Origin of the sequence: Olivibacter jilunii (genome assembly GCF_900607235.1) — a bacterium.
Classification (GTDB): Bacteria; Bacteroidota; Bacteroidia; order Sphingobacteriales; family Sphingobacteriaceae; genus Olivibacter; species Olivibacter oleidegradans.
The window spans coordinates 1-57,671 of the sequence record NZ_LR027862.1 but is presented as its reverse complement, the minus strand read 5'-3'; the positions used below and the strand labels follow the sequence as shown (position 1 = coordinate 57,671).

General features: G+C 41.9%; 40 protein-coding genes, 1 tRNA gene and 1 riboswitch (1 of these 42 running past the window's edge). Of the genes, 13 read left to right on the top strand and 28 right to left on the bottom strand.

All coding sequences use genetic code 11. The features are described from left to right. On the bottom strand, nt 1–189 hold the start of the coding sequence (locus E0E36_RS27135; RefSeq protein WP_130858542.1) for a hypothetical protein. It extends 720 nt beyond the left edge of the window; the window shows 189 of its 909 coding nt (coding positions 1–189); it begins with the start codon at nt 187–189; its stop codon lies beyond the left edge, outside the window. A 548-nt stretch (nt 190–737) separates the two neighbouring features. Beyond that, nucleotides 738–1,556 (bottom strand): enoyl-ACP reductase FabI, encoded by an 819-nt coding sequence (locus E0E36_RS27130; RefSeq protein WP_013663709.1) that lies wholly within the window; start codon nt 1,554–1,556, stop codon nt 738–740. A gap of 259 nt (nt 1,557–1,815) precedes the next feature. Between E0E36_RS27130 and porD the strand changes: the two genes are divergently transcribed. Both porD and recN read left to right on the top strand, forming a co-directional pair. Next, entirely contained in the window at nt 1,816–2,718 is a 903-nt protein-coding gene (gene porD / locus E0E36_RS27125; protein ID WP_130858541.1) for a type IX secretion system protein PorD, read from the top strand. Between the two features lie 21 nt (nt 2,719–2,739). Further along, nucleotides 2,740–4,395, top strand: a complete 1,656-nt coding sequence (gene recN, locus E0E36_RS27120; protein WP_130858540.1) for a DNA repair protein RecN — start codon at nt 2,740–2,742, stop codon at nt 4,393–4,395. 67 nt (nt 4,396–4,462) lie between these two features. On the opposite strand, the gene E0E36_RS27115 is transcribed toward recN, so the two are convergent. The 8 genes from E0E36_RS27115 to E0E36_RS27080 all read right to left on the bottom strand — a co-directional run bounded on the left by E0E36_RS27115 (nt 4,463) and on the right by E0E36_RS27080 (nt 17,449). Further along, on the bottom strand, nt 4,463–5,557 hold the full coding sequence (locus tag E0E36_RS27115; protein ID WP_130858539.1) for a formylglycine-generating enzyme family protein: 1,095 nt from the start codon (nt 5,555–5,557) through the stop codon (nt 4,463–4,465). A gap of 65 nt (nt 5,558–5,622) precedes the next feature. Next, on the bottom strand, nt 5,623–6,939 hold the full coding sequence (locus tag E0E36_RS27110; RefSeq protein WP_013663705.1) for a YeiH family protein: 1,317 nt from the start codon (nt 6,937–6,939) through the stop codon (nt 5,623–5,625). 98 nt (nt 6,940–7,037) lie between these two features. Beyond that, entirely contained in the window at nt 7,038–7,994 is a 957-nt protein-coding gene (locus E0E36_RS27105; protein WP_130858538.1) for a sterol desaturase family protein, read from the bottom strand. 312 nt (nt 7,995–8,306) lie between these two features. Further along, nucleotides 8,307–9,011, bottom strand: a complete 705-nt coding sequence (locus E0E36_RS27100; RefSeq protein WP_130858537.1) for a thioredoxin domain-containing protein — start codon at nt 9,009–9,011, stop codon at nt 8,307–8,309. A 33-nt stretch (nt 9,012–9,044) separates the two neighbouring features. Continuing rightward, nucleotides 9,045–10,877, bottom strand: a complete 1,833-nt coding sequence (locus E0E36_RS27095; RefSeq protein WP_130858536.1) for an arylsulfatase — start codon at nt 10,875–10,877, stop codon at nt 9,045–9,047. Between the two features lie 49 nt (nt 10,878–10,926). After that, nucleotides 10,927–12,492, bottom strand: a complete 1,566-nt coding sequence (locus E0E36_RS27090; RefSeq protein ID WP_130858535.1) for a RagB/SusD family nutrient uptake outer membrane protein — start codon at nt 12,490–12,492, stop codon at nt 10,927–10,929. Between the two features lie 14 nt (nt 12,493–12,506). Continuing rightward, complete coding sequence (locus E0E36_RS27085; RefSeq protein WP_130858534.1) at nt 12,507–15,623, bottom strand: SusC/RagA family TonB-linked outer membrane protein; 3,117 nt, start codon at nt 15,621–15,623, stop codon at nt 12,507–12,509. A gap of 386 nt (nt 15,624–16,009) precedes the next feature. After that, nucleotides 16,010–17,449 carry a phytoene desaturase family protein gene (locus tag E0E36_RS27080; protein WP_130858533.1) on the bottom strand — a complete coding sequence of 480 codons (1,440 nt, stop codon included), beginning with the start codon at nt 17,447–17,449 and terminating at the stop codon, nt 16,010–16,012. A gap of 156 nt (nt 17,450–17,605) precedes the next feature. On the opposite strand from E0E36_RS27080, the gene E0E36_RS27075 reads away from it, so the two are divergent. After that, complete coding sequence (locus E0E36_RS27075; protein WP_130858532.1) at nt 17,606–18,481, top strand: thioredoxin domain-containing protein; 876 nt, start codon at nt 17,606–17,608, stop codon at nt 18,479–18,481. Between the two features lie 60 nt (nt 18,482–18,541). On the opposite strand, the gene E0E36_RS27070 is transcribed toward E0E36_RS27075, so the two are convergent. The 3 genes from E0E36_RS27070 to E0E36_RS27060 form a co-directional block, all read right to left on the bottom strand. Continuing rightward, nucleotides 18,542–20,203, bottom strand: coding sequence for a RagB/SusD family nutrient uptake outer membrane protein (locus E0E36_RS27070; RefSeq protein ID WP_013663696.1), 1,662 nt, complete (start codon nt 20,201–20,203; stop codon nt 18,542–18,544). Then, nucleotides 20,203–23,271, bottom strand: a complete 3,069-nt coding sequence (locus E0E36_RS27065) for a SusC/RagA family TonB-linked outer membrane protein (RefSeq protein ID WP_242627408.1) — start codon at nt 23,269–23,271, stop codon at nt 20,203–20,205. The genes E0E36_RS27070 and E0E36_RS27065 overlap by 1 nt, the downstream gene beginning before the upstream one ends. Before the next feature lie 758 nt (nt 23,272–24,029). Further along, entirely contained in the window at nt 24,030–24,443 is a 414-nt protein-coding gene (locus E0E36_RS27060) for an OsmC family peroxiredoxin (RefSeq protein WP_013663694.1), read from the bottom strand. 177 nt (nt 24,444–24,620) lie between these two features. Here E0E36_RS27060 and E0E36_RS27055 point away from each other — a divergent pair, with 177 nt between their 5' ends. Then, nucleotides 24,621–25,148 carry a hypothetical protein gene (locus E0E36_RS27055; RefSeq protein ID WP_130858530.1) on the top strand — a complete coding sequence of 176 codons (528 nt, stop codon included), beginning with the start codon at nt 24,621–24,623 and terminating at the stop codon, nt 25,146–25,148. A gap of 4 nt (nt 25,149–25,152) precedes the next feature. Here the strand turns inward: E0E36_RS27055 and metF are convergent, their stop codons facing one another. From metF to E0E36_RS27030, 5 genes are all read right to left on the bottom strand, one after another. Then, nucleotides 25,153–26,109, bottom strand: coding sequence for a methylenetetrahydrofolate reductase [NAD(P)H] (gene metF, locus E0E36_RS27050; protein WP_130858529.1), 957 nt, complete (start codon nt 26,107–26,109; stop codon nt 25,153–25,155). Nucleotides 26,110–26,116: 7 nt separating this feature from the next. Further along, nucleotides 26,117–26,533: a four helix bundle protein gene (locus E0E36_RS27045; protein ID WP_130858528.1), complete on the bottom strand. Its 417-nt coding sequence runs from the start codon at nt 26,531–26,533 to the stop codon at nt 26,117–26,119. 156 nt (nt 26,534–26,689) lie between these two features. Beyond that, nucleotides 26,690–30,382 carry a methionine synthase gene (gene metH, locus E0E36_RS27040; RefSeq protein ID WP_130858527.1) on the bottom strand — a complete coding sequence of 1,231 codons (3,693 nt, stop codon included), beginning with the start codon at nt 30,380–30,382 and terminating at the stop codon, nt 26,690–26,692. A gap of 100 nt (nt 30,383–30,482) precedes the next feature. Then, a riboswitch (SAM riboswitch) is annotated at nt 30,483–30,585 on the bottom strand. 98 nt (nt 30,586–30,683) lie between these two features. Continuing rightward, nucleotides 30,684–31,250: a DUF4833 domain-containing protein gene (locus E0E36_RS27035; RefSeq protein WP_130858526.1), complete on the bottom strand. Its 567-nt coding sequence runs from the start codon at nt 31,248–31,250 to the stop codon at nt 30,684–30,686. Nucleotides 31,251–31,447: 197 nt separating this feature from the next. Beyond that, nucleotides 31,448–32,014, bottom strand: coding sequence for a hypothetical protein (locus E0E36_RS27030; RefSeq protein ID WP_013663688.1), 567 nt, complete (start codon nt 32,012–32,014; stop codon nt 31,448–31,450). A 437-nt stretch (nt 32,015–32,451) separates the two neighbouring features. Between E0E36_RS27030 and E0E36_RS27025 the strand changes: the two genes are divergently transcribed. The 6 genes from E0E36_RS27025 to E0E36_RS27000 all read left to right on the top strand — a co-directional run bounded on the left by E0E36_RS27025 (nt 32,452) and on the right by E0E36_RS27000 (nt 43,237). After that, entirely contained in the window at nt 32,452–34,071 is a 1,620-nt protein-coding gene (locus E0E36_RS27025; protein ID WP_013663687.1) for a S41 family peptidase, read from the top strand. A 125-nt stretch (nt 34,072–34,196) separates the two neighbouring features. Continuing rightward, complete coding sequence (locus E0E36_RS27020; protein ID WP_130858525.1) at nt 34,197–37,310, top strand: SusC/RagA family TonB-linked outer membrane protein; 3,114 nt, start codon at nt 34,197–34,199, stop codon at nt 37,308–37,310. 103 nt (nt 37,311–37,413) lie between these two features. Continuing rightward, complete coding sequence (locus tag E0E36_RS27015) at nt 37,414–38,973, top strand: SusD/RagB family nutrient-binding outer membrane lipoprotein (RefSeq protein WP_130858524.1); 1,560 nt, start codon at nt 37,414–37,416, stop codon at nt 38,971–38,973. A gap of 18 nt (nt 38,974–38,991) precedes the next feature. After that, nucleotides 38,992–40,992 carry an alpha/beta hydrolase family protein gene (locus tag E0E36_RS27010; RefSeq protein WP_130858523.1) on the top strand — a complete coding sequence of 667 codons (2,001 nt, stop codon included), beginning with the start codon at nt 38,992–38,994 and terminating at the stop codon, nt 40,990–40,992. 19 nt (nt 40,993–41,011) lie between these two features. After that, nucleotides 41,012–42,460: a Gfo/Idh/MocA family protein gene (locus E0E36_RS27005; protein ID WP_130858522.1), complete on the top strand. Its 1,449-nt coding sequence runs from the start codon at nt 41,012–41,014 to the stop codon at nt 42,458–42,460. Nucleotides 42,461–42,505: 45 nt separating this feature from the next. Further along, nucleotides 42,506–43,237, top strand: coding sequence for a glucosamine-6-phosphate deaminase (locus E0E36_RS27000; protein ID WP_130858521.1), 732 nt, complete (start codon nt 42,506–42,508; stop codon nt 43,235–43,237). Nucleotides 43,238–43,251: 14 nt separating this feature from the next. Here the strand turns inward: E0E36_RS27000 and E0E36_RS26995 are convergent, their stop codons facing one another. The 6 genes from E0E36_RS26995 to E0E36_RS26970 form a co-directional block, all read right to left on the bottom strand. Beyond that, entirely contained in the window at nt 43,252–44,265 is a 1,014-nt protein-coding gene (locus E0E36_RS26995) for a LacI family DNA-binding transcriptional regulator (protein WP_013663681.1), read from the bottom strand. A gap of 138 nt (nt 44,266–44,403) precedes the next feature. Then, complete coding sequence (der, locus tag E0E36_RS26990; protein ID WP_130858520.1) at nt 44,404–45,705, bottom strand: ribosome biogenesis GTPase Der; 1,302 nt, start codon at nt 45,703–45,705, stop codon at nt 44,404–44,406. Nucleotides 45,706–45,981: 276 nt separating this feature from the next. Next, nucleotides 45,982–46,242: a hypothetical protein gene (locus tag E0E36_RS26985; protein WP_013663679.1), complete on the bottom strand. Its 261-nt coding sequence runs from the start codon at nt 46,240–46,242 to the stop codon at nt 45,982–45,984. Nucleotides 46,243–46,374: 132 nt separating this feature from the next. Next, a complete protein-coding gene (locus E0E36_RS26980) occupies nt 46,375–47,217 on the bottom strand; it encodes a universal stress protein (RefSeq protein WP_165447095.1) in 843 nt (280 codons plus the stop codon). Between the two features lie 139 nt (nt 47,218–47,356). Further along, complete coding sequence (locus tag E0E36_RS26975) at nt 47,357–49,591, bottom strand: NADP-dependent isocitrate dehydrogenase (protein ID WP_130858518.1); 2,235 nt, start codon at nt 49,589–49,591, stop codon at nt 47,357–47,359. 189 nt (nt 49,592–49,780) lie between these two features. Then, nucleotides 49,781–49,853: transfer RNA gene (locus E0E36_RS26970), tRNA-Met, on the bottom strand. Between the two features lie 115 nt (nt 49,854–49,968). On the opposite strand from E0E36_RS26970, the gene era reads away from it, so the two are divergent. Beyond that, nucleotides 49,969–50,847 carry a GTPase Era gene (gene era, locus E0E36_RS26965; RefSeq protein WP_130858517.1) on the top strand — a complete coding sequence of 293 codons (879 nt, stop codon included), beginning with the start codon at nt 49,969–49,971 and terminating at the stop codon, nt 50,845–50,847. Between the two features lie 67 nt (nt 50,848–50,914). Here the strand turns inward: era and E0E36_RS26960 are convergent, their stop codons facing one another. The 3 genes from E0E36_RS26960 to E0E36_RS26950 all read right to left on the bottom strand — a co-directional run bounded on the left by E0E36_RS26960 (nt 50,915) and on the right by E0E36_RS26950 (nt 54,639). After that, nucleotides 50,915–52,123, bottom strand: coding sequence for a TCR/Tet family MFS transporter (locus tag E0E36_RS26960; protein WP_130858516.1), 1,209 nt, complete (start codon nt 52,121–52,123; stop codon nt 50,915–50,917). Between the two features lie 300 nt (nt 52,124–52,423). After that, nucleotides 52,424–52,921 (bottom strand): DinB family protein, encoded by a 498-nt coding sequence (locus E0E36_RS26955; protein WP_130858515.1) that lies wholly within the window; start codon nt 52,919–52,921, stop codon nt 52,424–52,426. A gap of 71 nt (nt 52,922–52,992) precedes the next feature. Next, nucleotides 52,993–54,639, bottom strand: a complete 1,647-nt coding sequence (locus tag E0E36_RS26950; protein ID WP_130858514.1) for a L,D-transpeptidase family protein — start codon at nt 54,637–54,639, stop codon at nt 52,993–52,995. Nucleotides 54,640–54,801: 162 nt separating this feature from the next. On the opposite strand from E0E36_RS26950, the gene E0E36_RS26945 reads away from it, so the two are divergent. Both E0E36_RS26945 and E0E36_RS26940 read left to right on the top strand, forming a co-directional pair. Further along, nucleotides 54,802–55,290, top strand: coding sequence for an SRPBCC family protein (locus tag E0E36_RS26945; RefSeq protein ID WP_013663671.1), 489 nt, complete (start codon nt 54,802–54,804; stop codon nt 55,288–55,290). Nucleotides 55,291–55,459: 169 nt separating this feature from the next. Beyond that, complete coding sequence (locus E0E36_RS26940; RefSeq protein ID WP_013663670.1) at nt 55,460–56,020, top strand: type 1 glutamine amidotransferase domain-containing protein; 561 nt, start codon at nt 55,460–55,462, stop codon at nt 56,018–56,020. 20 nt (nt 56,021–56,040) lie between these two features. On the opposite strand, the gene E0E36_RS26935 is transcribed toward E0E36_RS26940, so the two are convergent. Then, the gene (locus E0E36_RS26935) at nt 56,041–57,072 is read right to left on the bottom strand and encodes a mechanosensitive ion channel family protein (RefSeq protein WP_041387840.1); all 1,032 of its coding nucleotides are present in this window, start codon (nt 57,070–57,072) and stop codon (nt 56,041–56,043) included. Nucleotides 57,073–57,671 lie beyond the last annotated feature (599 nt).

Sequence of the window (57,671 nt, the reverse complement as noted above, 5' to 3'; positions counted from 1 at the left end):
ACTCCCTATCTGTCGGATAATTTTGGTTGCATTGCTGCTGATACCAAATTCGTGCGCAGCAATGCGGGTATTGGTGGTTTGCTTTACCACTCTCGGCATACTTTGTACGATGGATTCGCCATTTACATCCCGATAAACTTCATGTCCTTTTTTTCCGCTCAGTCGTCCGTTTTTGTTAATCTTCGCCATAATTTATATATTCGCTTTTAGCCAATACTTGGCCGTTTCAATTATTAATTCCGGTTCTTCTTTTCCTCATACCAAGTCTATACTTTCTTCATATCTTCTTCGCCTTTATTGAACATGCAATCTATATCATTTCCAGGGTGAGTCCAGGTTTTTAACTTAAAACGTGGACTCACCCTGGACTCAATGTGGACTCACCCTGGACTCACCCCGAAGAAGGTCCCTAGCAAATGGCTACTTGGCCATTTTATAGTTCAAAGAAATTTGCTGTTTTTAATAGGTATTTGAAAGGAGCGTTATTGTATTAAACGCGAAGACAAGATAATAATTTACAGGCGAAACTGAAAATTTAAAGTATAAACCTATATACATTTACCAAAATATTTTATTCATCTTGAATGTCTTCCTCCTAGTTATCGGGGGATGGCAAAAACCTCCTGACTGAGTACGTCGTAGCGGAGTCCTTGCTGTTAACGCTAAGGCAATATCTAAACAAAAAAGCAACGGAAATTCCCCGTTGCTTTTTGCTGAAAAATATAATTATTGAACACTTACCCTTCAATACCGAATTTCTCCAAAATGGTGCTGGTAACACCGGTAGAAGAATATCCACCATCGTGGTATAAGTTCTGCATGGTCACCATGCGGGTCAAGTCTGAGAATAAGGTAATACAGTAATCAGCACATTGTTCTGCGCTGGCATTGCCTAGTGGTGACATGGCATCGGCAAAATCAAAGAAATCGCCAAAGCCTTTGATACCCTGTCCGGCAGTGGTTTTGGTAGGCGACTGTGAAACGGTATTAACACGTACCTTTTTGGCGACACCATAATGATAACCGAAGCTTCTCGCAATGGATTCTAAGGCAGCTTTGATATCAGCCATATCGTTGTAGAAGGAGTAGGTGCGTTGAGCGGCTGCATAGGTTAAGGCTACTACACTTCCCCATTCATTAATGGCATCTAATTTCATCGCTACTTGAAGCATTTTATGCAATGACAAAGCTGATACGTCCATGCCCTTTTGAAAGAAGTCGTAATTAGCTTCGGTATAAGGAATGCTTTTACGCACGTTTACACTCATACCAATGGAGTGTAACACAAAATCGATTTTACCGCCTAAAATCTCTTGGGATTTGGTGAATAGATTGGTTAAATCGTCTACACTGGTTGCGTCCGCAGGAATAATTTCCGCACCTGTTTTTGAAGCTAGTTCATTGAGTTCGCCCATACGCATAGCGATAGGAGCGTTAGTTAACACAAATGTAGCACCTTCTTCATGTGCTTTCTCGGCAACCTTCCATGCAATAGAACTGGAATTTAACGCGCCGGATATAATACCTCTTTTACCTTTCAGTAGGTTGTATGCCATATCGGTTTGATTTATTGTAAACTGTATTTATATAAGGGGGTAAAATTACACTTTTTTTCATTAGAATAATCTATTTTTTAATGGCAATGAAGCTTGCATGAGCTTAGATTTATTCTTATCTTTTTTGAGTTGCAACTCATGCAGGTTTCATCTATTGAGAAGCGCTCTTTAGGGAAGATGAAGTTTTGCTGTCAGCTTTTTTAATTTTTAATTTTTAATTTTACCTTATTACGTACCTTTGATGCTAATCATGTATAATATGACAAGAACCTTCGTTTCTTTTCTTCTATTCAGCATTGCGACGCTGGCACCGGCATGGGCGCAAGACTTAAATGCGCGGGTGCAGATTTTGTCGCCGCAGGTTCAAGCAACCAATAAGCGTGCTTTCGATGTATTGCAGCAAGCAATGACGGACTTCCTTAATAATAAGAAATGGAGTAATCAGCAAATCCTGCCTGAAGAACGTATCGACTGCAGCTTCGTTATTACAGTGAAAGAGTGGGACGGTAGCAGCAACTACAAAGCCGAGGCGCAGATTATTTCAACGCGACCGGTCTACAATACCACCTATAACAGCCCTATTCTTACTTTATCCGATAAGAACTTCGATTTCACCTATACAGAAGGAGAGCCCTTGGATTTTTCCGCGCAGCAATATCTAAGCAATATCACTTCGTTGTTAGCCTATTACGCCTACCTTATTGTGGGGCTCGACGCTGATTCGTTTAGTGAGAAAGGTGGAACACCCTATTATACACTGGCGCAGAACGTACTGAACAATGCGCAGACAGCCAATTTTGCAGGCTGGAAATCGATCGAGAGCATGAACAACCGTTTCTGGTTGGTAAATAACATGCTCGACAATAATTATGAACCGCTACGTAGCTTTTCTTATCGTTATCATTTAGATGTATTGGATAAAATGGCAGATAATCAGAATGCTTCGAAACGAAAGTTGATCGACTTGCTACCGCTCCTAGTGAAGGTAGATCGGATGGCGCAGGGGGCCATGTACAACCAAGCTTTTTTCACTGCCAAATCCGATGAGTTGGCAAACTTAATCGGCGGATTAACAGGACCGGAGAAAATAAAGGCAATCAATATATTATCAGAGGCCGACCCGGGAAATAGCAATAAGTACGAAACAATAAAGAGTCTTTAAAAAAAACACGATCCGATACAGATGCTTAAGCGCTTATTAATAAAAAACTACGCTTTAATAGATGAACTTGATATCAGTCCCGCCAAAGGGCTCAATATATTGACGGGTGAAACCGGTGCAGGGAAATCCATTATATTAGGAGCCTTATCCCTCATTCTCGGGCAAAGAGCCGAAAGCAAATACTTCTATAATCAGGCGCAGAAATGTGTAATCGAAGGTTTTTTTCAAATTGAAGAATATAATCTAGGTGATTTTTTTCAGGAAGAGGATCTCGATTATGAGCCTGAAACCATCCTCCGTAGGGAAATAAGTGCCGATGGGAAATCCAGGGCTTTTGTAAATGACACCCCGGTTACGCTTAGCACCCTTAAAGCATTGGGCGAACGGCTGATTGATATCCACTCACAGCACGCTACCTTGGAAATCAATACAGAGGATTTTCAGCTTATGACCCTTGATAGTGTTGGTGAAAATGGATCGCTCTTAAAAACCTATCAAGAAACCTTTAGGAAATATAGACAGGTAACACAGGCTCTTCATGACTTGATAGAGGAAAGTAAGCAGGCGCAAAGCGAGGCCGACTATCATCAGTTTTTATATGACGAATTGGCCGCTGCCAAATTGAATGGCGATGAACAGGAGGCCTTGGAACAGGAGCAGAATCAACTGAGCCATGCGGAAGAAATTAAGCGCGCCTTATTGGCTGCCAACTTTTTGTTAAGTGAGCAGGAGCAACCTGTTATTAATTCATTGAAGGAGGCAGGACTGCAGATACAGCAAGCGGAGCGTTATGTCAGTAATCTCCATGAGTTAAGTGAACGCTTGCAAAGTGCTTTGATAGAAATTAAGGACATTGCGGAAGAAGTAGAACGGACCGAGCAGCACATTCTTTTTGATGAGGGACGTCTAACCGAGGTAAACGAGCGCCTGAGTTTACTCTATCAATTACAACAGAAACATCATGTAAGCAGTGTTGCAGAGCTTTTAGCCATACAGAAAGATTTGGAAAACAAGCTTATTAAACTCTCGTCCAATGATGAGGAGATTGCAAAACTTAAGGCAGAGAGCGATGCGCTCCGTGAGGCTAGTGAAAAGCTAGCCGAAGAACTAAGGGCCAATCGACAAAAGGCCATCCCATTGGTACAAAAAGCAGTGATTGAGGTGTTATCAGAAGTAGGTATGCCAAATAGTGTTTTGTCTATTGAGCTGGATTCAAGTACATTGCGTTTATCCGGAGCAGATACGGTACGTTTCCTTTTCACAGCAAATAAGGGACAGGTGCCACAGCCATTAAATAAAGTTGCCTCAGGTGGGGAATTGTCGCGATTGATGCTGGCCATTAAATCGCTCATTGCTAAAAGTTCGGCACTTCCAACCATCATTTTTGATGAAATTGATACCGGTATTTCGGGCGAAGTTGCCCTTAAAGTCGGAAATGTTATGGAAGAAATGGCTAAACACATGCAGGTTATTGCCATCACCCATTTACCGCAAATTGCATCGAAGGGAAATGCCCATTACAAAGTCTATAAAGCAGAAGCAGGAGAAGTAACACGCAGTAATATGCGGAAGCTAAGCGACGAAGAACGGGTGGTTGAGGTTGCGCAAATGTTAAGTGGCAGCAATCCGGGCGAAGCGGCTTTGAAACATGCCAGTGAGTTGCTGAAACATCGATGAAATGTTTTTATTTATAAAATATTTCATCGATGTTCTATTCATTGTACATTCCTGTACAATAGGGCTGTTAAGGTGCCTGATCCTGTACACACCTGAAGCCTAGGTTATTGCTTGCACTACTCACTTCTCCTTTTCCTCTGCTACCTGCTTTGTAACGTTCACAATATTGCTCGTTACATAAAAATGAGCCGCCTCGTTGGACACGCTTGACCAGCCCCGGTTCGGCCGGATCATAACTATCACTTGGGCCCTTGGGATTATCCTTCTCCGCATGCTCATAAGCATCGGGACGATAGAAATCAGCACACCATTCCCAAACATTTCCTTCCATGTCATATAAACCATATGCGTTTGCTGGAAAGGATTTTACGGGAGCAAGCTCCGCAAAGCCATCTTCTGCGGCATTACTCACCGGAAAATTTCCCTGATAGGTATTGGCAACCCATTTACCTTGCGGTTTTAATTCATCCCCCCAATAATACTTTTTTCCCACTTGTCCGGCACGCGCAGCATATTCCCATTCCGCTTCGGTGGGCAGGCGCTTTCCGGCCCATTTGGCGAATGCCTCTGCATCTTCATAGCTTACTTGAACAACGGGTTCGTTTTCCTTTCCATTAATGTTACTCCCAGGCCCTTTAGGCTGTCGCCAAGAAGCTCCGGGCACATACTTCCACCATTGTAGATGGTTATTTAGATTTACCGGCTCTTTGGGGGGCGTGAATACCGCCGATCCCGGAACGAGTAAATCCCTCGAAACTCCGGGGAAGTCGGCCGGGTCCAGAGCCCTTTCCGCTACGGTGATGTAACCGGTAGCCTCTACAAACTTAGCGAATTGCGCATTGGTTACCTCGTGCTCATCCATCCAAAAATCATGGACCTTCACCTCATGAATCGGCTGGGTATCAGCAAACTCGCTTGAACCCATTTGAAAAAAGCCTCCTTTAATAAAAACCATCTTCGCATCATCAGCTCCTTGTAACAGGTTTTCTTGTGTCTTTTTTACGGCTGCAGCTCGTGAAGGAATTCCTTCTGAAACACACATTGCTACGGAGTCTTTTTGATTGGCTGATTTATCCGCAGTTGAATTACAGGCTGATAATATCATTGCTCCGCCTACCAAAGCCTGAATCCATCGATTGCTATAGTTGTTCATAGATTGCATAATATCGCTTGCACTGTTTGCTCCTTCTTTAACCTGTCGTAAATTTCATTCCTTCTCCTATTCATCTATCCGAAAAGAAGCATTGCCAGTACTAAGGTAAGGATGATATTAAATAACTGAGCGATTAGAAAAACCCAAAATGGGCGCTTGCTATTCTCTCTGATTAAATCCTTAAAGTTTGTTTCTAAACCGATACTTGTAAACGCAAGGGCAAACCATAAGCCTTGTATACTTTTTATATCCCCTTTTACCGACGCCACCGTATCGGGTTGCAAGAAAAATGAAAATAATAAAGACGCGGCGATAAAGCCTAAAACAAATTTGGGGAAACGTTCCCAAATGACACCTAAACTCGGTTTGTTGGCGGCTTCCTTTCCTGCAGGATGATTGGTATAGGTCCAATAAACAGAAATAGCAAGTGCAGCTACTCCCAATAAGACGTTTTGAGAAAATTTAACGATCGTGCTTATTTTTAGCGCCGTTTCGCCTACCAGGGAACCGGAGGCTACCACCGCTCCCGAGGTATCGATACTTCCGCCTAACCAAGCTCCTGTTACTTCTTCCGAGAAACCAAAATAATTCGCGATGTAAGGCATGATAATCATCATGGGAATAGCCGTAATTAACACCATAGAGACAACATATGATAATTTCTTGGAGTCGCCTTGTATAGCGCCTGATGTAGCGATGGCGGCAGAAACCCCGCAAATGGATACGGCACTGGATAACATTAAACCCAATTCTTCATCTATCTTAAACTTCTTACATAGCCAAAAAGAAAAATACCACACTGACAATACAACAACTAAGGATTGGATGAGGCCTAGTGAACCCGCTTTGAGGATATCGGAAAAGATCACATTTGTTCCGAGCAATACCAAGCCTATTTTCACCAAAAGTTCGGCCGATAAGGCTTCTTTAAGCCAAACAGGCAGTTTAACCGTATTGCCTACCAATAGGCCTACAAGCAGACTGAAAATAACGGCTTCCAATCCCAGATCTTCCATCGTTTTATTGCCTGCTAATAGCAAGGCGAGTGCCGTTAAGAAAAATACAACGGGAAAACCGAGCAAATATGGCTTTATTCTTCTACCTGTTAACAGCCCCCCCAGAATCAGCAGCGCAAAAGTAAAAATAAGCTGCTTGAATAGCTTGAGGAGGTTCGCAGCTTCAAACACGGAAGACAAGCTCTCAATAGCTGACCATTTGTACTTGGGTGCTTCCACGTGAAAACCTAAAATAGCAAGGCCGATAATGATGAAACCCAATATCACGACGGTCCAATCCTCTGTAAGAAAATTCCGCTTCGGTAGATTTTGTAATTCCGGCGATAAATCTTGTTCCTGAAGAACGGTTTCGGCCGATGTTATTCCTTCACTCATATTTTTTAGTATCTGATTTGATTAGTATGGAATCAAATCTATCATAATATGTTAACATGAGAAAGGATTTTTTTAAAAAATCCTTTCTCATTACCAGCTTAAGCGGTGAACCTCGGTTGAATTCCGTCGGTTTCCAAGGGTGCGGTTACTTCTTCCTTTGTGTTATTTACTTCCACCTCATTTGGTTGGATGTCTTCGCGTACCATCGGGCCATGTGCAGCCAATTCGCTTCCGGGCACGCTGGATTTTAATAGGGGCCAAAGGAGCTGTGCGTACCACTCATCACCTTCATAATGAGAAATACCATAAGATTTCGGGTATTGCCGGGTTATTAACGCCGTCCCAAAAATAACATCCCAAAGGAAAAACATATTACCGAAATTTCCTTTGTAATATCCTATCCCATCATCGGTTGTATCTGCATGGTGAGCATGATGGGTTGCCGGTGTGGAAATCGTTCTTTCAAGTATCCATGCAAGTGGATGAAGCCATTTTTTTTCATAAAAAGGTTTATCCCATTTAATACTCGAATGTGCCATTTTAGTAATCAATGACTTTATTCCCTTTGCAAACAAAGCAGGGTAACCTAAACCTAAATACACTAAAATAACTGTTAAGTAAGTTTGCGAGAAAAAGATCGTATAAATAATATTTTGTCTGGATGCCATGGCCATTCCCATATACGAAGCCGAATGGTGTGTTCGATGAAATCGCCAAAGCCAGGGGATTTCATGATGAAGCCGATGATACCAATATTGCGTCAAATCGTCATAAATACAGATAATCACAAAGCCCCAGAAAAAGGGAACCCACTCAAATGCATCCTTTGCGTGCGGTAAAACGAAGGGAACAAGTTTCAACCCAAAATAAGCCACTAACGGCCTTGTCACCAATCTAGGCAAAGCATAGCAGGCAAGGTCAAGTATTTTTTCATTTCGATTCCATTCCTTTCCGTAAAGGCCTAACGAAAACTCAGCAATACCGACAATCAGCGTCAGCACCGCAAGCCCCCATGTGTTTAAATTTTCAAATATGGCTTCAATAAATTGTATCATAATAATGTGTCATTAAGGGATAATGGATAATAGTTCTACACGCATCTACTTAACCCAAGGTTTTTCACCGGTCAAATAGAAATAAAGAAACATGAGCAAAATGGGTAGTGCGCAAATAAATATACTAAGCAGGACATTTCTTACAATCCGATCTTTAACTTCTTTTTCCAATTTCATTTCAATACCTCCTATGCAATAAGTTTTTGTAAAAAGCTAATCGTAAAAAAGATAATCAACACGGGAATGGCTGTTACTACAAGGCCTACCAGTATTTTTTTTGCCAACAAAACAATATCTTGAAAAGTCATGTCATTAAATTTTATGTTTATTCAACTCGGTAAGAATTTCTTCTTCCGAACTCAGTCCATGTTTTTTCCAAACCACCTCTTTTCCCTTGTATAAGATGAGTGTCGGTAATGCGTCCACAGCTAGCGCTTTCGTTAGCTGCTTATTATCGTAGGCTTCGATATTAACCAATTTAAGTTTATCCTTATTTTCTTCCGCTAACTTCTCCACGATCGGTTTCAGTTTTTTACATCCGCCACAATAACGAGATCCGACATCAACTAATACCAACTTTTCTGATGTAATTTGCTCGTTAAATCCTGCCAATGACAAACCATCTCCCACTGTCGATTCAACGGGTTTCCCCTGTGCTATCCATTTACTAAGTCCTCCCGGAAATTCATACACCTCCTTAAAATGCAGTGCGCGCAAAACCGCAGCCAACTTAGCACTTCGCCCGTTGCCAATAGAGTAAATAAATACGGGCGCCTCCTTTCTTAATTTCGATACTATTGATTTAAACTGCTTTTCATCGGATACATTCAGCGCTCCCTTTACGTGATTTTGTATAAACTCTTCTTCAGAACGAGCGTCCAAAATTTGGGGATCAGGTCCGGCAGCCAATAGCTTTTTTTCAAATGTCTCGAAAGGCAATAGGTTAGTTGTTTTTTCTTGTGCCATTACTGCCTCTAGCGTGAACAGTAATAGCACGCCTAAGATTAATTGTTTCATCTTTCTATATCTGATTTATTTGACACCGAGTTATTATTGTTTTGACAATGTATTTCGCCTATCAGTAACATCATCCCAGGTTATATAGGGGTATATATTGTTTTTCTTTGCTTCCTCCTCGAATAACGCTTTCAGCTCCTCGAGTTTAGCGGGATTTTTCTTAGCCAAATCATGTTGTTCATTGAAGTCTTCATGAAGGTTAAATAGCTGCCAGTCGATATGGTTGGGGTCTTCAAAGCTCACATTGCGACTTTTCCCCCCTTTACCATCGGCAATCTTAAAGGCCAAGCTTGCCTTCCAACCGTCTTTATAGATAGCCCGTGAACCGAAAATGTAATAGTATTGGACGGAGTGACGTGATGGAGCGTTCTTTTCAGCAAAAGAATACAACAAAGACGTTCCTTGAATGGTATCCTGTTTAATACCACGGATATACGCAGGCGCTTTAATATTGAGAAATTCCAGCGTGGTGGGTAATAAATCGTTCACATGGCCGTATTGATTCCGAATCCCTCCTTTATCCTGAATCGATTTCGGATAAAAAACAATTAACGGATTTCGTGTTCCGCCCTCTGCGTGCGCATCTTGCTTCCAATATTTAAATGGTGTATTGGCAGCTTGAGCCCACCCTAAAGGATAGTTTCCATTGGTGGCTTGAGGAGTGCCGATCAGATCGAAATTTGCCAGATTGACCTTGAGCGCCTCCTCTTCGCTCAGATCCTGTTGCAGGGCAGCTGTCGGCGAGCGCTTGATGGTACCGTATAAAGTTCCTTCTTTACTGGCTCCGTTATCTCCGAGAATGACAAAAATTAACGTATTATCCAACTGATTGATCTCTTTTAGGTGATTCACTAAACGACTTACTTCATAATCGGTATAAGTTAAATAGCCTGCATAGACTTCAAAAAAGCGAGCATATACCTTTTTCTCGTCAGCCGATAATTTGTCCCAGGCTTTGATATTGGGATTTCGTGCAGGCAAGCTGGCATTAGCCGGTATGATACCCAATTCCTTTTGCCTTTTAAATACTTGTTCTCGGTAATGATCCCAGCCCTTATCAAATTTTCCTTTATATAAATCCCGCCATTTAGGTTCCACTTGATGCGGTGAATGCGTAGCTCCCGGGGCATAATACAAAAAGAAGGGTTTGTCAGGCGCTGCACTTTTTTGTCGGTCAATAAAGCTGATCGCTTTATCGGTTATTTGCTCGCTCAAATGCTTGCCATTGGGCGTGACGTGTGCATTGTCTTCTACTAAATCCGGTTCATATTGGTCTGTTGCCGACCCAAGAAAACCAAAAAAATGTTCGAAACCCTTACCGGAAGGCCATCGGTCAAAAGGGCCTGCATCCGTTGCGTCCTGATCAGGTGTCAATCCGTACTTCCCCACGGCGAAAGTGCTGTAACCCTGTTCTCTTAATATTTCGGCGATGGTACCTTTGTCAGCAGGTATTCGGCCATCCCAGCCCGGAAAGCCAAATGCTGACCAACGGTGGGAGAAACCACCCTCATGTACACGATGGTGATTACGGCCTGTTAGAAGAGCCGCTCGCGTGGGCGCACAGATGGCTGCGGTATGGAAATTGGTATAGCGCAAACCATTGTTCGCTAAACTGTCAAAAGTTGGGGTATTAATTAAACCACCGAACGTACTGCTTGCTCCAAATCCAACATCATCCAATAAAATCCAGATGACATTTGGCGCGTTCGAGGGGGCTTTTATGGGGTCTACCCAAGATTCCTTTGAATTCGCATAATTGGTACCAACAACACCTTTAAAAGGTTCTTGCTGTTGCGTGATATTTTGCCCCTGTACTGCCGAGAGCGTACCTAGCAAAAAGAGAGAAGTATTGATTATTTTCTTCATAATAATAATTGATTATTGGGAGTCATTTTATCTTGCATATACAATGTTTTTAAAAACCGGGGTTTTGTGTTAGCAAATGATTGTTGTCGATTTCTGATTGCGGAATAGGGTATAATTGATGTTTCTCTGCAGCGTTAGTCTTACCCACCTTATGTAGACTTTTTACAAAAACACTGTTGCCCGAAGCATCTTTCTCTCTGATCAGATCAAACCAACGTTGATATTCATATACTAACTCCAGCCTTCGATCAAGGTAAACCGAATCGCGAAATTGATCCTTGGTGAGGCCAGGTGTCAAATCGGGTAGTCCCGCTCTCCTTCGCACGCGATTGATCGACTGATACGCTTTAAGGGTAGGGCCATTCTGCTCATTTTCTGCTTCGGCATGAATCAATAAAAGTTCCGCATACCGAATAATAGGTACATTGGCGGCTGATTCACTTGGGACAGCCGTGGAATTGGGATCCCACCATTTATGAAAAAACGGCGTCGAATCTCCCGGTACGGCGGGGTTGTTAAGCGGAAGCGCATATTGACGTCCGTTCGTCGGACTGATGAAACTGGTAACAAAAGTGACAGATCGGCGTTTATCGGATGGTTTATACAATTTATAGATACTGAAAAAATTATCGCTACCTTCTTTATAATAACGTACCATATGCGCATAGTTCCCTCGCAATCCCGGAACACCGCTCAATATGGCACGTGGATTTTCATTATTACCCTGATTAAGGGAATTTGACTTAAACTGGGCTGAAAAGATGTGTTCCTTCCCATTTTTAAAATCGGGAAGAAATACCTCGGCATAGTTTTCGAAAAGATCGTATCCGTAATTTCCGGTACCACCATCTTGGGCAGAGAGCACTTCTTCAGCTGTTAGCACGGCATTGGCATAATTGTCCTCCAGCTTCAATGGTAAAGATGCTTCCGTTAAATAAACTTTTGCCAATAAAGCTTTCGCAGCGCCAGCCGTTGCCCGGCCGATATCGGGCGCTGCATAGCGATCCGGCAATACTTCCGCAGCTTCCTTTAGGTCCTTTTCAATCTGTGCGTAGACCGCTGTGCTAGGTGTCCGCGCAATTGCATAATCGTTGGCATCAATATAGGTTTCATAACTAAGTACTAATGGAACGTCGCCATACAAGCGAACGAGATTAAAGTAGTATAAGGCACGTAAGAATTTTGTCTCGGCCAGTAACCTGTTTTTTAAACTGCTGTCGAAATCTATGTTGGGGATTTTTGCTAAAGCCACATTGGCACGCTTAATAGCCGCATAATGCTGCTGCCAGATTTCATAAATTCGGAGATTGGTAGATGAGTGGGCCAGAACGGAAAGTGACCGTACATCCGGGTTCGTCGCTCCAGGGCCTGGATCCTCATCATCACCGGCCATGTTCATCCCGGTATTAAATAAGGTGTTGTAAGGTGTTTGAACAGAAGATCCGCCCGAGTTAAGAAAAAAATATACCGCGTTTACCGCATTGAGTGCATCATCCTGTGTCTTATAAAACTGATCTTCCGATATAACGGAGGCGGGCTCCTCTTCCAGAAATTTCTTGCAAGAAGAAAAACTAAGTCCGATAATGAGTATTAAGATATAGCTAAGAATTTTCATATTTCACGCGTTATTTATAATGTCAATGAGAGTCCAAGTTGAAAAGATCGACTATTAGGGTAAACACCTTGGTCAATTCCCTTATTAATTAAAGATTGTTCGTTTAAGCTCACCTCCGGATCAAAGCCCGTATAGTCGGTCCACGTCCATAAATTTTGTGCTGATACATAGATGCGAAGTGAATCGAAGCCCGAATTCCCAAAAACTCGTTTGGGTATGGTATATCCAAATGATAGATTTTTCAAACGGAGGTAAGTTGCGCTTTCAATAAAGCGGTCGGAAATGGTAATTGCCGGGTCTTGAAAAGCAGCCTTTACATCCGTATCGGTGTGGTTAGGCGTCCAGCGGTTTAGCAGCACTTTGGACGCATTTACATAACCGGTACCTAGTTCCAAATTAGCCCGATTGGCATTGTAAATTTTCCCGCCTACAGAACTCTGAAAGAAAACGGATAAATCGAAACCTTTATAAGAAAAGTTATTGGTAAATCCGGCCGTAAATCCAGGTTGATTGGAGATCACAACTCGATCCCCTGCCTGTGTAATTTGACCATCACCGTCGATATCCTTATATTTTTGTCCACCTGGATTTTTGTTTTGTTGCGGTGTTAGGGGCGTGTCGCCTTCTTGAATGATGCCATCGGTTTGGTAAACGATAAAAGAGCCCAATGGATAGCCTACCTTAGCAATGGAGGGTTGTGAGATTACCGGAATAATTTGATCGACGCCCTCTCCCAAGTCAAGAATCTTGTTTGTATTTTTAGCGAAAACCAAGATAGATTTCCAGGTAAAATCTCCGATCAAATTATTCGAGTTGACATATACCTCTATTCCTTGATTAGACACCGCTCCGATGTTCTGATAGATGGTGGACGCTTGTCCGCCTCCGAACTCGGCTAAGCCTGACGTCCCGGGCACGGTACGGCTTAGGAGCAGATCGGTCGTTTTTTTATAATAGTAATCTGCAACTAAACTGATCCGATTGTTAAAAAAACCTACGTCAATTCCACCGTCAAATTGAAAGGTCTTCTCCCAGCCCAAATCCGGGTTTGGGACCGTTATAGGTGCGAAACCGTGTACGGTTGTATTGGAGAAATTATATCTAAAGTAGCTCAATCGCGATAGCGACTGATAGGACGGGATATTTTGGTTGCCTGTTGTACCCGCGCTTAAGCGAATTTTAAGCTGGCTTATCTGTTTTACATTCTTAAAGAATGCTTCATTACTCACATTCCAACCAAACGCCGCTGAAGGGAAATATCCCCATTTATTCCCAGCCCCAAACTTAGAGGATCCATCAGCCCTAAACGTTAGGGTGAATAGATATCGACTGTCATAAGCATAGTTCACTCTTGCCAGATAGGAGGCAAGCGACCATTCATTGGCAATCGAGCTCGGTGTTCTATTGGTTACGCCCGTCCCTAAATTGTTAAAGCTAAAGGCATCGGTCGCAAATCCAGCTGCTTCCGCAACGGTGCCTTCACTGTTCGATTGCTGTGCGGTAAACCCTACCACGGCATTGATCCTGTTCTTTTCACCGATCACCTTGTCGTAACTTAACGTGTTTTCGTTTAACCAGTTGGAGGTAAAAACAGAGCCGACTTGTGCCAAGCCCCCTAAATCCAAACCTTCGGCGGTGGTTTTTGGTAAATAACGATTCTGTTTATTATCGACAATGTCGACACCTATCAGCACTTTCGCTTTTAATCCTGTAATGATTTCATATTCACCCGCGATATTCCCCAGCAAGCGATTGGTTTTTGTTTCATTTAACTGATTGTATAGGGAGTTGATAGGGTTCTGTAAACTTGATTCGAAAGGACTATAAATTACATACGAACCGTCGTCCTGATAGATGGGAAGAGACGGCGGGGTCAATAATAAATTAGCGACAACTGCTGTTGGGGCAACATCGGCTTTCGACTGGCTTGCTGAAATATTGCTTGTAAACTTTAATTTTTCATTGTAGTCGTGGGCAACATTTATTCGTCCGGATATTCTTCTAAATCCGGTGTTTTGTAGAATCCCATCTTGATCAAAATAGTTGCCTGAGATAGCTAACCGGGTTTTTTCGCTCCCTGCTAAAATAGACAAATTGTGGTTTTGAATAGGTGCTTCCCGAAAAGCGGCCGCCTGCCAGTCGGTCCCCACGCCACTCGTATCTAATGAATAGCCCGACACCGCTGGAAGCGAAGCTGATTTACCTGAGTTAACGGCCGCATCCTTTCGCAACTGCCACCATTCCCCGGCGTTCAATAAAGGGATGGTTTTTATCACCTCCTGGAAGCCATAGTACCCATCATAATTTATAGAAGATTTATTCCGACTTCCACTTTTAGTAGTGATAATCACCACGCCGTTAGCGCCCCTCGATCCGTAAATCGCAGTTGCCGAAGCATCTTTCAATACATCAATAGACTCAATGTCAGAGGTGTTAATGGTAGATAAAGGGTTTATTTTGGAACCCGTAGTGACGCCGGCGTCGTTTAGTGAATAGTCGTTATTAAGCGGAAAGCCGTCTATAACATATAAGGGATCACTGCCGGCCGTAATGGAGTTATTCCCCCTTATCTGCACACTCACTCCGCCGCCTGGCTGACCAGAGGTTTGCGTAACAACCACGCCCGGTACAGATCCCTGTAATAGGCGCTCCGGAGAAGCGACAGGTTGGCTCTTTAGCTCTGCCGGAACAGAAGCAACCGATCCCGTCAGGTCACCACGTTTTTGTGTACCATAACCTACCACTACCACGTCTTCCAATTGGTTGAAATCGGGCTCTAGTCCAATGGCTATTGGACTTCCCGTTGCAATAACTTTCTTAACTTTATAACCAATATAGTTAATGATAAGTGTATAGGGGAACTTTTGTCCGGTGATAAAATTGAATTTCCCATCGCCATCCGTACTAGCTTTATGGGTGGTTCCTTCAATCGAGACAGTGGCGCCCGGGAGTGGCTCTTTCGAGTTACTATCAAACACTTTTCCATCGAGTGTGGAATTGATCAAAGGCTTTGTAACCTGTGCACATAGATTTCCGCTTAAAAATAAAAGAAGAGTTGACAAAAATAGTTGCCATAAATTTTTGTGGAACGGAAAAACAAGCCTATATAGTTTAGCAAAATGATTAATCATTGTATATTATTGTTAGTTGCATACAGCTTCGTAATCGACACGAAGTGATTAGGAAAAGCAAAAGATGAAATCGTTAGAAAATGGAATAATTTGCGGAGATGGGTTGTTAGCAACAACAGGAATAGCACATGGCTGATTGCATAGAATGGATCGTAAAGGCGGGACTATTTAGGCGTTTTTTAATGACCTCTTCCTTCTTTAAGGGCGTTCTTTGTTCAATTGTATTCATTTGTATGTTTTTGCTGATTTTAATAAATAGACTACTTATTTAGTAGACATTAAACTCAACACAAATATACAGGCATGGAACATGCATCGTTAGGAATAAAAACTTCCTATTTAGGCTATAAATTTTACCTATTTGGCCTAAGATCGCTTATGTAATGCTAAAAATCTACTTCAATTCCGAAACGCTTTTTTAATGCTTGTTTTGCGGCATGGTATCCACACATCCCATGCACACCTCCACCGGGAGGCGTTGAAGAAGAACAAATATAAATGTCTTTCGCAGGCGTGCCGTAGGGCGACCACCTCAAAGCGGGTCTGGTATATAATTGTTTAAGATCCATTACGCCTCCATTGATGTCGCCACCTATATAGTTTGGATTGTAGATTTCATAGGCATGTGTATTCATGCATTGCTTGGCAATTATTTGATCTTTAAATCCCGGAGCATATCGTTCTACTTGTTGTTCAATAGCCATGGTCATATCAACAGTTGAACCGTTTGGGACATGGCAATAGGCCCAGGCAATTTGATGATTCCCCATTACGCGGGTGGTATCGAACAAACTCTGTTGGGCAAGCAGTACAAAAGGTCTCTCCGGATGTTTCCCTTCCCAGACTTGTCGTTCTGCATGGGCAATTTCCTGTAGACTATTACCGAGATGTACAGTGCCGGCTTTTCTGCATTGCTCTGACTGAAAGGGTATAGGACCGTCAAGCAACCAATCAATTTTAAAAACACCCATCCCATAGCGATATCTGCCAAGTTGTCTCCGATAGGAGGCATGGAATCGATCCCCTGCAATTTGTATCAATTGCTTTGGCCCTAGATCAAAAAGAAATGCTCGGGCCGTAGGAAGCTTTTTAAGCGAGTCTACATAAAAACTTGTTTCAATGTCCCCGCCAATCGACTTAAAATAAGAAGCCAAGGCATTGGCTATTTGCTGCGATCCGCCTCGGGGAATAGGCCAACCTCCGGTATGACCGGCGATAGATAGCACCAATGCCACCGCCGATGTAGTCATATAATCTAAGGGCAACATGGAGTGAGCCGCCATACCTGCCCATAGAGCTTTCAGTTCTTCGGTTTGAAAGCGTTTTGCGAGTTGCGTTGCCGATAGAAGTGCGTTCTTGCCAAAACGTATGAGCGGGAAAGGATTCGAAGGTATATGAAAAGGGGCTAATAAGTCGCTGATCAGTGTGGGCCATAACTTTGTTAAGGGTTTAAATAAATGAATGTAGGCGTTTTTATCTGTATTGAACTGACCGGATGTTTGCTCTAGTGAAGAAAAAAGCCCTACAGCCTTCCCCCCGTCTAGGGGATGAGCCGCCATAATCGGCGGATTTATGTAAGTTAACCCATGCTGTTCAAGGGGTAATCTCTTGAAAAAGGGAGATTGAAGTGCCATCGGGTGTATAGCAGAACATATATCATATATATTTCCTGAATCCATAAATTGTGCGGATCGTAGGCCGCCTCCTATTGTTTCCTTCGCTTCTATCAGTAAAACTTCCAATCCGGCTTTCTGCATGGTGATGGCTGCTGCCAACCCATTGGGGCCGGAACCCACCACAATCGCATCGTAAGAATCCTTTGTCATCTGTAAATAATTAGTTCGTTCGTGTTTGTTTTATTTATGAACCCTTTGTGGTTTAAACACAACCGGATATTGTAAATTACGTGAATAAATTTACATTCCACTGTGTGATGAACATGAAATTTTAAACATGGGGGTTCATTTTATAAAGATAGATGCATGGAATATAAATTTCGAAATGGCAGCGGTAAGCAATGGGCGTTAGACTTGTACAGGCCGCCTCATTATCACCGTGGCGAATTTTATTTAGTATTTAAAAATCGGATCTGTTACTTTTGTAATATTAATTTAGAAAGTGTTATGGGATTACGTATAAAATTTAGGTATATGTTGACCTGTTGTTTGTACGCTTTGTATCTACAAGGGTGTGCAATGGCCACGCAGGAAGAAGGACCTTTGACGGCCAAACAGTATCAACAAAAACTAAAAGATAACTCCTCTGAGACTGTTCAGTTGATCGACGTGCGGACTGCTGATGAGTTTGCGGATGGACATCTTGAGCATGCGCTTAACATTGATATTAAGGATAATGATTTCGACAAAGAGCTTAGTCGTTTGGATCGGACAAAGCCTGTATTTGTATACTGCCTGGGAGGAAGTAGAAGTGCAAAGGCAACGGCAACATTAAAAGAGCTTGGATTTAAGGAAATATACGATTTAAAAGGTGGTATTATGGCCTGGAAAAATGAAAATTTGCCTGTAACACCTGGAGAGAAGCCAGTGAAAAAAGACTTATTCACCAAGACAGATTTTGACAAGATTTTGCATGAAAACAAAGTTGTTCTGATTGATTTTTATGCAGATTGGTGTATCCCTTGCAAGGAGATGGAACCGACTTTGAAAAAATTAGCTAAGGAGTATGAAGGAAAGGTGTTCATTTATCGGTTAAATATTGATCAAGCCAAGGCTTTGACCCGTGCGATGAAGGTGGAGGGAATACCGGTTTTTCATCTTTATAAGCAAGGAAAGTTAGTAAAGGAAGCGCAAGGCTTTCAGCAAGAAGAGCAATTGAGAAATTTATTGAAATCTATATAAATAATTCAATCGATACAAAGGGAAACGTTACATTTCCCTTTGTATCGATTGAATCGAGTATTAAAAATTGGTTCCTTCTTTATCCCACCAAAGACGGGTCCCGCCATTGTCGGGGCCTCCTAAAAGTTGGATGGCTTTTTGAACCTCAGCAGCATTTGTATTGTATTCGTTCTGAGGGAAAGGTAGCCTCCTAATCTGTACTTCAGTATCGATCAGGCCTCCACTGTTATTAACAACCACCGGGAAAATCCTCGGATAGCCGGTCCGTCTAAATTCACTCCAAGCTTCCTGACCTTCAGGAAAGATAGCTAACCATTTCTGTGTGATAATGCGCTCCAGTTTTTCTTCTGCTGTCGCGCCTTCGTTCCATTGTACGGTAATGGTTGTCGGTGCGGGGGCATTATTGCGGCTGTTCCGAGGGTCAACATAGGCAATAGGTGTATTGGTGTTATTTTGTATATAAGCGTTGGCTCCTTGTACACCCCATTGACTAAAGGAGCTTTGGATGCCCTGTTCATAAAGAGCCTGTACGGATCCACCGGCATTGGCCCATCCCCGAAGAGCGGCTTCTGCTCTTAGGAAATATACTTCAGCGGCGGTCATCAACATCGGTGCGGTACTTGCGCTAAAGGTAGGCGTACCATCGTTTATGTTGAGCGAAGAATAACCGATATAGGCGTCTTTCGTTAGCCCCGCAGCACCTGCCCGAATCCCTTTGTACTGACCGGTTATGACCTTGTCGGTTGCCTTGTCCATGTATTTGGCTATGCGCGGATCTTTATAGCCCACCATATAAGATTCCAGGGAGGCATTGATTCGGGTATCCCCCCAGTTTTTAGCTATAAAGTAAAGTGGGTTGGAAAAATTGGCATCCGATGGAACCGTTATGCGGAAATTATCGGCGTTATTGTCGATGACACCGCCATTGGCGGGATCCAGTGCCTTTTCAGCTTCGGTTTGCGCCAACTGAGGGTTTGCTTTTACGATACGCATCGCCAAACGTAAACGGAGCGAGTTGGCCAGACGAAGCCATTTTTGGAAGCGTGTTTTGTTATCAACTCCTTGGTAGACCAGGTCTGCCTCCCCGATATTCGCAGGCACCTGTGTTGTGTCGGTACCGTTATTGAAGGTTAATAATAAATTACGTGCCGTATCGAGTTCCAGAAACAGACGTTTATAAATATCTTCCTGACTATCATAGGGAATACTGCCGGTAATACCTACACCGCTGTATGGAATAGGGCCGTAGATATCAGTTACACGGCTGGTTGCTTCTGCCTTTACTACCAGGGCGGCTGCCCATACTGCCGGATATGTTTCTGCAAGGCCGTTGTTTTTAAGCTTATTCAGCGAATTCAGAACGTTTACATAAAGCACTTTGAAAGGTTCACCGTTCCAGCCGTTGACCATCGCATAATTGAGGTTGTTCTGTCCGCTGTTAAAAGGTGTGGGTGACATAAAATAGCCACTGTAAACATCGGCATTCAGATTCTGCTGCACCTGGTACGAATTCGGATCGCCGCCACCTGAAAAATTATAGATAGACATTTGCGCCTGACGGAAGAAAATTTCCAGATCCTGACCATTCGGCTTCAGATCTTCATCCGAAACGCCGGTATTATTGGTGTTGAGATCCTCAAAATCTTTTGTACAGCTGCTAAATCCGATCGCCAACGCTGTAAAAAGGACCATATATTTATTCAAAATTTTTGTCGTATTCATTAGAAAGTTGCATTTAGTGTTAAACCATAGCTGCGTGTAGCGGGCATCATGAAGATATCCAGACCGCTCAATGTATTGCCGGTTGACATCGTTACCTCGGGGTCAAAAGGAGCCTTTTTGTAGAAATAGATAAGGTTTCTTCCAACGGCTGACACTTTCAGGTTCTTGATAAATCCTTCTTTCAATGGGATGTCATATCCGAGTGTAAGTTCGCGTAGACGGACTACCGTTCCATCATAGATATAATTGCTGGTTACAGGCCCGATACCACCGGTTGAAGTATACCAAACCTGCGGATCGATCATATTCACTGCGTTGCCTTGCGGATCTACACCGTTGATGGATACCCCGCCTGCTAAACGCGCATCGCCGGTCGCCTTTGATACGCCATAACCGTCCATAACGGATTGGGTTACGGACAGGACATCATAGTTGAACTTTCCGTCAATTAAAAATGAAAGCGAAAATTTCTTATAACTTAAATTGTTGTTCCACCCCATTTGCCAGAGCGGATTGGCGTTACCAAGCTTGGTATATTCCGAATTTTTCAAGGGGATGCCGTCCGCGCTGATCATAATTCTGCCCTGATCATCCCGTTGGAAATCCTGCCCGTAGATATCGCCAAAAGAGCCTCCAACTTCAAATTTTGAAGCAAAGTTATTTCTACTTTCACCCGTTAAAGCAAACTCCTGAATGTTATCGGAAAGTTCGATGATTTTGTTTTTGTTATAGGAATAATTCAGGCTCGTTGTCCAGTTGAAATTTTCTGATCGAATGGCATCGAAACTGATGAGTGCTTCAACACCCTGATTCTGGATGTTTCCTGCATTGATTGCGTAGGTGTCATAGAATGAAGCCTGACTGGCGGCAATTTTAAAGAATTGATTTTTTGTGTTCGTCTTGTAATAGGTTAAGTCTACCCCCAAGCGGCTATCAAAGAATTTCCATTCCGTACCGATTTCCAACGAGTTGGTAATCTCCGGTTTCAACTCTTTCAGGAAGGTAGTGGTGTTCATTCCGATTACACCGTATGGATTCAATGTGTTCAACAGATAGGTAGTATATGGAGGAAGATCATTACCGACCTGGGCGTACGAACCACGGATTTTCGCGAGATTGATAAAATCCGGGAAGTTGAGTTTTTCATTCAGGGCAAGTCCCAAACCTACAGACGGGTAGAAGAAGGAGCTGTTATTCGTGAAACTCAATGTACTCGACCAGTCGTTTCTCGCGGTAAGATCCAAAAATACCCAGTTGTCATAGGACAGGTTCGCACTGGCAAATATAGATTGCAATTGCCTTCTATTTCTGGCTAGGGTGCTGATATTTGGTGTTTCGGAGTTTTGCATGGTAAACACATTAGCGGTTGATAAACCGGCCGTGCCGCTGTTGTAATTTGACCCTTCTGTTTTCCAATCAGTAATGCTTGTACCTACTACACCGGTAATGCTTAGTTTATCCGCCACCTGGAAGTTCATGTTGGCAATCAAATCGGCATACTGTTGCGTAATTGTTGTATTTGTATAATTATAGGCGCCACCCGGGCGAGCTAAAATGTTATGTGTGCCGGCAAAGATCTTTGTTTCGTATACTTCACTGGTACGATCAAGACTTCCACGTGCCTGAACAGAAAGCCAGGGAGCCACTTTGTATTTGGCGCTGGCATTCAGTAATAACCGGTTTCTGTTCGAATAGTTCTGGTTGCGGTTAACAATCCACCAAGGGTTCTGTTGAGTGGTTTCGCTGTCCGAAAGAAATGGCCAGTTCTGATCATTCAGGTTTTTCTGTGCGTTGAATTGCTCAAAGGTCTTATAAGGGGCAATATCCATGCCCCGTGGAAATAGGTACAATCCTACCATCGGGTTGAAATAGAAGCCCGTTTGCGGTGCATTATCCAACTTCTGGGAGATGTAGTTCGCACCGGCCGAAACCTGTAGTTTGTCGTCCAAAAAATTAGCCGTTTCCTTAAAGTTGAGGTTATGTCTACTTAGGTCGTTGTTGGGCTGTATACCCTTTGCCTGTGTATTGGCATACGAAAAATAGGTCTGCATTTTATCATTGCCGCCAGACAGGCTCAGCGAGTTTGTTAGATTACTTCCTGTTCGCAGAAACGCAGACACATTATCGTACTTCCTGCTGTCAGTTGCGGCACCCCAGCTGTTTAAGGAAGAGGTATTGGAAACCCCATCCATTCCCTGGCCGAAGCTGTTCTGGAATTCAGGCGTGTAAGCTGCTCGATCTATTAAAGCGCTGGAAGAGAAGTTAATGACCGCTCTGCCGGATTTACCGGATTTGGTAGTGATCAGAATAACCCCATTTGCTGCCTGACTGCCATATAAAGCGGCCGCTGAGGCACCTTTCAGGACTGATATGTTCTCAATATCCTCTGGATTAATTGTAGAAATGGGATCACCGGGATCACGTTCACCTCCGAACACATTCCCTGGTTGTGCACCGGTTGTATTGTTATTAATAGGCACACCGTCTATCACATATAATACCTGATTGTTTCCGGAGGCCGATTTGTTCCCACGGAGTACAACTTTGGCCGAACCTCCCGGTCCGGACGAGCTGGGAGCAATGTTAACACCCGCCACTTTACCATTTAGCGTATTAATGAGATTCGGGCTTTTTGCTTTATTTAATTCCTCGGCACCGACCTGTTGGGTGGAATAGGTCAGCGATTTTTGCGCCCGGTTAATACCAAGTGCAGTTACTACCACACCTTCAAGCTCTTGTGCCGAAGCGGTTAGCGTAATATTTAAGGTAGTGGTCTGCGCATTGATCGGCATCGTTCTGGCGTCATACCCAATAGAACTGATACTTAAAGAGCTGGCATTTTCGGGTACATTTAGCTGAAATTTGCCATTGACATCAGTTGATGTAGCGATATTGGTTCCGACCACTTTAATAGTAGCCGCGATAATAGGAGATTGATCCTGTGCATCGGTTACTGTACCCGTTAGTTGTCGTGTTTGTGCAAATGCACTCAAATGGGGCATAGTTAACATCAAAATCGCAAAAAACAGCGATTTCAATGAATACAACGTTTGGTTATTGATTTTCATTGGAATGAATTTGTTTTTTAATGGCAATGAAGCTTGCATAAATTATTCATTTGCATTTGTTTGTTCATTTCGTGTCTAATCCAAAGGTGTTATTCATGAACGTTTATGTTCAATGGTATCATGAGCTCATGTCACTCGGTTCGTGCTACCTTCGGCGGTTCAATGACATTCATGAACTCACTACATTCAGTTATTTACTGTCTTCAGTATTGCAATTTATGCAGGTTTCATCTGTGTTACATTTATGATATAAAAGCTCTTTCGATAAAGCGTCACGCTTTACCGTTGCATTCCTGCCTGTGCTATATTTGGCAGGTTCAGTTTATCATAATCTTAGGTTTGAAGGGTTATCGCCTCAACGGGAGGGGGATTCGTATGAGGTGCAAACGTGTAAAAAGTTGAAACAGGTAAAAGGGTATATTGCCAGTTGGTTGCTGACAACAAATAGAGATTAAATTGGGTGAATCTCAGTTTTGAAAAATAGTTAGCCATGTGTGATAATAAAACGCCATACATAATCTTTTCGCATCAACGGTTCCGTGCACGCAGAAAGAAATCTCAGAAAAGTAAAATGTGTTTGTTTTAGTATGTTGTTAAAAGCTTTTAGCAAGCATACCGTTCAAAGGTAGGATTTAATTTAATAAGTACGAATACGGGTCTCGTTTTTTGAGAAAATAACGAGAAATGTTACAAAGATAAATCCTTTACGGCGCTCAGGTTGAGAATAAAAATGATTGGGTAAAGGATTTATCCTTTATTTACTCTTCTAAATGTGCGTCTACAGCAATATTTGTATTTAACAATTTAGAGATGGGACAGTTCTTTTCTGCATCGGTTACCAATTCATCTAACTTCGTTTTAGGAATACCGGGGATTTTTGCCCGAACCGTTAGAAAAGAGCTCGTAACGCTTCCGTCCTTTAATTCGATGTTACAGGTAGTTTCCAACTTTTCTACTTCAAAACCTGCCGCATCAATGTTAAAGGCAAGTTTCATGGTAAAACATCCGGCATGAGCTGCCGCGACGAGTTCTTCCGGATTGGTGCCTTTTGCATCTTCGAAACGGGTTTTATAGGAGTAAGGAGTTTCCTCAAGTACATTACTTTGTGTGGTTAGTGTGCCATTTCCTTCTTTTCCTGTTCCTTGCCAAACGGCCGTTGCGCTTCTTTTCATTTTAAAATTGTCTTAATTTTTCTATAAAGTTTGATTAACAACAAATATAATGCAGTTTTGTTTCTTTCAAAGAAGTACGTAGGTCCGATCTTGAGCAAGGTGGAAGCTTCGAACGAATTAATTATTTACAGATGAAATCGAGATGTAAACCGGACGCATATTAAAATAAATAATAGGATGAAATTGAATTTATTACGTTTTGTTTTTCTTTCTTGTTTAAGTATGTTGACTTTGACGGCCCAAGCCCAGAAAATCGATAAAGAATTTCGAAGTTTTTACAAGGGGCTTCAGCGAAATATAGAGACGGATAGAGTGGAAGCGATAACAAATATCGTACATTTTCCTTTACAAACGATTTATTGGGTAGACGAGCTGAATAACCTAAGTGAAGAAGAAAAGCGAGATGGTTTATTAGAGTCTGAGGATTTTGATCGTTATCGATCGGTTATCTTCAATGAAGATGTAAAGCGAATAATTCCCCGGCGACAAGTGGAGCAAGTGCAGCAAATTGATATTGAATCGAGTGGCGACTATTATAAAAAGCTTGCTGAATTAATTGACCCTGGTAGTACGTTGCTGGAACTGTACTGCCAATACGGAGAATATGATACAGTAGGAGATAATTATTTTGCTTTTGTATTTGGCAAAGTCAATGGCGAATACCGGATACTTGCCTATTATACGGACACAAGAGTTAAAGAGTAGGGGGTTAAAATACCCCCTGTATAATTCTTTTGGTCGGTTCCGGGTTACCCATTGTGTAAAAATGCAATACAGGTGCTCCCATTTTTATAAGGTCTTTACACTGCTGGATCATCCATTCAATGCCAACATCTTTTACCTCTTTTTCACTTTTGCAGGCTTGTACGGCCTTGCTTAACTCTAAAGGTATATCCAAATGGAAAACCTTCGGCAGGCTTGTAAGCTGTTTACTGGTGGTAAGGGGCTTTAATCCCGGAATAATGGGGATGTTAATATCGTTAGCACGGCATTTATCAACAAAGGCTTTATATTTATTGACATCAAAGAACATCTGGGTCACAATAAAATTGGCGCCTAGATCCACTTTTTGTTTCAGGTATTGGAAATCAGTTTCAAGGTTCGGCGCTTCGAAATGCTTCTCCGGATATCCCGCCACCCCAATGCAGAAATCGGTCTTCTCAGTATTGTCCATATAGTCATGCAAGTATTGACCATTATTCATGTTAACGACGTGTTGTAGCAGATCGGATGCATAGGCGTGGCCTCCGGGAGTTGGTACAAAGGAGCTTTCGCTTTTTCGTGCATCGCCACGTAGTACAAGAACGTTATCAATACCTAAAAATTGTAAATCAATTAAAGCATTTTCCGTTTCTTCTTTTGTAAATCCACCACAGATAAGATGTGGTACGGCATCTACCTTGTATTTATTCATAATAGCTGCACAGGTTGCAACGGTACTTGGCCGTTTGCGATATGCCACCTTTTCCAGCAAACCGTTTGGATGTTGCTTGTAAATATAGTCTTCTCTTAAATAAGTAACATCGATAAAAGGGGGATTGAACTCCATTAAGGGATCAATGGTATTAAAGATGCCTTGAATACTTTGCCCTTTGATGGGAGGGAGCAGTTCGAAGGAGATGAGGGTTTTGTTTTTCGCGTTTGAGATATGATCTGTTATTTTCATTAATTGGTTATTCGTTGTTAGTTATTTGTTGATCGTTTAAATTTCGATTTAGCTTCAGAAAGCCTCTATAATATCTTATGAACCCGTTAAGTAATTTCTTGCATTTTTCGACTAGATGTAAGCAAAAATTAAGATGTTCTTGGCATAAATATGTTAAATCAAAAGATAATATTAATTGTGTTTCTAATTCGTAAAGTGAGCCTCTAGCAATATAAAAGAATTGTAAGCTATCTTTTGGACTGTTTCTGCCACATCCTTCAGCGATATTGGATGGAATTGAAACAGCACTTCGTTGAATCTGGTTTGTTATTCCGTATTGTTCTTCTTTAGGAAAGTTTTTTGTTGCTAGATATATTTCTTTTACTAGTCCTCTGGTCTCTTTCCATACGTCGAGTTCAGTATAAGGTTTGTTGCCACTTTTCATTTTAATGTTCTTATTTTGGTTAATTTGTATTTATGTATCGCTCAAAATAATCATTATGCAACTTTTTTACACTAATAACTTTTAGTTAGGTTAACCAACAACCAATAACTAACAACTAACAACCAATAACCAATAACTAACACCAACAACCCGCAACTAATATCCCAAATTCGGGCCCAACCATCTTTCAACGACCTCTACCGTTTCATTCTTCCGTTTGGCATAGTCTTCTATTTGATCTTTTCCTAACTTCCCAACACCGAAGTACCTGGATTCAGGATGGGAGAAATAGAAACCGCTAACGGCAGCGGTTGGATGCATGGCTAAACTTTCGGTTAGGTAAATGCCGGTGTTCTCTTCGGCATCTAAAATATTGAAAAGCGTAATTTTCTCTGTATGTTCCGGACAGGCAGGGTATCCCGGTGCCGGTCGGATTCCGGCATATTGTTCCTTAATCAATTCTTCATTGCTAAGTTGCTCATCGCTGGAATAACCCCAGTATTCTTTGCGCACCATTTCGTGCATCTTTTCGGCGAAAGCTTCAGCCAGTCGATCAGCCAAGGCTTTTACCATAATGCTGTTATAATCGTCATAATTCTTTTCATATTGGGCGACAAGTTCATCACAGCCAATACCGGTGGTAACGGCAAAGCCTCCCCAATAATCATTTACGCGACTGCCGACCGGAGCAATAAAATCCGATAAGGCATAATAGGGTTGGTCTTTTGCTTTTTCCGCCTGCTGACGTAAGGTATGGATCCGTGTTAGTATTTCCTTTCGCTCTTCATCCTTATATAAAACGATATCATCGCCAGTAGCGTTAGCCGGCCAAAAGCCAATCACACCTTTAGCGGTTAACAATTTGTTGGAGACGATTTCTTGTAATAACTTTTTCGCATCATCAAACAGTTTGCTTGCTTCTGTACCGACGGTTTTATCGGTTAAAATACGAGGATAGCTGCCGCGTAGCTCCCACGTATGGAAGAAGGGAGTCCAATCGATATAAGGTAATAAATCGTCAAGCGGAAAGTCATCAAACACCTTAGTGCCTAAAAAGGCGGGTTTGGGAGCTTGGTAGCTTTCCCAATTAATTTGAAATCTCTTTGCTCTCGCTTCTTCAATAGGTACTAGCTTTTTCTCCGATTTCTTTCGAAGGTGATTCTCTCTGGCTTGATCGTATTCGGCACGAATAGTGGCAGCATAACTCTCTTTACTTTCCGGGTTGAGTAAGTTACTGGCAACGGTAACACTACGGGAAGCATCTAATACATGCACAATGGTGCCCGAATAATTAGGAGCGATTTTTACGGCTGCATGAATACGGGATGTGGTTGCCCCTCCGATCATAATCGGAATTTTAAAACCTTCTCGTTCAGCTTCTTTGGCAACATGCACCATTTCATCAAGGGAGGGTGTGATAAGACCACTCAAACCTATAATATCAACTTGGTGTTTTCGGGCTTCGTCCAATATTTTTTGGCTAGGTACCATAACGCCTAAGTCGATTATTTCAAAGTTGTTGCAGGCTAGGACCACGCCGACAATGTTTTTTCCAATATCATGCACATCCCCCTTTACCGTAGCCATCAGAATCTTGCCCGCATTTTTTCTGTCGCCGGCCGAAGGGTTCTTCGCTTTTTCTGCTTCAATGAAAGGCAGTAAGTAAGCAACAGCTTTTTTCATGACGCGAGCCGATTTCACAACCTGGGGTAAAAACATTTTTCCCGCTCCGAAAAGATCGCCCACGATATTCATTCCGTCCATTAATGGACCTTCGATGACTTCCAAAGGACGAGGGTACTTTAGACGGGCTTCCTCCACATCGTCGTCCAAAAATTCGATAATTCCTTTAACCAACGCATGTGATAATCGCTCTTCAACCGGGCCGCTGCGCCACTCGGCACTTTTTACTTCTGCCTTATCTTTACTTTTAACGGTTTCTGCAAATTCGACTAGGCGCTCGGTAGCATCTTCCCGACGATTGAGTAAGACATCCTCCACATAAGTTAGTAGGGTTGGATCGATTTCTTCGTATACTTCCAACATGCCGGCATTAACGATGCCCATATCTAACCCGGCTTTGATGGCGTGATATAAGAATGCTGCATGCATCGCTTCACGAACAACATTATTGCCTCTAAAGGAGAAAGATATATTACTTACACCGCCACTCACCTTCGCCAGCGGCAGATTTTGCTTGATCCATTGGGTCGCGTTTATAAAGTCGACCGCGTAATTATTGTGCTCTTCTAAGCCGGTAGCAACGGTTAAGATGTTGGGATCAAAAATAATGTCTTGTGGAGGAAAGCCTACCTCATTTACAAGTATATCGTAAGAACGCTTACATATTTCGATGCGGCGTTCGTACGAATCAGCTTGGCCAACTTCATCAAAAGCCATAACTACAACAGCGGCGCCGTAGTGCATAATGGTCGTAGCTCGTTCCTTGAACAAATCTTCCCCTTCTTTCAGAGAAATGGAATTGACGATGCCTTTACCTTGTAAGCATTTCAAACCTGCTTCAATGACTGACCATTTTGATGAGTCGACCATGATAGGAAGCTTGGCAATGTCAGGTTCGGAAGCAATGAGATTCAAGAAGCGGGTCATAGCGGCTTCTGAATCCAACATTCCCTCGTCCATATTGACATCAATTACTTGCGCTCCGCCTTCTACCTGTTGGCGGGCAACTGATAACGCCGCTTCAAAATCGCCGCTGAGAATGAGTTTGGCAAATTTGGGCGAACCAGTTACATTGGTCCGCTCGCCAATATTCATAAAGACGCTATCTGGGGTATAGGTAATGGGTTCTAAGCCGCTTAAACGTAAAAACGGCTCCGGTTTCGGTACTTTTCTTGGTTTTGCTTTCGCCGCTTTATCGGCAATACACCGAATATGTTTTGGCGTGGTACCACAGCATCCACCAACGATATTGACAAAGCCACTTTCAATAAAATCTTCTATTAAGTGCGCAGTTTCGTGCGGTTGTTCGTCGTAACCGCCAAATTCATTTGGTAATCCGGCATTGGGATAAGCGGAAACATAACAGCCCGCTTTTTCTGAAAGCTCTTCAATATGCGGACGCATTTCTTTTGCTCCCAAGGCGCAGTTGAGACCTATACTTAGGATATTTCCATGGTTAATAGAATTAAGGAAAGCCTCTACGGTTTGACCGGAGAGTGTTCTGCCACTGGCATCGGTAATGGTGCCGGAGATCATGATATCGATCGATTCACTGCGTTTACCGGCCGCTTTTAATTCGTTTTCATATTGGATGATAGCAAAAATGGCTGCCTTGGCATTCAGGGTGTCGAAGATTGTTTCAATCAGCAGGACATCAGCACCGCCATCAATCAAGCCACGTACTTGTTCATAATAAGCATTTACTAGATCGTCGAATGTTACTGCCCGATAACCGGGATCGTTAACATCGGGCGACAAGGACGCGGTTCTGTTGGTTGGACCGATTGCACCCGCTACGAAGCGGGGTTTCGCCGGATTTTTGTGTGTAAACTGCGTGGCAGCCTCTCTGGCAATTCGAGCTCCCTCAAAGTTCAACTCATACACCAAAGATTCCATTTGGTAATCTGCCATTGATATTACCTGCGAGCTAAAAGTGTTCGTCTCAATAATATCAGCGCCAGCTTCGAGGTAAGCCTCATGTATCTCTTTTATGATAAGCGGCTGGGTTATGTTCAGTAAATCATTATTGCCTTTTACTTCACAGGGGTGATTTATAAACCGTTCGCCACGGAAATCAGCTTCGCTGAGTCCATAGGGTTGAATCATCGTGCCCATTGCACCATCGATGATCAAAATGCGTTTGTTCAATTCTTCTCTAATACTCATACGGCACTTAAACCATATACAGGTTGTTATCTATCTCCCAAATAGATATTTTATCGTTAAAATGATGCTTGCATTGAGAAAAAGCCTAGAAAATGACTTTTGCTTATCTTTCCCGATATTGAATCAGGTAGAATGTAGCACCTTGTAAGCACAGGTTGCCAAGACTTCGCAGGGTCTAATCCCTCCGTCTTTCTCAATAAGCATTGCAAATGTCGGTAATAATTTGATGATTATCAAATGTTATTTGAATGATGTGGTTAGGCGAATTTTTTAAAATGCTGCTGTCCGGTCTATTGGCCGTCTATTCATCCATAGGGATCATATGTTTAAGTTTCTGACCGGATTGGCTGTCTTTGCAGATTAATTCAATATAATCAACGTTTGGTTTAAAGAGCGAGCCACCATTGATCCGCACAAATATACGTTCAACGATAGCCGGCTTATTGTTAATGGAAGTAAAGGCTTCATATTGTTTGCTTAAAGGGCAATAAGCCAAACGGAAGGGGATGCTTTTACATGAAGTTAAGCGGATTTCGTATTCATTATCGCTTACCTTTTTGTGGTCAATTCCATAGGCAAATTTTCGTTGAATATAGGATAGATCTTTCCGCTCGCCATCTTCTTCATATAAGATCCAATAGGCGCTAACGGGCTCATCTTCGTCAATTTTACCATCTTTTTTGTTCAGCGTATAAACGACCGTGTTCTTGTTGGGATCGCGTTGTAGATAAAATAATTGCTCCTTTTCATTCGGAACCGGCAACTTCGTCTTGTCTACTTGTTTGCTGGAATTGTTGCTGGAATCCTGTGCACATACATGATTGCCATAAAGAGAGGATGCAACCAATAATAAAACAAAAGTCTTCATAGGCCATTGGTTTAATATGATGCTTTAATTTATTATCTTTTTGGATTTAGGAGCAAGCTTTGTACCAAACTTAACGAAAATGTCTTGCATTTGCAAATCCGGAGAAAAGAGCGCTTACAAGCGGGGAAGACGATAGAGAGGAGATGTATTATATGAAAAGCAGTGTCAATTTTTGGCTAAACCCGGATTTGAAAGAGTTAGTAGAGCCGTTTCGTTAATTGCTCTTCTACGGCACGAAAGACTTGAATTGGTTTATGGTTACGCCAGCTCATTTCGTCTAGGTGGCCGCCAAAATTGATAAAATAATCGATGTTTGAATTTTTGAATTCATCAATTACGTGGTGTCTGAAGTTAAGTCCTGCAATCCAGCCATCCTCTATTTCCTGAAACCATTCTTCATAATAGCAATCATCCGAAGCGTGGAAATTCAATATGTTTTCACCTATGAGAATAAATTTGTTAATTCCTTGCGCAATCATCAGTTCGATAACTTCTCTTTTAAGTAACATGATGTCGTTGTTAATGGCATCATTCCATTCGCCAATCATTTCAATGATCGCATATTGATGATCATAATCAGCAAAAAGTATCTTCAGATACAAGGTGTTGGAACCGAAGTAATCCCATTGGGGATGTAATAGAAAATTATAAATCTGCTTATCGAATTCAAATTCGTTATACTCGGTACCGTAAAAGGGCGAAAGTTCATCTTCTGATGCGACGTAGTCGTCTCGCCAACGATAAAAGGGTTCAATCTCGTGCATTGTTTGTTCAGTGTTTTGCCAATAAAGAACTTTTCTTCTGTAATAAATATTTTATTGACTGGTGTATGTTAACGGAGTAGTTTAACAGGCTTGTTAAAAGACAGTCCAATAATGCAAATATTCTACACAAAATTAGATAAAATTGCTTTGATATACAATAAGACGCTGCGAGCTGAAGTGTTGTCTTGATAAGGACCTAAGACGCCTGCCTGCCGGCAGGCAGGTAAGTAGCAGGACATAGGACAATAGATATAGGTGATAGAATAATAGAGTCTTGAAACTTAAGTCTTGATACCTGATACCTATATTCACTTGTGCTATAAGCTCACATATTTATGCTATTAAAACAAAAAAATGCTAAAGCGAAATCCCTGTAAAATCCTCCCTTTCTGTTAGAATTTTCTTTATTATAGTTAACTTAGCAGCACTAAAACACTATGAGTCCCGAAACTAGAAAAAACTTACTAACCGCTGCCACTTATGCCGGGGTGCTTTTCGTAGGTTTATTGTTGGGGCAAAGTTTTGTGGATGAGGAGTCAAAAAATTCTTCCGGAATTCTACCCTCCGTTTTGGTTGATAAAAGTGGCAAGCTACAACGATTGATCCAAGTTGTAAATGACCGGTATGTAGACGTAGTGGGCATCGATACTCTTCAGGATTTTGCGATTAAGCAAGTTTTATCTCATCTGGACCCACATTCAACCTATATGCCGCCTAGCCTTGCAAAGGCGATGGGAGAAGAACTGAATGGCAGTTTTGATGGTATAGGCTTAGAATACTATCGCCTTCGCGATACACTTATGATTACGGCATTGACGCCTAATGGTCCTGCAGAGAAGGCTGGTGTGGAAATAGGCGACAAGCTAATAGGTGTGGATGATAAACCTATTTCCGGTGTAAATATGAAAGAACAGGAGGTTGCGGCAAGAGTTCGGGGAAAAAGAGGCAGTACGGTTAATCTCTGGATCAATCGAAAGGGGGTCGATTTAACAGAACCGATTAAAGTAATCCGCGACAAGATCATCGTAAGTAGCATTGATGCAGCTTATATCATTGACACGGCTATTGCTTATATCAAAATTAAGCGTTTTGGTGCGCAAACGGCCAGTGACTTTAGAAAACATATAAATCGAATGAAGCAATACGGTGTGGATAAGCTCATTATCGATTTAAGGGAAAATGGCGGGGGCTATTTGCGTGCAGCAACGGCTTTGGCAAGCGAATTTTTTAAAGAAAAGAAGTTGTTGGTTTATACGCAAGGAGCTCACGAACCCCGAACTGAATATTATTCAAAAGGGGATGGTGTTTTTGAAGAAGGTGAGCTTGCCATTTTAATCGATGAACGTTCCGCATCGGCCAGTGAAATTGTGGCAGGAGCTGTACAAGACTTAGATCGAGGTATCGTTGTTGGTAGACGTTCTTTCGGAAAAGGGCTTGTTCAAGATCAATTTGATTTTGACGATGGTTCAGCCATTAATTTAACGATTGCGAGATATTATACCCCATCTGGTAGGAGTATCCAAAAATCCTATAAAGACGGGTTGGAAAAGTATTTTAACGAAATCAATCGGAGGTACATTTCCGGAGAACTGACCCAGAATGAAAACACTAGTCCACTTGATACATCCTTATTGAAAGGAATGCTTTATCATACGAGTTCGGGTCGCCCTATTTATGGTGGTGGGGGCATTATGCCGGATATTTACGTGCCGATCGATACGCTGGGTGCCAATAGCTTCTATAAAAAAGTGCTGAAGACTAACCTGATAAATGATTACGTTTATAGCCGGCTGGTTTCAACTCCCGCGGACTTTTCGATTGATCATTTTTTAACTCACTATAGTTTACCAAAGGACACATATAGTAATTTCGTGGAGTTGGCAAGACGTAATGAAATCGAGTTTAATAAAAGGGAAGTTGAGGTCGCTCGTAAACTCATAGAACTCGATATGAAAGCGCTGATAGCGAGGTTTTTCTTCGGGAGTGAAGCCTATTTTAAGATAAAAAACGGGTCAGACCATATGCTCGCACGAACCATAGAAGCGTTGAAACGCTGATTTGTTTTTCGATAACGTTCTCGGTGATTTCCTCCTAAATTTTTGCCATTCAGAGCGGTTTCTCATTTTTTTGAATAATGCAAAGGGATAGATCCCTTCGTATTACCAACCCTAAGTGAGAAATTATGAAAAGAATCTTGCCTTTTAAAGCCTTTCTGCGAACATTTTTGCAAATATGGATGGTGTTTTTAATGCCTATTGTGGTATGTTCACAGCAACGCGGCAACATAGGGGGCGTCGTTAAGAGTCAAAGCGACGGACAACCAATCCCCGGTGTAAGTGTAAAAGTAAAAGGAGCGAAAACCGGTACCTCTACTGATACCAAGGGAAATTTTAGTTTAGCGGCAAAAGAGGGTGATGTACTGGTTTTTTCTTCCGTTGGTTACCAGTCTAAGGAAGTGCCTATTAGTTCCGATCAAATGCTAAATATCACCTTGGTAGAAGATGCTGCTCAATTAAGCGAAGTTGTTGTTACCGCATTGGGTATAGAACGACAAACACGATCACTAACCTATGCCACCCAAGAATTGAAAAACAATGATCTGACAAACGTTAAAGATCCTGGCGGCAATGTAATGAATGCCCTAAACGGTAAGGTAGCCGGTGCGGTTGTTACGCCCGCGGCCACAGGACCGGGTGGTGCTGTGCGTGTAGTTTTACGAGGTAACCGTTCAATAAGTGGGAACAATAACGCATTGATTGTGGTAGATGGGGTACCCATCGATAATACGATGACCACCGAACAAGGGGGCGGTGGATCGGCAAACACGGTGGCTACACAGCAAAAGAGCTTAAGCAGCGGATATTCAGGAAGTGATGGCGGTGCAAGTATCAATCCGGAAGATGTAGAATCGGTAACTGTGCTGAAAGGACCGGCTGCGGCGGCACTTTACGGAAGCCGCGCTGCAAATGGCGCCCTCATGATCACGACTAAGAAAGGTAAAGAGGGAGCTGTACGCCTTAATTACAGTGGAGGCGTGGCAATAGATAAGCCTATGCTGTTAATGGATCTACAGAACAGTTTCGGTAGGGGTAACGGTGGTGTGTTCGGAGCGGATGCGGCCGGAAGTTGGGGTGCACCTACGCAAACATATCCAAATAATGTTCGTGATTTCTATGATACCGGAACGACACTGAATAATTCGATAAGCGTTTCAGGTGGTACCGGAAAGATGCAAGGTTATGCTTCTTATACCAATAACATTATCACCGGTATTATTCCAAAAAATCGATTGGATAGAAATACGCTGAATTTACGCTTAAACAATGAAATACTTCCAGGGCTGACGACAGATATCAAACTTACCTATGTCAATCAAAAAATAAAGAATAAACCCCGATTAGGGGACAATGGTGTAACGAATGAGGCGCTCATTATGCCTCGGGACCTATCTCCGGAAGAGTTAAGGGATTTTGAAACCATCAATGAGGAAACACTACAACCACAACCAAAATATTGGACAAACAGTTCCTTTTTTCAAAATCCTTATTGGGACATCTATCGCATGTCTTTAAATGAAGAACGCAATCGTATCATGTTGGTTGGATCCGTTAAATATCAATTGACCGATTGGTTGTTTGCCCAGGGGCGCTTTAGTTTAGATCGGTACGATGATAAAATAACAGGTTCTTTTTATGCCGGAACGCTTCCTATTCCAACGCTTACCGGCGGCAGGTATCAGGAGAACAATGTGAATAGGTGGGAACGCAATATAGACTTCCTCTTATCGGGAACGAATAAAATTGGAGCTGATTTTGGAGTGAACTATAACATTGGTGCAGCAGTCTTGAACAATAGCGGCTATAATACGCAGGCTCTGGCGAATGGATTGCGTATACCGAACATGTTTGATTTAAATTTTGCGAGCACACCTGCTTTCAGTAACATCGTGGCAAAGAAGGAAATCCAGTCGGTTTACGGAAGTGCGCAATTGAATTATAAGGAACAACTATACCTGGATGTCACTGCAAGAAACGACTGGTCGTCCACACTGCCCGCACCTCATAGTTATTTTTATCCATCTTTTGGGTTGTCGGGTCTGCTTTCTGAGATGGTTCAGCTCCCATCATGGGTGAGTTATGCTAAGGTGAGAGGAGCTTATACACAAGTGGGAAATGATGCGGATCCTTACTTGCTTCAACAGACCTATTCTTATAGTCCGGGCGCCGGTAGTGGTTTCGTAGCACGTGATCAGATTAAATATATTGATAACTTGAAACCCGAAAAAACAAAGGCATGGGAAATCGGTACTGAGTGGCGATTTTTTGATGGGCGATTAGGTTTGGACGCTTCCGTCTATAAAACGAATACCGTAAACCAATTAATCTTTATCGGACTTCCTCAACCATCTGGCTACAATAATCAGTATGTTAATGTAGGTGATATTCAGAATAAAGGTATGGAATTGATGTTAACGGGTAATCCAGTTAAAAAGGAAGGATTTAATTGGAATACGACCGTGAATTTTGCGCTGAATCGAAATAAGGTGTTATCCTTACTTCCAGGAATTGAGCAAGCGAGCATTTCCCCTTCAACCAATTTTGGGAGCTTATTAATCAAGCCCGGGGGAGCCTATGGGGATATTTATGGCTATAAGTGGGCAAGAAATGAGGATGGACAGTATCAAATCAATGCGAATGGTCTTCCTGTCGTCGAGCAATTGCAGAAGATCGGAAATTTTAATCCCGACTACACGTTAAGCTGGTTGAACCAGTTCGATTACAAACAATTTAATTTCTCCTTTATGGTTGACGGTCGTGTTGGTGGTACCGTTGTTTCGGGAACAGATGCTATGTTAGCCTATTTTGGTTTAGGTGATTATACGACCGCTTACCGGGATGGCGGGCTAGTTTTAGCAGGTGTTCATGCAGATGGAAGCCGGAATACGACCGCTATATCCGCTGAACAACTTTGGACTCAGGTTTCGCAGGGAGGTACAAATGCCTACGGTGAATTTTTCACCTATGATGCTACCAATTTCCGACTTCGAGAACTCTCTGTAGGTTATACGTTGAATATGAAACGATCTCCTATTAAAACGGCTCGTTTTTCATTGACGGCTCGGAATTTGTTCTTTTTTTATCGCGGGAAATCAAAGCTCGATATTCCGGGTATTGGAAAAAGAACCTTGCCGGTTGACCCCGAGGTAGCCATAGGAACTAGCAACTTTCAGGGTATTGAAAGTGGGATATTACCGTCCACACGCAGCTTCGGGTTTAATGTAAATCTATCTTTCTAATCATCAAAATCTGCAATTATGAAACCGAGAAGTAAATAATATTGACATACAGTACAATTATTATTTACTCGAGTTCTCATCAGCAATTAAAAGAAATAATACGATGAAAATAAGAGCTATCTATATAGTCGCATCCATTTGGTTACTGGCAATAGCAGGGTGTACCGGCGACTTCGACGAAATTAATACCAATCCTTCCAAACTGACCGAAGCCGGTGCACGTGAGCTTCCTTTTATGTTTTCGAGAGCACAATCGGCAGCAACCATACATCGCCCTTACTATCAGACGATATCGATCCTAATGCCGGACTTGTACGCGCAGTACTATGCGCTCACAACGACCAGTTTCACTACCGATCGATATGCCATGAATGATGGCTGGCTTTCCCGACCTGCTATTATTACCTACGTTCTTACGATGCCTCAACTTCAGGCAATCTTTGATAATACAGAACCGAGTTCGGGGGAATATGCCTTAGCCAATATCATGAAAGCCTATGTTTTTCATAGATACACCGATCAATATGGACCTGTTCCTTATTTTAAAGCCGGTAGTACGGATAGTAGCATTCCCTATGATTCGCAAGAAGCAATCTATGATGACCTATTTAAGCGACTTGATTCTGCCGTCACCAATTTAAAGAACGGTACAGCAACGAATATCTTTGGTAGTCAGGACTTGATCTATGGTGGCGATGTTGCCAAATGGATTCGATTTGCGAATACATTGCGATTGCGAATGGCTATGCGTATATCCAAAGTGGCTCCAGACCGGGCAAAACAAGAAGCGGAAGCTGCGGTTGCCGGCGGTGTCATGGTAGCCAATAGTGAAACCGCCAGCATCGAACGCTCATTAAATGGAGACGATGCCAATGGCTTGGCCTTTAATGCAGCAAACAATGAATTTAGCATGAGTTCTACCATGGCGTCATACTTAAAGGGCTATCAGGATCCTCGGCTTCCTGTTTTTTTTCAAGCAGCGGTGGCCACCGGAGAATTTAAAGGACTTCGTAATGGGTCCTCACCGACGGCAATCAATCTGCCGGGAAACAGGCCTAATCAGACTTCAAACTTAGGCCTGAAATGGGTTCAACGGAATACGGATAATACGGCATGGGTTGCGCAATTAGGTGCAAGGCAAGAGGTAATGGCAGCCGCGGAAGCATATTTTTTATTAGCCGAGGGGGTATTGAATGGATGGAATATGGGAGGTGGTACGGCGCAAAGTTATTATGAAAAAGGAATCGAATTAAGCCTGCAACAATGGGGTATTAATGATGCATCCACAATCAATGCTTACATACAAAGTGATGCTCGACCTATGGCACCGGGTGATGAGGCAAATTCGCAAGCAGTGAGTGAAATACCGGTTCGCTGGGCCAACAACGAAGCTATGCAGCGAGCACAGATTGCTACACAAAAATGGCTGGCCGTGTTTCCGGATGGGATAGAAGCTTGGGCAGAGTTCAGGCGCACGGGCTACCCTACGATGTATCCGCTTTTACAATCGGATAACGCCGATTTGCCGGTGGGGACATTTATTAAAAGACTGCCATACTCGTCAGTGGAGGCTTCCACAAATGGTGCAGCCTTAGCAGAAGGGAAGAAGTTATTAGGAGGCCCTGATAACGCCGCTACCCGTGTATGGTGGGATGTGGATTAATGATCAAATTAACGAAAGGTGATAATATCAATGCGTCAGCAAGTGCAAGTTCCCGCGGTATTTGAAGAAAAGGAAGCAGCGAATGATTATATCCTGGAACATTATCGGGACTTGGCATCGCGCGCGTCTAACCATTGCTTGTCTGCAAATAAAAGAAAAGAATGGAAGGACATTGCGCCGGCTCTAAGGCAAAAGGTCATTAAAGAAGCTAACCTAAGTTTTTTCAAGACCTTAGACTTTGATGTGAAAGAAACGGCCAAAATTGAGCGGTCAACTTTTCATATCAAAAATATTGCCTTTCAGACCAGACCGTCTGTTTATGCTACTGCGAATCTATATCTGCCAAAAATAGAAGGGCGGTTACCGGCAATTTTAGTTGCCCACGGACATTGGGCCGGAGCAAGAAATGCTGGCCTATTTCGTCAAGTGGCACTTGGTTTAGTAAACGCCGGTTATATTGTATTGACCATGGATGCTTGGGGGGCCGGCGAACGGGGCAGCGTGGCGCATCAAGAGGAATATCATGGTGGCAACTTAGGTGCATCCCTATTTAATATAGGAGAAACCTTAATGGGCATGCAACTGACCGACAATGTGAGAGCGTTGGATTTTTTGTGCTCGCTCCCCATGGTAGATACACAGCGAATAGGTGTTACCGGCGCAAGTGGGGGAGGAAACCAGGCCATGTGGTTAGCGGCTTTAGATGAACGCATTAAAGCAGTTGTTCCCGTAGTAAGTGTGGGGACCTTTGAATCTTATGTGATGAATAGTAATTGTGTTTGTGAGCTATTGCCAAATGGCTTGACTTTTTTGGAAGAATCACATGCGTTAGGATTGATAGCACCCAGGGCACTTAAGGTATTGAGCGCATTAAGAGAAGATAATCCCTCCTTTTATCATAGTCAGATGCTACATTGTTATAAATATGCAGAAGCGATATATGCTAAATTGGGAGCAAAAGAGAAGTTGGCATATGAATTATTTGATCAAGAACATACCTATTCAGTAGAAATGCTTCGAGCCGCTGTCGATTGGTTTGATCTTCATTTAACAAATAGTAGAAAACAGGTGCATAGAATGGAAGATGCGATTAGCAAAGAAATCGATCAGGAAGTATTGATAACCTACCATCATGCGAGGCCGGTATTTGTGGAAACTACTGAACATTTTTGTCGTGAACGAGGATCGATCTTACACAGCAAAAGTTTATTGGATGAGGCATCGATTCCGGATAAGCTTAAAGAACTAGAGGATGTACTTGGACACATTGAGGACAAAAAGCTTAGACAGATTATAAAAAAAGGAAAAGAAGGGCTGTGGCAAAAAGTCGTTTTGGAATGCACCAATAACCAGAAAATACCTTTGCTTTTATATGAGCCGGCCAAGGGCCGTACCACATCTTGTAAAGTATTCTTTCATGGGGAGGGAAAAGAAGCAATTCCTCTTCAACTACTAGAGCAGGCCTTCGAGGAAGGGAGCACGTTACTATTAGTAGATCTTTGGGGTTTAGGTGAACAAGGGTCGCCTGCAGCGTTAAAATTAGACGAACATCTGCCTCCTTTCCATACATTGGCACGCTCGGCTTTATGGTTGGGACGAACCGTGCTTGGCGAGTGGTTCTCGGATATACAAGTCGTATATAGATGGCTAATCGATCAGCAATTTGGATCATTGACCTTTGTCTGTTTTAAAGAACCAAGTGTAGCGGCGCTACTTTTCTCCACGATGCACAATTTGAAATCTTTAGTGCTTTATGACTCGCCTTATAGCTATATTTTTGATAGTAGAGAGGGCGTAGATTATTATAATATGTCTATTCATCTTCCAGGTGTCCTTTACTGGGGAGATATCATGACGATGGCCGGTTTAAGTAAAGCGGAGGCCATACAATTTGTTCGTGCTCGAAGTATGTCGGGTAGGTTGATTGACCTTGAAACAAAACAGCAGTTGGAGAAAGAAATAGCTGTTTTGAAGGCAAGATGGGATCAGGAATATAATATCAATTTTATCATTAACTAATGTTAAATACTAAAATAATATGAAAAGTAACCGTAGAGATTTTTTAAAATATGCAGGGATAACGGGCCTTGGCGTAGTGGGTGGAACAGGTTTAAGTGCATGTAATGATAAAGATGGTTCGAAAGCAAAGGAGGAAGATGGGGCATTGATGCACATTCTAAAAGCGAGTCAAAAAGATCATCACCAAACATTCAATATGTGTGGCTATGCAGCGCCTAAGATGAATGTTGTACGAATTGGATTCATAGGTGTGGGAAATCGAGGAGGTGCGGCAGTTGAACGTATTAGTAGGTTGGATGGTGTAGAGATTAAAGCGATATGTGACATACGTCCCGAGCAAGCAAAAAAAGCGAAGGATCGTATTCAATTTCCCGGGCATGAAGCCACTTTGTATCATGATGGTGCCGAAGCTTGGAAGCATGTGTGCGATCGGGATGATATAGATCTGATTTATGTTTGTACGCACTGGGCTCTTCATACACCGGTTGCAGTTTACGCAATGGAACATGGAAAACATGTAGCGGTCGAGATTCCTGCAGCAACTACCGTTGAAGATTGTTGGAGACTGGTAGAAACATCGGAGAAAACGAAGAAGCATTGTATGATGCTTGAAAACTGTTGTTACGATTTCTTTGAATTGTTAACGCTCAATATGGTTCGGCAAGGTTTCTTCGGGGAACTCATTCATGGTGAAGGGGCGTATATACACGATATTTTAGATAGTTTTTTTGATAAAGACGCTAGATGGAATCTCTGGCGTTTACGGGAGAATGCAAAACGGAACGGTGATCTATATCCGACACATGGTATAGGTCCTGTTTGTCAGGCAATGGATATAAATCGCGGAGATTATTTGGACTATATGGTGTCTATGTCGTCCAATGATTTTCTCTTGAAGCCTTTAGCCGAAGAGAAGGCTAAGGAGGATTCAAGTTTCAAAGAATTCATCAACAGTCCTTTTAGGGGAAATATCAATACGAGTACTATACGGACAGGGAAGGGACGGACCATTATGCTGCAACACGATGTGTCATCACCAAGACCGTACTCCCGTATCCATCTATTGAGTGGAACAAAGGCGACGGCACAAAAATATCCACTACCCGGCAAGATTGCTACAAGCCATGAAGGGTGGTTAGAAGACGAGGAAATGAAGTTGCTGGAAGAAAAGTACACGCCTCCCATCGTGAAAAAGATAGGCGAATTGGCGAAAAAAATCGGTGGACATGGAGGAATGGATTTTATGATGGATTGGCGTTTGATCGACTGCCTCCGAAATGGTTTACCGCTAGATATGGATGTTTACGATGCAGCGAGCTGGAGTGTTATCGGTCCTTTGAGCGAATGGTCAGTAGCAAACGGAAGCAAACCCATCCGTATACCGGATTTTACTTCCGGCAAGTGGAAGGAAAATCAACCCTTAGATATGTCGTTAGCGGAAGGAGCAACAACGGGCGCAAGGGTTTAGTATTGGTAATGGATACAATCATAACATATGTAGAAAATAAAAACTATGGATATTCGTATATTAAAAGACCCAAAGGAACTGGGGCAGGCTGCCGGGAAAGAAGCTGCCAAATTAATTAATGAAGCGATTAATGAGAAGGGATTTGCTAATATAATTTTAGCAACAGGTACCAGTCAATTTGAAACGATTAATCAGTTGATAAAAGAGCAGGTGGACTGGTCAAAGGTTACAATGTTTCATTTAGATGAATACATTAATCTACCGATCAGTCACCCCGCCAGTTTTCGGAAGTACTTGAAGGAGCGCTTTCTTGCTCATGTTCCGTCGCTGAAAGCGGCTTATTTAATTGACGGAGAGTCGGATTCGGGCGAGGTGCGAAAAGAACTGAACGACTTGATTCGTCAACATCCGATTGACGTGGCCTTGGTAGGGATTGGGGAGAACGGGCATTTGGCATTTAATGACCCACCAGCTAATTTTGATACGGAAGAGCCTTATTTGGAAGTTATCTTGGACAAGCAATGTCGGATGCAGCAATTAGGAGAGGGCTGGTTTAACTCGATTGATGAGGTGCCCTCAAAGGCTATCAGCATGTCGGTGCGGCAAATCTGTAAGTCAAAGCATATCATTTGCTCAGTACCGGACGCCAGAAAAGCGCAAGCCGTTAAAGATAGCGTTGAACAAAATGTTAGCAATGCTTATCCTGCCAGTATTCTACAGAAACATGCTAGCTGTTCGTTATATCTAGACGAAGCAGCTGCAAGTTTATTAAAATAAGTAGGATTTTCGCTTTAAGCTCTTTGTGTCGACTCTCTGACGATTAATTCTGCAGGTAGTATAATCTCCTGACAAGGAGTTTGCTTTTTAGTTATATGTTTTAAAAGCAATTCACAACTTATGAAGCCGATATCAAAAGCGGGTTCAGCGACCGTACTGATACTTGGACTTACTAAACAGGAAATAGGATCATTGGTGAAACCGATGATCCCTATTTCTTTTCCAATTGTTATACCCTGCTTCTTCAGGGTTATACTTGCTCCGACAGCCTTTCTGTCGTTTACGGCGAAAATAGCATTCGGTTTCATGTTTTTTGCCAACTGTAGCAATTCCATCGCGTCTGACTCACCACATTCTTGTGAAAAACCGGAAGCGATAATCCACTCTTCTCTAATGGGTAGACAATGTTTTTTTAAGGCGTCAAGGTAGCCTGTTAGCCGCTTTTCCGTTAATGGAAGATTTCTGGGGCCGGCGATATGTGCTATTTTGGTGTAGCCTTGCTCAACCAAATGACTGGTGGCAAGAAAAGCTCCATTGTAGTCATCTTGTACCACCTTGGAAGTTTCTACCTTTTCAATTACTCTATCAAAGAATACAATAGGTATTTTATTACGAAGAAGGTGCTGTAAGTGATCGCCGGTTTTACAACAGGTAGAAATTAAAAGGCCGTCTAAATTCGCAATAGAAAGATTGTTGATAATTGCCAGTTCTCGCTCCGGCGAATCGTTTGTTACATAAAGTACGATATTATACCCATTATTATAGGCGGCTTCCTGTATGCCTGTAATAACTGTAGAAAAATAGTAATTAGTTATAAATGGCAACACAATGCCGATATTGTGGGATTTTCCGTTAGCTAAGCCCATGGCATTAAAGTTCGGTTTGTAGTGTAGGGCGGTTGCCATTGCTTCGACCTTACTTTTGGTTTCCAAACTTACGTCATGGGCATCTCGTAGTGCCCTCGAAACGGTTGAAACAGATATATTCAGTGCCCGAGCTATATCCTTTATTGTTACGAGATTAGACATGTTGATAAAAAATAAGCTTTCGGTTTTCGAGGAAAATACCAACGCTACCGATAAATAGCCTCAGTTTTAATCTCAATTGGTCTGCCCGATAAAGATAATGATAATCTGCTTACATACCAATAAAACGATAGAATAGCCTTATTTTTGTCGGAAAAATATCTGAATCGGTACGCCGGTGAAATCGAAATGCTCACGTAATTTATTTTCGATAAAGCGTTTATATGGATCTTTAATATATTGCGGGAGATTACAGAAAAAAGCAAACATAGGTGATCGTCCTGTAATTTGCGTAACATATTTGATTTTGATGTACTTTCCTTTAGTTGCTGGGGGTGGATAATTCTCGATAATGGGAAGCATAACATCGTTCAGCTTCGAAGTCGGGATTTTCTTATACTTATTCTCGTAAACCTTTGTTGCTACTTCTATTGCTTTAAAGATCCGTTGTTTTTCGATAACAGACGTAAAGACAATGGGATAATCCGTGAATGGAGCCGTTTTATTTCTGATCTCCTCTTCAAATCTTTTAAGGGTTTTATGATCCTTGTCTACTAAATCCCATTTGTTTACGAGCAACACAACACCTTTTTTGTTTTTTTCTGCTAAATGGAAAATATTTACATCTTGTGATTCTAGTCCTTCAGTCGCATCGATCATAAGAATAACAACGTCCGCTTCTTCTAATGCTTTAATGGTACGCATGACCGAATAAAACTCAATATTCTCCTTCACTTTTGTTTTTCGACGCAGTCCGGCGGTGTCTATTAACATGAATTCGTGGCCAAATTGATTGTAGTGAATTTGTATTGAATCTCGTGTTGTCCCGGCAATAGGCGTTACGATATTGCGTTCTTTGCCTATTAAGGCATTAATAAAGGATGATTTGCCGACATTAGGCCGACCAACAATTGCATATTTGGGTAGGCTGCCTTCCTCTTCCTGCACTTCGTCAAAGTGTTTTACGACTTCATCCAATAGTTCGCCGGTGCCTGAACCGGTCATGGAAGAAATATTGTAGATTTCGCCTAGTCCTAAAGCATAGAAAGTGGACGCATCCGTATGTAGTTGATGGTGGTCAACTTTATTGACAACGACAAAAACGGGTTTATTTGAGCGACGTAATAGATGCGCTATATCGTCATCCAAATCGGTGATTCCGACAGTTACATCAACCATGAATAAAATGACCGATGCTTCTTCAATGGCTATTAACACTTGTTCTCGGATAGCAGCTTCGAAAATGTCCTCGGACCCATGCACATATCCGCCTGTATCAATGACCGTAAAAGTTTTTCCCACCCATTCAGCTTGACCATAATGCCGATCGCGAGTTACCCCGCTCATGTCATCCACGATTGCTTTTCTACTTTCTGTTAAACGATTATATAATGTTGACTTGCCAACGTTTGGTCGGCCGACTATGGCAATGATATTAGACATTTTGTTCCCTTTATCCCTTAAGTGTTGTTTCCCATCTCTCCGATTTTGACGAGAGACGTCTCATAAAGCCGCAAAGTTAAGGATAAGGATTGACATTGTTAGGCTATGATGGATATATTGTATGATCAAGTAGCAAGACATAAGTACAAGGCAACAGGACATAGGTATCGGGTAGCAAGACGACTATATTATTCTATCACATATCCTGTTGTCTTATGTCTTGCTACTTATGTCCTTTAATTGTGTCAAGGTAAGTAGTATAAGCTCTTAATAAACTTAAAGGCGGTATCGTAGGCAGATTAGTCTGCCGATTGCATTCGCAAAGTCACTATCTAAGCCAGCTCCTTTGAATACCCATGTGCGGCCCTCCCGCTCGATAACATAGGTGTTTTCATCCAGCAAAATTTCAATCTCATTAGTTGAGGCGGTGATTTTCGTTGGTTTAATTACCCTAAAATAATAATCGAGGTGTTGGTAGGTAATTCTAAATAGTTGACCCTTATTATTTAATATATCTTCTGTGTGATTGCTTTCCATAATCTATCCGTGTGGCTAAAATACGAATATTGGCGAATAAAAGAGCACAAGTTTTTGCAGTTTTTTTCGCACGGTTTTGGAACGTTTTTTCTCGCTTGAAGCTCATTTATTTAGCCTTTGACTTTTTTGAACTTACTTTATTTTTTTGCCGAGCAAGAGGAGTGGTATGGTAGTTTTAAAAGCCAGTTTTTTCGTAATACTTTTGTGGAATAAATTCCTGAAGAACCCGTAGCTTTTTCTTACAGAAATAACCAGATCTATATCATGTTCATTTGCAAAGTGAATAATCGCTGAGGCCGTATCTTCGTGATCAATATAGTTATATGTCGGATTCAAATCATCCAGTAACTCGTGAAGCTTGTATTGCTCAGGTATAGTGTCGGCAATTGGTTCAGATGCGGTGGGTTGTATGTTAAGGATATGAAGCTTTAAGCTGAAGGTACTAACAAAATGACGGATATGTTCCAGGGGAAGTGTGTCTTCCGTGTGTTTCAAATCGCAAGCAAGAACGGCCTGTTTCGGCGGACTGAACGTGTGTGTGGCAGGTACGAGTAGTACGGGCGTGCTGATTTCTTTAGCTACAGTTAGGGCATTACTCCCCATTAATACTTGTTCAAGATTACTTTTGCCTGTTGTGCCAATCACAATTAATTCTGTTTGATTTTCCGCAATCATTGTTTCAATGCCTGAAACCAATGTCTGGTCATTTGCTTCCGATTTTATACTGATTGATTTTGGGGCAATTTTTTTGAGCGCTACCCGTAGTTCCTCCAGTGCAATTAATGATTTCTCACGCTGTGTTTGAAGTTGCTGTCGGTTAGGAATTGGAATGTCTGTTGTTACATACAATTCATTATCGTATGAATGATAAATAATGAGGGTGTCAACAAGGAGACTTGCGCTTAGATGAGCAGCGTAACATGCTGCAGCATATGCTACTTTTGAAAAATCCGTTGCTATAATGATCGACTTCATAATACATAGCATTGGTATACTATAAAGTTACGGAAAAATCGCGGGGATCAACAGTATTTTTGAAAAATAGCAGAAACGAAAAGAACCCTAAATAAAAAAGGAGATGTTTTACACCTCCTTTTTTATTTGATCGCAAAGCTTAATGCGATACTAGGCTATCAATTATTTCGTTAAGTGTTGCACTCGGACGCATAGCTCTTGAGGCCAGCGTATCGTCAGGCGCATAATATCCTCCTATATCTACCTTTTTGCCCTGAGAAGCGTTTAGCTCTTCATTAATTTTGCCTTCATTACTAATTAGCTTTTCTGCCAAATCAGCAAACTGTGCTTTCAGCTCAGTGTCCTGATCCTGTGCAGCTAATGCTTCGGCCCAGTATAAAGCTAAATAGAAGTGGCTCCCCCGGTTATCAAGTTCGCCGGCCTTTCTAGATGGTGATTTTTGGTTATCTAAAAGTTTGCCGGTTGCTTGGTCTAAGGTATCTGCAAGCACAAGGGCTTTAGGGTTGTTATAATTTGTTCCTAGATGTTCTAGTGAAACAGCGAGTGCAAGGAATTCACCTAATGAATCCCATCGTAAATGGCCTTCGTCCAGGAATTGCTCAACATGTTTTGGAGCAGATCCACCGGCCCCGGTTTCAAAGAGCCCGCCACCATTCATTAAGGGGACAATGGATAACATTTTTGCACTCGTTCCAAGCTCAAGGATTGGGAATAAATCCGTCAAATAATCGCGAAGCACATTGCCCGTTACAGAAATTGTATCTTGTCCTGCTTTAACTCGTTCTAATGTGAACTCAGTTGCTTTAACAGGTGATAATATGCGAATGTCTAAGCCTGTAGTATCGTATTCAGGTAAATAAGCATTTACTTTTTTGATAAGCTCGGCATCGTGTGGGCGCTCCGCGTCTAGCCAAAATACAGCAGGTGTTTCAGAGGCGCGTGCACGTGTTACAGCAAGCTTTACCCAATCGCGAACAGGGGCATCCTTTACTTGGCACATTCTCCAAATGTCACCCGTTTCTACCTCATGGCTTAATAAGACGTTTCCTTTGGCGTCAATGACTTCAACTTTACCATCCCCGGTAATTTCGAAGGTCTTATCATGCGATCCATATTCTTCCGCTTTTTGTGCCATTAAACCAACATTGGGAACCGTACCCATAGTCGCCGGATCGAAAGCACCATTTTTCTTACAGAACTCGATGGTTGCATCATAAACTCCTGCATAGCTACTGTCAGGAATAACCGCTTTGGTGTCTTGAAGCTTACCGTCAGCATTCCACATTTGCCCTGAATTTCTGATCATGGCAGGCATGGATGCATCAACAATTACATCGCTCGGAACATGAAGATTGGTTATTCCCTTGTCTGAATTGACCATAGCAAGGGCGGGACCATTAGACAATACGTTCTGTATCGCGTTGTTTATTGCTTCTTTTTTGTCGCCGGGAAGTTTATCTATAGCGCTTAATACATCCCCTAAACCACTGTTTGGATTGGCTCCAACAGCTTTAAGATCTTCACCGTATTGCGCGAAAACATCCTTAAAAAAGCTTTTTACCGCATGTCCGAAAATAATCGGATCGGAAACTTTCATCATCGTTGCCTTCATGTGTAGCGAGAATAAAACTCCCGTTGCTTTAGCGTCAGCGATTTGGGCATCCAAAAAAGCCAAGAGTGCTTTCTTGCTCATAACGGTAGCGTCGATAATCTCGCCTGCCAATAAATGCGTTTTCTCTTTCAGTACGGTTTGATTCCCTTGTTTGTCCGTGAAAATTATTTTCACGTCCGTTTCTTCGTTAATTGTTAACGATTTCTCATTATGACGGAAATCACCGCTACTCATGGTTGCGACGTGCGACTTTGAAGCGGCACTCCAGGCTCCCATGCTATGAGGATGCTTTTTTGCGTAGTTTTTTACTGCCTTTGGTGCACGGCGGTCTGAATTTCCTTCCCGTAATACCGGATTCACCGCACTTCCTTTTACTTTGTCGTATTTCGCTTTAATATCCTTTTCTTGGTCGTTTTTGGGTTCTTCGGGATAATCAGGTAATTTATAGCCTTTTGCTTGCAACTCTTTGATAGCTGCTTTTAATTGAGGAACAGAGGCGCTAATATTAGGAAGCTTAATGATATTGGCTTCCGGTTGAGTTGCTAATTCGCCTAATTCGGTTAATGCGTCAGAGACTTTCTGCTCTTCAGTAAGAAATTCCGGAAGGACGGCGAGGATTCTGCCGGCCAAAGAAATATCTCTGGTTTCTACATCAATGCCGGATGATGCTGTAAAAGCTTTAACAATTGGAAGTAGAGAGTAAGTTGCTAAAGCAGGAGCTTCATCGGTTTTGGTGTAGATAATCTTGGATGTATTTGACATAATATACTTAAATTTTTACTTTTTGAAACTAAAGCTTGCTCGTGTTACACTTACACGTATGCGGAGCACAAACTTATGTAAATTGCTTTTATTATGCAATTTAAAAGATGAATGTAGGTAGGGATTTAATAACGGAGAATAAGGGAAGCCAAAAATAAAAAAGCCGACCAAAATTTTGATCGGCTGTAGTAGCGGGGACACGACTCGAACGTGCGACCTTCGGGTTATGAGCCCGACGAGCTACCAACTGCTCCACCCCGCAGTATATTTTATTTTAAAATTGCTTTCCTACTGCTGAAAAACAATATTTGTTTTCGTTTGATTGGAGTGCAAAGATATATTTTGTTTCTTTGCTGTGCAAATAAAATTTAAAAAAAATGTCACACAAAGCTGGATTTGTAAGTATAGTAGGGAAGCCAAACGCTGGTAAGTCAACCTTAATGAACTCATTAGTAGGCGAGAAGATGTCCATTGTTACACCTAAAGCACAAACAACGAGGCATCGTATTTTGGGTATTGTAAATGAGGAAGATTACCAAATTGTGTTTTCAGATACACCCGGTGTTATCAAGCCTGCCTACAGTTTACAAGAATCCATGATGAATTTTGTTCACGGATCGTTAGTGGATGCTGATATTATTCTTTTTGTTACTGATATTAACGAAAAGTATGACGAAACAGATGTGATAGAAAAACTACAAAAAACAGATTCGCCGGTGGTTGTCTTAGTAAATAAGATCGATAAATCAAATGAAGACGATGTAAAGGCGAAGATAAACTACTGGCAAGAGACACTAAATCCGACCGCCATATTCGCCATTTCTGCTCTTTTAGGACATAATATTCAGGCTGTTTTCCAGTTTGTGCTGGAGCATTTACCGGTTCACCCCCCTTTTTATGAAAAAGACGAACTCACTGATAAATCGGAGCGTTTTTTTGTGTCTGAAATGGTTCGGGAAAAAATTTTTAAATTGTATGAAAAGGAGATTCCTTATAGTACAGAGGTAATTGTCACATCATTTAAGGAGGAGGAACAATTGGTCAGAATTAGTGCAGAAATCATTGTTGAGCGTGATTCACAAAAAAATATCATTATCGGTACGGGGGGGAGTATGATCAAGAAAGTGGGCACCTATGCACGACAAGACATTGAAGAGTTCTTGCAGAAAAAGGTTTTTTTAGAGCTTTTTGTAAAGGTAATTTCAGACTGGCGAAGCAAGAAGAATTACCTTAAGCGCTTTGGCTATGAGCAATAGAGGGTGACAAGTTGCGTTGAATAGACCATCGATTCCATTATTACAATTAGGGAATCGATGGGTTAAGCTACCCTTTCCTCAAACTCTTGAAAACGAGTAGCAGGCTAGCGAACATTAATAAGGCCGCGAAAGAAAAAGGTGCTCCCGGAAAATATATCGGTGCATTAGCGCCTGCAAATCTGGCGAATAAAAAGGTCATAATCGGTGGTCCGATAATAGCGCCCATACTCATTAAACTCGTTAAGCCGCCTTGTAATTCACCTTGCTCATTATCCGGTATCTGGTTGGATAAGAAACCTTGAAGCGCAGGATTGGCAATCGCGCCTAAGGCATAAGGGATAAGGAAGGCGTACATCATCCAACTTTGGCTAGCAAAAGCAAATAACGTTAAGCTAATCGTATAGAGCATTATGCCAATAACTATGGCACGTTTTTCTCCCAGTTTAGGTAACAAAATACGAGTTAAACCTGCTTGAACAACGGCAAAAGCCACCCCCATAAAACCAAGAGAATAACCAATTTCCTGTTCGTTCCATTTGAATTTTTCGATCGTAAAAAACGACCATATACTTTCCATGGAGTGGCCTGCAATGTTGATTAGCAGCAAACTAAGTATGAGTCCGGCAACTGCGGGAAATTTACTTAGATGTTTGAAGGAACCGATTGGGTTAGCACGAGACCAATCGAATGGACGTTGATTTTCTTTTTTTAAAGACTCAGGCAAAACAAAGAAGCCGTACAATAAATTTAGAAAACTAAGCAGCCCTGCTACAAGAAAGGGGGCATGTGTACCATATTTTCCTAGTAGTCCTCCTATAACGGGTCCGATAATAAAGCCAACACCAAAAGCTGCACTGATTAAACCAAAGTTTTGTGCGCGTTTTTCAGGACTGCTGATATCGGCAATATAGGCAGAAGCGACGGTATAGCTGGCGCCCATAGCGCCAGCTATAATGCGGCCTAAAAATAACCACCAGATAGTAGGAGCGAAGGCCATCAAAAGACAATCCATCCCGAATCCAAAGAGCGATAAAAGAAGGATAGGACGTCTGCCATACCGATCACTTAAGTTGCCCATGATAGGAGCACATATAAATTGCATCATCGCATAGGCAAAGGTGAGCCAACCGCCGTATTCAGCTGCTATGCTTATGTCGGCGTGAATCAGGTTGGAGATCAGTTTCGGTAAAACAGGGTAAATTAGGCCAATTCCGGTGATGTCAATAAGCACCGTAATAAAAATAAACGCAAAAGCTGCGCGAGATGTAGATTTCATTTAATATAGTAAGTTATAGCAGATATGCGTTTCTCTTTTCTAGTAAACGCTAAACGTAATAAGTGAATAGATAGGGTAAAACATTTGTTCCTATCCGTACAAACTCATACCAAAGTTTGTTTATCGAAGGGGAGTTGCTATCATAATGATGCAAAAATAGCTAAAGATTTGTAGTGGCAAAAATAATTGACAAATTTCTTCCACTACAATACTTTATATAAAGGTTGTATAACACGAGAATCGTGCTTTGAGCGCAAATACTACCTCCGAGGTGCCGCCGGGGAGGTAGTATACTTAAAATTAAAATTTTGCTTCGTCTGCGCTAGGGCCGTAGCTGCCCGGAATGGGAATATTCAGTAGCCTTAAGTAAACTCCAAGCTGTGCACGATGATGGGAAGTTTGACTGAATGCAAGCCGTATCATGCCATATTTAGTACCATCCCATAATATATTCTCTGCCTGACGTAAAACCCATCTTTTTTCAAGATCCTCCAAACGAACCTTATTAAGTGCCTCGTTGCCTTGTTGAAGGGATGCTTCAAACATGGATAGTAATTCTTCATTGTTAGCGCAGGATTTAGGACTATATCCGCTGACAGCGAAATCCAATTCGTCGGTGTCGACAGCCAAAGCAATCCAAGACGGTAATTCAGCAATGTGAACCGCAAGATGTTGCATTTTCATACTTTTTTCGTGCGGGGCCCAGTCGTATTTGTCTTCGGGGATAAGTTTCAGAAACTTCCTAGTGGTTTCCGCCTCACCTATCAATTCATGTTTTAATGCTTTTATCAAGTCCATAATATTCTGTTTTTTGAAACAAAGAAAGGATGTATATTGACAACCCTATGTCAGTATACTTAAATCATTTGTTATTTATTTTCAGTAAGCAGCATTTTGGCTAAACGGTCGTCCCGGTCGTAAATGTCTTTTCTAAAGTTAATCTTTCCCTCTCGATCAATGAACGCAGTAAAGTAAGCAATAAAGACCGGAACCGTTTTCTTTAAGGTTACGTATTTTTCTTTTCCTGCATGCATGGCTTTATAGATGGATTCCTTATTCCAGGTTGAATCACTTCTTAGAAGGAAATTGGCTAATTTCTCCGGCTCGCTTACTCGGATGCAACCATGGCTAAAGGCTCTGCTGGACTCGTTGTACAAAGATTTTGCAGGACTGTCGTGCAGATAAATATTATAACTATTCGGGAATAGAAATTTTACCAAACCTAGCGAGTTTTTGGGGCCGGGCTTTTGCCTGACATTAGGTAATCCACCGCTTTTTCCTGTGATTTCCATATTATGTTTAGCAATATAGTTACGATCTCTCCGCATGCCGGGGAGTATTTCGTTCTTTACGATACTGGGTGGCACATTCCAGTAGGGGCTGAAAACAACATATTTTACGTCACCGTGAAAGATAACGGTTTTATGCATGGCTTTGCCCACCACTACGTTACAGCTCCAGAGCAAACTATCTGCATGATAGACGTGCAATTTGAATTCGGGAATATTGACGGCCAAATAATCGGTTTTTAGACTTACCGGTAGCCATCGACTGCGCTCCATATTCACGGCTATCTGCTTTAAGCGCGCTGCCGGAAGTACATTAAGCTCATTAATGGTACCGCTTCCAATTGCACCATCAGGACGTAATCCATGTCGGGATTGAAAAGATCTCACACCGGAAAATAGTGTACTATCGTATAAATTGGTGAGCGTATCTCCTTGATAATCGCCTAAAAGAAATAATCGTGTCTTTATCTGTCTAAGGACGGTGGATGAATCTCCGATTTTGTAACTTTTCTTGTCTGCGATAACAGGATTCCATTTGTGTTTGGCCGCTAATTCCCTATATTTCTTCAGGTATCCTCGTAGTTGTTCGTACTGCCGGTATACAGGCTCGATAGAGGCGCCTGTTTCATTAACAGGATGTTTTAGGAGACTATCCAAATAGTCGGAATAAGATACTCTTTTCTTAGGAACAAACCAATCGTTCGCTTTCACATTGGCGTCATCCATGCCCTGCCAAGCGACATCGGCAAAGAGGAAGTACTGCGATGTGAGCATGAATTCCAGTTCCTCATTGGTTATTTTAGTTCCTTTATGCTGACTGTATGCGTCTATCAACGAATCCAAATGTTTACTATATGGAAGTTCCCCATCAATCCCTTCGTCTTTTAGATTAAGCATCCTGTCAGTTAAATTTCCTGCTTGTTCAATGAGCCCTTTATCATCGAACCAAGCGAAATGATAGTTCCTGTTCCGGTAAAACTTCCTTACCTTTTCTTGGTAGGGACCTAGATTTTTATACGCATTAAAGAATGTATCTAATCGTGCGCTATCAAAACTTAGTTCAGTTTGCTCGCTGAAATTTCCCGGTATGGTTTTATTCCACTCTTTTAAAGCTTTTTTATGCAATGAATCAATGGGATTTTTTTTCTTTTGCTCGGTGCCTTGATTACATCCAGACCACAAAGCGGATAACATGAATAAGTAGAGTAGCGTTTTTTGAAGGTTCATATATTGCTTATTTAGGATTAAAAACTGATTTCTATCATGCGGTTTTCTCCTGTAAAGTCATAAATCTCATCGAAGATATCTAAAAAAATATTTCTTATAAAGTAAAGAAATATTTCAAACATAATAGGGGGCCAAATTGTTGGAGGAGAGGTTCTGATTACCATGATCGAAATAAAGCAAACATCAGGTATATACACGTTGCTAAATAAGCAGATTCTTCCTCTATCGATCGACGAAGCTTGGTCTTTTTTTTCTGCGCCGAAAAATTTAACTAAGCTTACCCCTACAACGATGAATTTTGAAATCACCAATGGAGAGTACGACGAGATTTATGCAGGACAGATCATCACATATATGGTTTCGGTTCTGCCCGGAATGAGAACGAAATGGGTGACTGAAATCACGCATGTTTTAGCAAAAACTTACTTTGTAGACGAACAACGATTCGGACCTTATGCGTTATGGCATCATGAACACCACTTTAAAGAGACGGACAAAGGTACCCTGATTCATGATAAAGTAGTGTATAAGCTTCCGTTAGGGACAGTGGGCCGGTTTGTAGCAGGAAGGTTTATAGAAAGTAAATTGCGCACGATCTTTGGCTATCGCGAAGCTTTTTTGCATCGCAATTTTGTGCAGCTTAATGCTTGATAAGTATTAAATGGTTTACACGGTCACATGGTGATGGTTTGGCTGCTACTTTCCAATCGACTTTAAGTATTGCATTTGCTGAAAAGCGATTAAAAATTAAAGTTTTTTAAACAAAATAGTTTGGATAAGCGTAACCTAATATACATTTATTATATTAAAAACATGTATTATGGGAACACTTAATGAAAGAAAAATTGCGATTTTAACGGAAGATGGGTTTGAGGAGGTTGAATTGACCAGTCCGAAGGAAGCGTTGGTAAAGGCGGGAGCAACTGTTCACATTGTCTCTCCAAAAGCAGGAACGGTGCGAGCAAAAGAAGGCGATGAATGGACGGGAACATATCCGGTTGATAAAAATCTAAAAGAAGTATCCGCTTCGGATTATGACGGACTGCTTTTGCCTGGCGGCGTTATCAATCCCGATAAGTTACGCACTAATCCGGACGCGGTTCAGTTCGTTAAAGATTTTTTTGTAGCGGGAAAACCAGTTGCTGCCATTTGCCATGGCCCGCAGACATTAATCGATGCCGAAGTGGTAGAGGGTAGGAGAATGACTTCAGTAGCTGCTATTAAAAAAGATTTAATCAATGCAGGCGCTCAGTGGGAAGATAGCGAAGTGGTTACCGATCAGGGTTTGGTCACTAGCAGAACCCCGAAAGATTTACCGGCTTTTAATGGTAAAATCGTGGAAGAATTTGCAGAAGGCAAACATGAAGGGCAGCACGCATAGTTTTGGGGGAGTATCCCCCATTATTCAATCATTGTAATTCTTGTTCTGGCGAAGGCTTCGGGGAAGTTTGTACGGATATATTTTACCATTTCTTCTCGTACATAACATCTTAGATCGAATGCATCCCCTGAGTTTCTACAGCTCATTAAACATCGAATCTCCATTGTTTGCTCTCTTAGATCGGTTACTTGTAATACATTCACTTTGCCATCCCACAGGCGGTTACCCTTCAGCAGTTCGGCAAATTTCTGGCGTAAATTTTCAACTGGAACCAGAAAATCAGTATAGATAAATACAGTACCTAAAATTTCGGCAGTTGTTCGAGTCCAATTTTGAAAGGGTTTCTCGATAAAGTAATTGATTGGCAACACGAGACGACGCTTGTCCCAGATGTTCAAAACTACGTAAGTTAAATTGATTTCCTCGACCTTCCCCCACTCACCTTCAACGATGAGTACGTCGTCCATGCGTATGGGTTGGGTAAAAGCAATCTGAAAACCGGCTAGCAGATTTCCGAGGGACTTCTGAGCTGCAAAACCGACGATAATTCCTCCTATTCCTACACCGGTTAGTAGCCCTGCGCCTATTTTACGCATGCTCTCAAAGCTTAGTAAGATAATGGATACCGTAATGACAACAATGAGCGTTATCAACAATTTTCGAATAAAGACAATTTGCGTACGAATTTTCCGCTCCCGAAGATTGTTTTCTTTACTTATATCAAAACGGTGGTAAAGATAATCTTCGAACACGCGTAACATTCGGATAATAATGATCGCAAAACATAGCGTTATTAGAATCTCTGTTGTTTTAGAAATAACTACGTAGCTAGAAGCATTGAATTTAGTTAATGGAAGTAGGGAACTAAAGGTCAAAAGAGGAATGAAAATGGTGAAAATTTTATTGAAATGACGAATAATGGATCTGAAAATTGAATACGATAGTTCTTTTTTTGACTGTTGTTTAGCTAAGGGAAGAAGTATAGACTTCAAAATGATGCCAATGGATATCGAGAACAGAATTACGGTTAAATTCCAAATCCAATCTGGCATTTCTTGTGAAAGGTGTTGCAAATAATCAAGCATTGTATATTCAATTGTATAAAAACAGACAATAATAGAACAATAGGTGTGGGTTGGAGTTTTAAATTTCTTCGTTTCTTCTGCCGAAGAGGGAAAAGCCGGTATTTAAACAACTCGACTTTGACTGATTAAGCTGACTGAACCGGTGATTAGTTTCTGTTTTTCGAACAGACAAAATGGATGTAATGACTGATCGCTGCGCGTAGCTGAAGAGTAAAAAATCTTTTGGATGTTCTGCTGTTGGCTTTAAGTAGAAGAAAGGTAAAAAAAAACGATTTGATTTCCAGTTTGTTGTAAAAAAAAGCTGTTGCCCGGGGCGTGAAACATTTGGGGGAACGGGGGAAATTCGTACCTTTGCCATCCCGTTCGGAAGGCGGGCGTTCCGCAAACGAAGGGATGCGGTTGTTTTTTGAGGTACGGAGGTGAACGGCAGGAAGGAGGAAAAAATATTTTAAAAAAATATTTTGGAGAAAAGAAAAAAGCTGTTACCTTTGCACTCCCAATCGGGAGAGAGGGGACGACGGAACGGGCGCGATGCCCGGGAAGGTGAAAGAAAAAAGCAGGAAGTA

Bases quoted from the DNA above. Each gene is read 5' to 3' on its own strand.
- E0E36_RS27130 (WP_013663709.1), bottom strand. From the start codon at position 1,556: ATGGCATACAACCTACTGAAAGGTAAAAGAGGTATTATATCCGGCGCG.
- porD (WP_130858541.1), top strand. From the start codon at position 1,816: ATGACAAGAACCTTCGTTTCTTTTCTTCTATTCAGCATTGCGACGCTG.
- recN (WP_130858540.1), top strand. From the start codon at position 2,740: ATGCTTAAGCGCTTATTAATAAAAAACTACGCTTTAATAGATGAACTT.
- E0E36_RS27115 (WP_130858539.1), bottom strand. From the start codon at position 5,557: ATGCAATCTATGAACAACTATAGCAATCGATGGATTCAGGCTTTGGTA.
- E0E36_RS27110 (WP_013663705.1), bottom strand. From the start codon at position 6,939: ATGAGTGAAGGAATAACATCGGCCGAAACCGTTCTTCAGGAACAAGAT.
- E0E36_RS27105 (WP_130858538.1), bottom strand. From the start codon at position 7,994: ATGATACAATTTATTGAAGCCATATTTGAAAATTTAAACACATGGGGG.
- E0E36_RS27100 (WP_130858537.1), bottom strand. From the start codon at position 9,011: ATGAAACAATTAATCTTAGGCGTGCTATTACTGTTCACGCTAGAGGCA.
- E0E36_RS27095 (WP_130858536.1), bottom strand. From the start codon at position 10,877: ATGAAGAAAATAATCAATACTTCTCTCTTTTTGCTAGGTACGCTCTCG.
- E0E36_RS27090 (WP_130858535.1), bottom strand. From the start codon at position 12,492: ATGAAAATTCTTAGCTATATCTTAATACTCATTATCGGACTTAGTTTT.
- E0E36_RS27085 (WP_130858534.1), bottom strand. From the start codon at position 15,623: ATGATTAATCATTTTGCTAAACTATATAGGCTTGTTTTTCCGTTCCAC.
- E0E36_RS27080 (WP_130858533.1), bottom strand. From the start codon at position 17,449: ATGACAAAGGATTCTTACGATGCGATTGTGGTGGGTTCCGGCCCCAAT.
- E0E36_RS27075 (WP_130858532.1), top strand. From the start codon at position 17,606: ATGGAATATAAATTTCGAAATGGCAGCGGTAAGCAATGGGCGTTAGAC.
- E0E36_RS27070 (WP_013663696.1), bottom strand. From the start codon at position 20,203: ATGAATACGACAAAAATTTTGAATAAATATATGGTCCTTTTTACAGCG.
- E0E36_RS27065 (WP_242627408.1), bottom strand. From the start codon at position 23,271: ATGAAAATCAATAACCAAACGTTGTATTCATTGAAATCGCTGTTTTTT.
- E0E36_RS27060 (WP_013663694.1), bottom strand. From the start codon at position 24,443: ATGAAAAGAAGCGCAACGGCCGTTTGGCAAGGAACAGGAAAAGAAGGA.
- E0E36_RS27055 (WP_130858530.1), top strand. From the start codon at position 24,621: ATGAAATTGAATTTATTACGTTTTGTTTTTCTTTCTTGTTTAAGTATG.
- metF (WP_130858529.1), bottom strand. From the start codon at position 26,109: ATGAAAATAACAGATCATATCTCAAACGCGAAAAACAAAACCCTCATC.
- E0E36_RS27045 (WP_130858528.1), bottom strand. From the start codon at position 26,533: ATGAAAAGTGGCAACAAACCTTATACTGAACTCGACGTATGGAAAGAG.
- metH (WP_130858527.1), bottom strand. From the start codon at position 30,382: ATGAGTATTAGAGAAGAATTGAACAAACGCATTTTGATCATCGATGGT.
- E0E36_RS27035 (WP_130858526.1), bottom strand. From the start codon at position 31,250: ATGAAGACTTTTGTTTTATTATTGGTTGCATCCTCTCTTTATGGCAAT.
- E0E36_RS27030 (WP_013663688.1), bottom strand. From the start codon at position 32,014: ATGCACGAGATTGAACCCTTTTATCGTTGGCGAGACGACTACGTCGCA.
- E0E36_RS27025 (WP_013663687.1), top strand. From the start codon at position 32,452: ATGAGTCCCGAAACTAGAAAAAACTTACTAACCGCTGCCACTTATGCC.
- E0E36_RS27020 (WP_130858525.1), top strand. From the start codon at position 34,197: ATGAAAAGAATCTTGCCTTTTAAAGCCTTTCTGCGAACATTTTTGCAA.
- E0E36_RS27015 (WP_130858524.1), top strand. From the start codon at position 37,414: ATGAAAATAAGAGCTATCTATATAGTCGCATCCATTTGGTTACTGGCA.
- E0E36_RS27005 (WP_130858522.1), top strand. From the start codon at position 41,012: ATGAAAAGTAACCGTAGAGATTTTTTAAAATATGCAGGGATAACGGGC.
- E0E36_RS27000 (WP_130858521.1), top strand. From the start codon at position 42,506: ATGGATATTCGTATATTAAAAGACCCAAAGGAACTGGGGCAGGCTGCC.
- E0E36_RS26995 (WP_013663681.1), bottom strand. From the start codon at position 44,265: ATGTCTAATCTCGTAACAATAAAGGATATAGCTCGGGCACTGAATATA.
- der (WP_130858520.1), bottom strand. From the start codon at position 45,705: ATGTCTAATATCATTGCCATAGTCGGCCGACCAAACGTTGGCAAGTCA.
- E0E36_RS26985 (WP_013663679.1), bottom strand. From the start codon at position 46,242: ATGGAAAGCAATCACACAGAAGATATATTAAATAATAAGGGTCAACTA.
- E0E36_RS26980 (WP_165447095.1), bottom strand. From the start codon at position 47,217: ATGAAGTCGATCATTATAGCAACGGATTTTTCAAAAGTAGCATATGCT.
- E0E36_RS26975 (WP_130858518.1), bottom strand. From the start codon at position 49,591: ATGTCAAATACATCCAAGATTATCTACACCAAAACCGATGAAGCTCCT.
- era (WP_130858517.1), top strand. From the start codon at position 49,969: ATGTCACACAAAGCTGGATTTGTAAGTATAGTAGGGAAGCCAAACGCT.
- E0E36_RS26960 (WP_130858516.1), bottom strand. From the start codon at position 52,123: ATGAAATCTACATCTCGCGCAGCTTTTGCGTTTATTTTTATTACGGTG.
- E0E36_RS26955 (WP_130858515.1), bottom strand. From the start codon at position 52,921: ATGGACTTGATAAAAGCATTAAAACATGAATTGATAGGTGAGGCGGAA.
- E0E36_RS26950 (WP_130858514.1), bottom strand. From the start codon at position 54,639: ATGAACCTTCAAAAAACGCTACTCTACTTATTCATGTTATCCGCTTTG.
- E0E36_RS26945 (WP_013663671.1), top strand. From the start codon at position 54,802: ATGATCGAAATAAAGCAAACATCAGGTATATACACGTTGCTAAATAAG.
- E0E36_RS26940 (WP_013663670.1), top strand. From the start codon at position 55,460: ATGGGAACACTTAATGAAAGAAAAATTGCGATTTTAACGGAAGATGGG.
- E0E36_RS26935 (WP_041387840.1), bottom strand. From the start codon at position 57,072: ATGCCAGATTGGATTTGGAATTTAACCGTAATTCTGTTCTCGATATCC.